At 41.3% G+C, this 57,671-nt stretch carries 45 protein-coding genes, 1 tRNA gene, 1 rRNA gene and 3 pseudogenes (1 of these 50 running past the window's edge); 13 read left to right on the top strand and 37 right to left on the bottom strand.

Translation table 11 applies throughout. From position 1 onward, the window contains the following. The 7 genes and pseudogenes from rmuC to otnI form a co-directional block, all read right to left on the bottom strand. A protein-coding gene (gene rmuC, locus Xind_RS09620) for a DNA recombination protein RmuC (RefSeq protein WP_187649943.1) crosses the window boundary here: on the bottom strand, window positions 1–991 show its 5' portion. 365 nt of this gene lie to the left of the window's left edge; only the first 991 of its 1,356 coding nucleotides appear in the window; its start codon is at window positions 989–991; its stop codon lies beyond the left edge, outside the window. Between the two features lie 129 nt (window positions 992–1,120). Further along, complete coding sequence (locus tag Xind_RS09615) at window positions 1,121–1,651, bottom strand: DedA family protein (RefSeq protein ID WP_047680578.1); 531 nt, start codon at window positions 1,649–1,651, stop codon at window positions 1,121–1,123. A 107-nt stretch (window positions 1,652–1,758) separates the two neighbouring features. Next, a complete protein-coding gene (locus Xind_RS09610) occupies window positions 1,759–2,541 on the bottom strand; it encodes a tyrosine-protein phosphatase (RefSeq protein WP_047680580.1) in 783 nt (260 codons plus the stop codon). A gap of 185 nt (window positions 2,542–2,726) precedes the next feature. After that, window positions 2,727–3,482: a uridine phosphorylase gene (udp, locus tag Xind_RS09605; RefSeq protein WP_047680582.1), complete on the bottom strand. Its 756-nt coding sequence runs from the start codon at window positions 3,480–3,482 to the stop codon at window positions 2,727–2,729. Window positions 3,483–3,724: 242 nt separating this feature from the next. Then, a complete protein-coding gene (locus Xind_RS09600) occupies window positions 3,725–5,104 on the bottom strand; it encodes a GntP family permease (RefSeq protein WP_047680584.1) in 1,380 nt (459 codons plus the stop codon). A gap of 170 nt (window positions 5,105–5,274) precedes the next feature. Further along, window positions 5,275–6,141 (bottom strand): annotated as a pseudogene (locus Xind_RS09595) (GntP family permease); the annotation flags it as partial. Further along, window positions 6,077–6,859 (bottom strand): 2-oxo-tetronate isomerase, encoded by a 783-nt coding sequence (gene otnI / locus Xind_RS09590; RefSeq protein ID WP_047680589.1) that lies wholly within the window; start codon window positions 6,857–6,859, stop codon window positions 6,077–6,079. The pseudogene Xind_RS09595 and the gene otnI, both read right to left, overlap by 65 nt. 701 nt (window positions 6,860–7,560) lie before the next feature. Here otnI and Xind_RS09585 point away from each other — a divergent pair. Next, entirely contained in the window at window positions 7,561–7,725 is a 165-nt protein-coding gene (locus Xind_RS09585) for a YidB family protein (protein WP_231571380.1), read from the top strand. Window positions 7,726–7,778: 53 nt separating this feature from the next. Here the strand turns inward: Xind_RS09585 and metE are convergent, their stop codons facing one another. Further along, window positions 7,779–10,067: a 5-methyltetrahydropteroyltriglutamate--homocysteine S-methyltransferase gene (gene metE / locus Xind_RS09580; protein WP_047680592.1), complete on the bottom strand. Its 2,289-nt coding sequence runs from the start codon at window positions 10,065–10,067 to the stop codon at window positions 7,779–7,781. 107 nt (window positions 10,068–10,174) lie between these two features. On the opposite strand from metE, the gene metR reads away from it, so the two are divergent. Then, window positions 10,175–11,131, top strand: coding sequence for an HTH-type transcriptional regulator MetR (gene metR, locus Xind_RS09575; RefSeq protein WP_187649941.1), 957 nt, complete (start codon window positions 10,175–10,177; stop codon window positions 11,129–11,131). On the opposite strand, the gene Xind_RS09570 is transcribed toward metR, so the two are convergent. The 3 genes from Xind_RS09570 to Xind_RS09560 form a co-directional block, all read right to left on the bottom strand. After that, complete coding sequence (locus Xind_RS09570) at window positions 11,016–11,915, bottom strand: carboxylate/amino acid/amine transporter (RefSeq protein WP_047680595.1); 900 nt, start codon at window positions 11,913–11,915, stop codon at window positions 11,016–11,018. The two genes, metR and Xind_RS09570, sit on opposite strands and share 116 nt — an antisense overlap. Window positions 11,916–11,918: 3 nt before the next feature. Next, on the bottom strand, window positions 11,919–13,568 hold the full coding sequence (locus Xind_RS09565) for a Na+/H+ antiporter (RefSeq protein ID WP_187649940.1): 1,650 nt from the start codon (window positions 13,566–13,568) through the stop codon (window positions 11,919–11,921). A gap of 273 nt (window positions 13,569–13,841) precedes the next feature. Next, a complete protein-coding gene (locus Xind_RS09560) occupies window positions 13,842–15,188 on the bottom strand; it encodes an NCS2 family permease (protein WP_047680600.1) in 1,347 nt (448 codons plus the stop codon). Window positions 15,189–15,622: 434 nt separating this feature from the next. Here Xind_RS09560 and Xind_RS09555 point away from each other — a divergent pair, with 434 nt between their 5' ends. After that, window positions 15,623–16,963, top strand: a complete 1,341-nt coding sequence (locus Xind_RS09555; protein WP_047680603.1) for an MATE family efflux transporter — start codon at window positions 15,623–15,625, stop codon at window positions 16,961–16,963. A 91-nt stretch (window positions 16,964–17,054) separates the two neighbouring features. Here the strand turns inward: Xind_RS09555 and Xind_RS09550 are convergent, their stop codons facing one another. From Xind_RS09550 to Xind_RS09540, 3 genes are read right to left on the bottom strand one after another with little or no spacing between them, the layout of a single operon-like run. After that, a complete protein-coding gene (locus tag Xind_RS09550) occupies window positions 17,055–17,723 on the bottom strand; it encodes a DUF799 domain-containing protein (protein WP_047680625.1) in 669 nt (222 codons plus the stop codon). After that, on the bottom strand, window positions 17,723–18,079 hold the full coding sequence (locus Xind_RS09545) for a DUF4810 domain-containing protein (RefSeq protein ID WP_047680606.1): 357 nt from the start codon (window positions 18,077–18,079) through the stop codon (window positions 17,723–17,725). Before Xind_RS09545 ends, Xind_RS09550 begins: the two co-directional genes overlap by 1 nt. Window positions 18,080–18,102: 23 nt before the next feature. After that, the gene (locus Xind_RS09540) at window positions 18,103–18,774 is read right to left on the bottom strand and encodes a CsgG/HfaB family protein (protein WP_047680608.1); all 672 of its coding nucleotides are present in this window, start codon (window positions 18,772–18,774) and stop codon (window positions 18,103–18,105) included. A 1,198-nt stretch (window positions 18,775–19,972) separates the two neighbouring features. On the opposite strand from Xind_RS09540, the gene Xind_RS09535 reads away from it, so the two are divergent. Next, a complete protein-coding gene (locus Xind_RS09535; RefSeq protein ID WP_047680611.1) occupies window positions 19,973–21,298 on the top strand; it encodes an SLC5/6 family protein in 1,326 nt (441 codons plus the stop codon). Window positions 21,299–22,189: 891 nt separating this feature from the next. After that, window positions 22,190–22,753: a tyrosine-type DNA invertase gene (locus Xind_RS09530; RefSeq protein WP_047680614.1), complete on the top strand. Its 564-nt coding sequence runs from the start codon at window positions 22,190–22,192 to the stop codon at window positions 22,751–22,753. A gap of 457 nt (window positions 22,754–23,210) precedes the next feature. Here Xind_RS09530 and yjiA read toward each other — a convergent pair whose 3' ends face one another. Then, window positions 23,211–24,164, bottom strand: coding sequence for a GTPase (gene yjiA / locus Xind_RS09525; protein ID WP_187649939.1), 954 nt, complete (start codon window positions 24,162–24,164; stop codon window positions 23,211–23,213). 648 nt (window positions 24,165–24,812) lie between these two features. On the opposite strand from yjiA, the gene Xind_RS09520 reads away from it, so the two are divergent. Together Xind_RS09520 and Xind_RS09515 are read left to right on the top strand one after the other, a co-directional pair. Then, entirely contained in the window at window positions 24,813–26,570 is a 1,758-nt protein-coding gene (locus Xind_RS09520; RefSeq protein ID WP_197056345.1) for a flavin monoamine oxidase family protein, read from the top strand. A gap of 205 nt (window positions 26,571–26,775) precedes the next feature. After that, entirely contained in the window at window positions 26,776–28,077 is a 1,302-nt protein-coding gene (locus tag Xind_RS09515; protein WP_187649938.1) for an FAD-dependent oxidoreductase, read from the top strand. Between the two features lie 118 nt (window positions 28,078–28,195). Here the strand turns inward: Xind_RS09515 and Xind_RS09510 are convergent, their stop codons facing one another. From Xind_RS09510 to map, 3 genes are all read right to left on the bottom strand, one after another. Next, window positions 28,196–28,399 (bottom strand): YbdD/YjiX family protein, encoded by a 204-nt coding sequence (locus tag Xind_RS09510; protein ID WP_047678653.1) that lies wholly within the window; start codon window positions 28,397–28,399, stop codon window positions 28,196–28,198. 158 nt (window positions 28,400–28,557) lie between these two features. After that, entirely contained in the window at window positions 28,558–30,711 is a 2,154-nt protein-coding gene (locus tag Xind_RS09505; RefSeq protein ID WP_047678650.1) for a carbon starvation CstA family protein, read from the bottom strand. A 389-nt stretch (window positions 30,712–31,100) separates the two neighbouring features. Then, a complete protein-coding gene (gene map, locus Xind_RS09500) occupies window positions 31,101–31,928 on the bottom strand; it encodes a type I methionyl aminopeptidase (RefSeq protein WP_187649937.1) in 828 nt (275 codons plus the stop codon). 194 nt (window positions 31,929–32,122) lie between these two features. On the opposite strand from map, the gene Xind_RS09495 reads away from it, so the two are divergent. The 4 genes and pseudogenes from Xind_RS09495 (at window position 32,123) to miaE (ending at window position 36,916) form a co-directional block, all read left to right on the top strand. Next, on the top strand, window positions 32,123–32,728 hold the full coding sequence (locus Xind_RS09495) for a plasmid pRiA4b ORF-3 family protein (RefSeq protein WP_047678647.1): 606 nt from the start codon (window positions 32,123–32,125) through the stop codon (window positions 32,726–32,728). Between the two features lie 229 nt (window positions 32,729–32,957). Then, window positions 32,958–33,191 (top strand): annotated as a pseudogene (locus Xind_RS24060) (GFA family protein); the annotation flags it as partial. Between the two features lie 332 nt (window positions 33,192–33,523). After that, a complete protein-coding gene (gene mutS / locus Xind_RS09490) occupies window positions 33,524–36,085 on the top strand; it encodes a DNA mismatch repair protein MutS (protein WP_047678670.1) in 2,562 nt (853 codons plus the stop codon). An 18-nt stretch (window positions 36,086–36,103) separates the two neighbouring features. After that, window positions 36,104–36,916: a tRNA isopentenyl-2-thiomethyl-A-37 hydroxylase MiaE gene (gene miaE, locus Xind_RS09485; protein ID WP_197056344.1), complete on the top strand. Its 813-nt coding sequence runs from the start codon at window positions 36,104–36,106 to the stop codon at window positions 36,914–36,916. 162 nt (window positions 36,917–37,078) lie between these two features. On the opposite strand, the gene rpoS is transcribed toward miaE, so the two are convergent. From rpoS to cysJ, 15 genes are all read right to left on the bottom strand, one after another. Beyond that, entirely contained in the window at window positions 37,079–38,074 is a 996-nt protein-coding gene (gene rpoS / locus Xind_RS09480; RefSeq protein ID WP_047678645.1) for an RNA polymerase sigma factor RpoS, read from the bottom strand. 53 nt (window positions 38,075–38,127) lie between these two features. Beyond that, complete coding sequence (gene nlpD, locus Xind_RS09475; RefSeq protein ID WP_339354596.1) at window positions 38,128–39,162, bottom strand: murein hydrolase activator NlpD; 1,035 nt, start codon at window positions 39,160–39,162, stop codon at window positions 38,128–38,130. A gap of 172 nt (window positions 39,163–39,334) precedes the next feature. After that, complete coding sequence (locus Xind_RS09470) at window positions 39,335–39,961, bottom strand: protein-L-isoaspartate(D-aspartate) O-methyltransferase (RefSeq protein ID WP_047678639.1); 627 nt, start codon at window positions 39,959–39,961, stop codon at window positions 39,335–39,337. Further along, on the bottom strand, window positions 39,955–40,719 hold the full coding sequence (surE, locus tag Xind_RS09465; RefSeq protein ID WP_047678636.1) for a 5'/3'-nucleotidase SurE: 765 nt from the start codon (window positions 40,717–40,719) through the stop codon (window positions 39,955–39,957). Before surE ends, Xind_RS09470 begins: the two co-directional genes overlap by 7 nt. Window positions 40,720–41,068: 349 nt before the next feature. Further along, on the bottom strand, window positions 41,069–42,118 hold the full coding sequence (truD, locus tag Xind_RS09460) for a tRNA pseudouridine(13) synthase TruD (RefSeq protein WP_047678633.1): 1,050 nt from the start codon (window positions 42,116–42,118) through the stop codon (window positions 41,069–41,071). 2 nt (window positions 42,119–42,120) lie between these two features. Continuing rightward, window positions 42,121–42,594, bottom strand: a complete 474-nt coding sequence (gene ispF, locus Xind_RS09455) for a 2-C-methyl-D-erythritol 2,4-cyclodiphosphate synthase (RefSeq protein ID WP_086955344.1) — start codon at window positions 42,592–42,594, stop codon at window positions 42,121–42,123. Next, window positions 42,591–43,391, bottom strand: coding sequence for an IspD/TarI family cytidylyltransferase (locus Xind_RS09450; protein WP_187649935.1), 801 nt, complete (start codon window positions 43,389–43,391; stop codon window positions 42,591–42,593). Before Xind_RS09450 ends, ispF begins: the two co-directional genes overlap by 4 nt. 60 nt (window positions 43,392–43,451) lie before the next feature. Continuing rightward, window positions 43,452–43,832, bottom strand: a complete 381-nt coding sequence (gene ftsB / locus Xind_RS09445) for a cell division protein FtsB (RefSeq protein ID WP_081988932.1) — start codon at window positions 43,830–43,832, stop codon at window positions 43,452–43,454. Window positions 43,833–44,024: 192 nt separating this feature from the next. Beyond that, entirely contained in the window at window positions 44,025–44,660 is a 636-nt protein-coding gene (gene cysC, locus Xind_RS09440) for an adenylyl-sulfate kinase (protein ID WP_047678621.1), read from the bottom strand. Next, the gene (gene cysN / locus Xind_RS09435) at window positions 44,661–46,103 is read right to left on the bottom strand and encodes a sulfate adenylyltransferase subunit CysN (RefSeq protein ID WP_187649934.1); all 1,443 of its coding nucleotides are present in this window, start codon (window positions 46,101–46,103) and stop codon (window positions 44,661–44,663) included. 33 nt (window positions 46,104–46,136) lie between these two features. Further along, a complete protein-coding gene (gene cysD, locus Xind_RS09430) occupies window positions 46,137–47,045 on the bottom strand; it encodes a sulfate adenylyltransferase subunit CysD (RefSeq protein WP_047678615.1) in 909 nt (302 codons plus the stop codon). Window positions 47,046–47,055: 10 nt separating this feature from the next. Then, on the bottom strand, window positions 47,056–48,519 hold the full coding sequence (gene cysG / locus Xind_RS09425; RefSeq protein ID WP_047678612.1) for a siroheme synthase CysG: 1,464 nt from the start codon (window positions 48,517–48,519) through the stop codon (window positions 47,056–47,058). 557 nt (window positions 48,520–49,076) lie between these two features. After that, a complete protein-coding gene (locus tag Xind_RS09420; protein ID WP_187649933.1) occupies window positions 49,077–49,811 on the bottom strand; it encodes a phosphoadenylyl-sulfate reductase in 735 nt (244 codons plus the stop codon). Then, window positions 49,808–51,538, bottom strand: coding sequence for an assimilatory sulfite reductase (NADPH) hemoprotein subunit (gene cysI / locus Xind_RS09415; RefSeq protein ID WP_187649932.1), 1,731 nt, complete (start codon window positions 51,536–51,538; stop codon window positions 49,808–49,810). The genes Xind_RS09420 and cysI overlap by 4 nt, the downstream gene beginning before the upstream one ends. A 51-nt stretch (window positions 51,539–51,589) precedes the next feature. Further along, complete coding sequence (cysJ, locus tag Xind_RS09410) at window positions 51,590–53,398, bottom strand: NADPH-dependent assimilatory sulfite reductase flavoprotein subunit (protein WP_187649931.1); 1,809 nt, start codon at window positions 53,396–53,398, stop codon at window positions 51,590–51,592. A 276-nt stretch (window positions 53,399–53,674) separates the two neighbouring features. Here cysJ and queD point away from each other — a divergent pair, with 276 nt between their 5' ends. Next, window positions 53,675–54,037 carry a 6-carboxytetrahydropterin synthase QueD gene (queD, locus tag Xind_RS09405; RefSeq protein ID WP_047686107.1) on the top strand — a complete coding sequence of 121 codons (363 nt, stop codon included), beginning with the start codon at window positions 53,675–53,677 and terminating at the stop codon, window positions 54,035–54,037. Between the two features lie 54 nt (window positions 54,038–54,091). Here queD and queE read toward each other — a convergent pair whose 3' ends face one another. After that, window positions 54,092–54,763, bottom strand: coding sequence for a 7-carboxy-7-deazaguanine synthase QueE (gene queE, locus Xind_RS09400; RefSeq protein ID WP_047686110.1), 672 nt, complete (start codon window positions 54,761–54,763; stop codon window positions 54,092–54,094). A gap of 185 nt (window positions 54,764–54,948) precedes the next feature. Here queE and Xind_RS09395 point away from each other — a divergent pair, with 185 nt between their 5' ends. Beyond that, a complete protein-coding gene (locus Xind_RS09395) occupies window positions 54,949–56,334 on the top strand; it encodes an amino acid permease (protein WP_187649930.1) in 1,386 nt (461 codons plus the stop codon). Window positions 56,335–56,420: 86 nt separating this feature from the next. On the opposite strand, the pseudogene Xind_RS09390 reads toward Xind_RS09395, so the two are convergent. The 3 genes and pseudogenes from Xind_RS09390 to rrf all read right to left on the bottom strand — a co-directional run. Further along, window positions 56,421–57,188 (bottom strand): annotated as a pseudogene (locus Xind_RS09390) (endonuclease/exonuclease/phosphatase family protein); the annotation flags it as partial. A 200-nt stretch (window positions 57,189–57,388) separates the two neighbouring features. Then, window positions 57,389–57,465: transfer RNA gene (locus tag Xind_RS09385), tRNA-Asp, on the bottom strand. Between the two features lie 54 nt (window positions 57,466–57,519). Then, window positions 57,520–57,635: ribosomal RNA gene (gene rrf, locus Xind_RS09380) — 5S ribosomal RNA — on the bottom strand. Window positions 57,636–57,671 lie beyond the last annotated feature (36 nt).

Raw genomic sequence — 57,671 nt, 5'->3', positions numbered from 1 at the left:
TTTCAGGAGTCTGATTAAGTGCCACCAGATAAGCGGGCTCTACAGGGATAAACATCAAGACATAATCCAGTGAACGCACTCCCGGTAATTGTTGATAATTTTTACGGCTAAGTCCCCGGATATGACCTCTTATGGAGTTTATATGCTCCTGTAATGCCTGTATTTGCTCTGTTTCATCATTGCTATTGAAATAACGTTCATAAGCAATCAATGACATTTTGGCATCAATAATGACATCTTTTCCCTGTGGTAAGTGCACAATCACATCAGGCTGAAAACGATCACTATTTTCTGTTTTAATGTTAACCTGTGTATGAAACTCATGTCCTTCACGTAAACCGGATGCCTCCAAAACCCGTGTCAAGACCATTTCTCCCCAATTACCCTGCATTTTGTTATCCCCTTTCAGAGCTTTTGTCAGATTAGTCGCCTCTTTTGCCATCTGGGCATTAAGCTGCTGAAGGTTACGGATTTCATGGGTCAGTGTATGGCGTTCACGGGCTTCCTGTCCGAAACTGTCTTGCACCTGACGACGGAACCCTTCTAATTGTTCACGGAAAGGCATCAACAGGTCATTGAGACTTTGGCGACTGTACTCATCAGTACGACGTCGATTTTGTTCAAAAATACGATTAGCGAGATTTTCAAACTGGGTATTCAGACGCTGTTCACTATTAATCAAGAGACGTTGTTTCTCTTCCGCAGCCAGTCTGCTTTCTTCAAGCCGAGTACTCAATTCACGCAACTCGGCTTCCTGTACGCTATTGATTTCACGCTGAGTAAGCAATTCCTGATTTAACTGTTCACATTCAGTACGCCAATAATGGGATTGCTCTAATTTTTCATAGCTAACCGCAAGCTGGCTATGTAATTCACGCAATTCATTTTCTTTGTATTGAATACGTTGGTGAACAGAAAACCAGACAACCCCCCCTCCGCCTAATAATCCACTTAAGCCACCAATTAACATGTATAACCAATGGATATCCACCTATACACCCCCGCTAACTTTACCCCAACCACTTTACTTTAATGTAAGTTAAATAGAGGCTGTATAGATGTCCAGATTATTCACCGGATTTCTTTCAGTTTGCAAAGCTGTTTGCAAAGCGGCTCGCAATTAACCCATCCACTCTGCTAACCAATGTATTCCAAAAGCTCCCGGAGCTAAAATACCAAATGCCCAAATCAGCGCAGAAGCGAAATTAGCAAGCTGGAAATGGCGTTTTGGCATCGCACAAATGCCTGCCACCAATGGGATTGCCGCTCTTAAAGGGCCAAAAAAACGGCCAATGAAAACGCCCCACACCCCCCAGCGTTCAAAAAATTGATGACCACGAATTAATGTTTGCGGATGGCGTGAAAGTGGCCACATTTTGCCGACATTTTCCTTGAAATGGTAACCAAACAGATAAGAAACCCAATCACCGAAAAAGGCTCCTGCGGCAGCCGCTACCCATATCGGCCAAAAATTTAATCCACTTTCACCAATCAGAACTCCTAGCCCTAATAAGATGATTGTGGCTGGCAATAACAGAGAAATGAATGCCAGAGATTCCCCAAAAGCGAGCAAGAAAATAATGGGGATCGCCCAGGTTTCATGATTTCTTACAAAATTGGTGATGACTTCGATGACTTCATGCAAACTCACATTAATCTTTCCTGTGTTAATCTTTAGGATTTCAGGTTAGCAGTAAATGGATTAACTGATGCTAACCGACTATTCTTATTCAAAAAATATTTACGCCTAAAAGAAATTTATTCGAGGAAATAACGTTGCAATTTTTCACGCGCTGCAATATTGAGTCCAATGTCTTTTTCCAGCCAGATATCCACACTACCATAGTGTTCATTAATGCTGTTCAGTGCAGTCATCAAAAATTCTTCCCTGACTGAATACACATAAGCCAGTTTTTCAACCACACTATCACTCATCACTTTCGCATGTTCATTCAATAGATGTTCGCGATGCGGTGCCAGAGTAATATTTGTCACCAAATAGTCTTCTATCACTGTATTCAGATCTGCCCCCAGAGCAAACAATACCAGAGCAGAGCCGACACCTGTTCTGTCTTTACCCACAGCACAATGTTGTACAATTCCACCTTTCTCTGGCTGTAACAATAGATTAGCTAATGTCTTATAGGCAGAATTATTAATTGGTAACAATTGATATAGGCGCAGCATAAAATCTTTCGCATCAAACTGTTCCAACGCTTCATGACTCAGCCTCTCCAGATTAGCATCAACTTCTTTGGAAAGCGGGTTAGCCGGAGCATGATGGTAATTCGCTCCACGCCACACCTGATCTGGTCTGTCCTCAATTTCACTGCTATCACGATAATCAATGATCTGGAAAAGATTTTGCTCCATCAAAAAAGCCTGATCGCTATCAGTCAACATGTCCAGAGAGCCTGAACGAAATAACAGACCTGACTTAATCTTAGAACCATTGTTCAGTGTCTTGTTGCCTAAATCACGGAAGTTGATCCCGCCATTCAAAGGAAGTAATGAGGGATGAGATAGTAATGTTGTGGTCATAATCACTCTTTCTTATTAAAGTGCACGTTATTGGAACAGACTGTTATCGCAACAAACTGTCATTGAAATAAGTTGTTATTAACGCAAAATGTTATGACATTATCAGATTTCAGAATGAAATAAAGTGGAGAAAACAGAAAGATTAGGTGATCGGGCCAGAATATTCCGGCCCTTGAATAGAGTGATTACAACAGACGACGAGCCGCATCTACAACAATGCTTAAAACATGACTTTCTGTTTTTTTCAACAATTCAACATCTGGAATTTCCTGCTGAGTACGGTTAACAATCACACCCGCAACCATACCAGCACGCAGCCCCTGACTTGCACACATTGTCAACAAAGTCGCTGATTCCATTTCAAAATTCATCACCCCCATTTCCTGCCACTCTTTCATAGAGCCCTGAAAGCGGCGGACAACACGACCAGAATAGGTATCGTAACGTTCCTGTCCTGGATAAAAAGTATCAGAAGAAGCGGTCACACCGACGTGAGTTGTAGAACCTGATGCTTTTGCTGCTGCATACAGTGCGTTGGTACATTCAAAATCAGCCACAGCCGGGAACTCCATCGGAGCAAAATGCAGGCTGGCCCCATCCAGACGAACGGCGGCAGTGGTCACTAACACATCACCTATATTAATATTCTTTTGGATCGCTCCGGTTGTACCAATACGTAAGAAAGTGTGTACACCTAATTGCGCCAATTCTTCTACAACAATTGACGTTGATGGACCACCAATACCAGTAGAGCAGACAACAACTGGCTTACCATCAATTTCGGCTCGCCATGTTGTAAATTCACGATGAGAAGCCAGATGAACTGGGTTATTCATCAATCTTGCAATTTTCTCAACACGGTTAGGATCGCCTGGAACAATAGCCAGAGTTGCGCCCTGTAAGTCGTTTTTGGTAATACCTAAATGGAATACATCAGACATATTGGCTCCTCAACAGGAATATTCAAAATCAAAATACAGATGCCTAAATTTAGTGAATACTCTGACATTTTTTTGTGATAAAAGTCACCTTTGATTAATATATGAAAGAAACACATACATTAAATCGTGATTTAAATCACATTTATGTGTGATAAATAATACAGTGAGTATAAAGCCGAAATGGAAATAATATTCGAAGAACAATCACAAAACGCGCTCCTCGCAGAGCGCCGTTGGATCATTTACAAGATTAAGTTAAGAAGCAATATGCCACACAGTCCAATTCCCCATGCGATGGTTGTCGGAATCGACCAGAAGATCACTTGATGCTTCACATCCTTAATACCCATCATCCGGTTAACTACCCAGAAAAAACAGTCATTAAAATAGCTGAAGAACAGTGTTCCCATCATTGCAGCCTGAGCAGCCACTAACATATTAATATCCGGTATCTGTTTAATAACAGGCGCTGAAATAGATGCTGCTGTGATCATTGCCACAGTACCAGAACCTTGAATGATGCGTATTAACGTCGCAATGATAAATGGGATCAAGACAGGAGTTATTGGCAGGCTGGCTATATATTGTGCCAGTATTGTGCCGGTTGAACCTTCATTTAATACAGCTCCCAGCGCTCCTCCTGCACCTGACACTAATAAAATAATACCCACAGTTTGTAACCCGGTTTCCAAATGTTCAATCACCTCTTGTTTACTGACATTTGGCATAAGCTTATAAACCGCCAGCAAGACACTGATTGCCAGAGCGATAATCGGTGATCCAAGAAAATTAAAAATCTGAAAATAAAAATGGTTTTCTTTGCCGATAAACAGAGCCGTTTTCAACAATAATCCATTCACAACATTAATGAAAATCAACACGATAGGCACAACAATAGGCAGAAGAGAAATAAATAAGCCTGGTAATGGCATGTTCGATTTCTCTTCCATATAGCTTTGATGAATGTGCCGCAGATTTTCTTCCGTTTCAACAAGCTGATATTCAGGATATTTAATCTCTAGCCATTTGGCATAGCAGGTAATACCGATAACGCATGGGATAGCCAGTATCATGCCCACCAGCATCACTTTACCTACGCTTACTCCGAATATTCCGGCCACACCAAGCGGCCCCGGTGTTGGTGGAACAATATGGTGAGTTACCACCAGCCCTCCGGCTAATGCTATTCCTAACGTCAATACATTTCGTTTGCCTTTCTTCGCCAATGCTTTCACCAGAGGATAGAGGATCACAAAAGCCGAATTAACAAATATAGGAATACTGACGATATAACCCGTGATTGCCAGCGCCCATTCTTCGCGCTTTTTACCTAACCATTTGATCAGGCTATAGGCAATTTGTTCAGTTGCACCAGAGGCTTCCAATATCCTCCCCATCATGCTTCCCAATCCGATCACAATACCAATACTACCCAATGTCGAGCCAAACCCTTTCGCGATAACTTCAACAACATTGCTCATGGTTAAACCGCCGGATATTCCTGCGATAACCGCAGCAATCAACATGGCAAGAAGTACATGAATACGAGTACGTAAGACCAGAAAAATCAGCGTAAATACCGCCACTCCCAATCCAATAATTGGAATGTAAAACTCCACCATAAAACCCCGTTTCAATATCTGTATTATTGGCGATAAATGTGCATGGTATGTCAGTCAAAGTTCTTGTTACAAGCTGTAACAAAACCTGTAGTCTCAATTAAAGTAATGAGGATTTATTTGGAATATACAGAATAAAGAAAAGCGCCCTTTACAGAGCGCATTACGATGACTTACATGACGAGATTAAGTAACAATACACCACACAGCCCAATTCCCCACGCAATTGTTGTCGGAATTGACCAGACAATCATCTGTTGTTTTGCATCTTTAATACCCATCATCCGGTTAACCATCCAGAATAAACTATCGTTGAAGTAGCCGAAGAATAGTGACCCCACCGTTGCAGCCAAAGCTGCTGCCAACATATTAATATCCGGTATCTGATTGATTATAGGTGCTGAAATGGAAGCTGCTGTAACCATAGCTACTGTGCCAGAACCTTGAATCAAACGCACCAATGTCGCAATGATGAATGGAATCAAAATTGGCGTTATCGGTAAGCTTGCAATAAGCCCCGCTAGTATAGTTCCTGTTCCACTTTCATGTAATACTGCTCCCAAAGCGCCACCAGCACCAGTAACCAACAGAATAATACCTGCCATCTTTAAGCCATTTTCCAGATGTTCAATTACCTCATGCTTATTAGCTTTGGGCATTAGCGTATAAATCGCCAATAATACACTAATTGCCAAGGCAATAATTGGCTCACCAAGAAAATCAAGAAAATCAAGAAATTGAAAATAGAAATAATTTTCCCTTCTAAGCAATAAATCAAATTCCAATAACAATCCATTAACTGATTTGATAAAAATCAGGAAGAGTGGTACAGCAATAGGCAATAGGGAAAGAAATAAACTTGGTAATGATTTATTGGATTTTTCTTCCATGTAGTTCTGATGAATTTTTTTTAAATTTTCCAAATTTACTTCTTCATCAACAAATTGGTATTCAGGATATTTAATTGCCAGCCATTTAGCATAAAAAGTGATTCCCATGACACATGGAATAGCCAGTATCATACCCCGCAGGGTGATACTCACACCCAAACCATCCTTGATAACCCATTTCATCCAATCTCTTGAACAACCAAAAGTAATTAATTTCACCAATATCGGGTTCATGACGTCCTGGTACTGAAGCAATCTGTATATGCCTAAATTTTCCCCACAAGCGCTCTATAGTTCGCAACAAATCTCCTTCCATAATCTGGCAATGGTAAAGATCCAACTGAATAAAAACATTTTTACGTCCAATAGCTTTTAACAACGTTTCAGCTTGTTGCTGTGTTGTCAAAAAATAGTCGGGTATATCACGAGTATTTATTGGTTCGATTAAGACATTAATACCATATTTATACATAACGTCCGCTGCATATTGGATATTTGTGATATAACATTCATACTGTTGTTCCAGCTTAGACCGCCCATCTAACTTACCAGCCATCGCATGAACTTGCTTACAATCCAACGCCAAAGCGTATTTCAAAGCTTCATGCGCCTCATCAGCAAACTCTTTTTCACGTCCAGGCAAACAAGCAACCCCTCTGTCACCGGCTTCCCAAATTCCCGCAGGCATATTAAACAAAACCTGTGTAAGTTGATATCTCTTCAATAATGCAGAGAGCTCTTCGGTTGATTCATAGTAAGGGAATAAATATTCCACACCTTTGAAGCCCGCATCCGATGCTTTTTCAAAACGCTCCATGAAAGGGACTTCATTAAACATCATACTCAAATTTGCTGCAAATTTAGCCATTATTGTTCCTACTCTTAGCAACAAGGTTACAACCTACTTCACTGACTATTTATCATCTCATCCATGAAATATCTCCTGAGCATGTTTAAAAAAATCTACCTCTCCAAAATTTCCTGATTTAAGTACCAGCCAACAATCGCTCTAATGGTCATGATTTCTCTCTGATAAAGTTATCTCCTTGGATATGTTCATCATGGCTCTACCTCTATTTTTTTATAGTTAATTATTAATATTCCTTTCGCTAGTACACTTCTGATGTTTCTTTTTATTTCTATTCTCTTGAGTTGAAAACAAATTATTAAATATAAATCAAAAAAATATTCGTATATTTATAATGACTATGCGATCCATCTTGCCATCGCTCTAGTTCTATAATCTCTATTTTTTATTTAGCTATTTATGAAGTTCCCTGGTGTTATGGCTATTTATTGCTCTTTTATATTCACATAGATAATTTCACAAAAAAACGATGGATATCACATTCAAGGTTTATTATTTACAAGAAAAAAAACACACAACAAATTGAATTTAAATATTTTTTAAACAACAAATATAAAAAAACATTTCACACACTCATGTGACTAGCATAAACAAAAATTCTCAATCATCTAATACTCTCCCCCCAAATAAGCTGAGCCGGGGGAAAAACCAACAAATTCAACATATGGTAGACTGGGTTGAAGGTCAGGAAGGGCCAGAGATTGGCAGAAAAAGTGAGTATCGATCCCGATGAAGCTTCGTCATTAATTTCACAACATTTGCCTAACCTGGTTGATGAGGTCACCCCAAATGGTGAAGTTCCAGAAAATTCGGATCTAAAGTCCGTAGGAATGGATTTGTTAAAAAATAAGTTCTTAAGTAAATAAACTCGCCCACCACACTTATTTAGTGTGGTGGGCAACATATTGTTCAAATTAATTTAGTTGCTTACTGAATCACGCAGACGTTTTGCCGCTTCAACCATGTTCGCCAGTGACTGACGGGTTTCTGTCCAACCCCTGGTTTTTAAACCACAATCCGGGTTAACCCATAAGCGTTCAACAGGAATGCGCTCGGCCGCTTTGCGCAATAAAGCTTCAATCCATTCAACACTCGGCACATTAGGTGAGTGAATATCATACACACCAGGCCCAATCTCATTCGGATATGAGAAATCTTCAAATGAATCCAGCAATTCCATATCTGAGCGGGAGGTTTCAATAGTAATGACATCTGCATCCAACGCTGCAATGGAAGGCATAATGTCATTAAACTCGCAATAACACATATGCGTATGGATCTGTGTATCATCTTTCGCCACTGCTGCACTCAGTTTAAAGGCATCCACCGCCCAATCCAGATATTCCTGCCACTCTTCTCTACGCAGCGGTAAGCCTTCACGTAATGCAGGTTCATCAATTTGAATAATGCCGATACCTGCTTTCTGCAAATCATCCACTTCATCACGCAAGGCCAGTGCAATCTGTTTAGCAATAGCTTCCCGGCTGATATCTTCCCTTGGGAATGACCAACAAAGAATAGTCACCGGCCCTGTTAACATGCCTTTTACTGGTTTGTCAGTCAGAGATTGTGCATATGTTGCCCAATCGACCGTAATCGCTTCTGGACGGCTGATATCTCCGATAATTACTGGTGGTTTTACACAACGGGAACCATAGCTTTGTACCCAACCATTTTGAGTAAAGACATAACCATCAAAATGTTCACCGAAATATTCCACCATGTCATTACGTTCAGCTTCACCATGCACCAGTACATCTAATCCCAATCGTTCCTGTTCATTGATCGCCTGCTTAATGTGCTCACTAATGTTGATGCGATAATGATTACCATCAACACGGCCTTTCTTGAAATCTAAACGTAAGCCACGGATCTCTGTTGTTTGTGGGAAAGAACCGATGGTTGTTGTCGGCCACAAAGGTAATTTGTACCGTTGGCGCTGAAGCTTAGCACGCTCCGAATAAACCTGATTGCGCTCGCTGTCTTGTGGCTGGATCTTAGCAAGACGTTCAGCCACAGCCGGGTTGTTCACTCTTGTGGAACTGCGACGGGCACGAATTGGAGCACTGTAACTATCCAATTTATTCAATTCAGTCTGTTTACTGGCTTCAGGTGCATTCAGTGCCTGAGACAATAGAGATAACTCGGTACATTTCTGTAGTGCAAAAGCAAACCAGCTTTTAACTTCTTCATCCAATCCGGTTTCATCATTCAAATCAATCGGACTGTGCAACAATGAACAAGAAGTACCAACCCAGATATCTCGTTTACCCACCAACGGTGCAATAAGTTCATATTTCGCACTCAAATCTGCCCGCCAGACATTGCGTCCATTAATGACCCCTAACGAAAGCAGCCATGATCCCGGTAAAGATCTTTCCAATTCATTGAGAGAGTCCCGCCCTGCCACCAAATCAACGTGCAAACCTTGTACCGGCAGTGCCTTAATGGTTTCCAGATTATGGCTGATGCTATCGAAATACGTTGTCAGCAATAACTTAACCTGTCCCTGAAGTGCTTGATAAGCTGTCGGGAAGGCTGCCAGCCAATCTTCGGGTAGTTCCAGCACCAACGCTGGTTCATCGATCTGTACCCATTCGATACCACGTTTTGCGAGTTCAGCCAGAATTTGCTGATATACCGGCAGAATATCCTCCAGCAGAGAGAGGCGATCAAAAGCTTTTCCTTTCACCTTTCCAAGCCATAAGTAAGTCACCGGACCCAACAAAACAGGTTTCACTTTATGCCCCAACGCTAATGCTTCATCAACTTCATCCAGTAATTGAGGCCATCCGAGCCTGAACTCCTGTCCCTGCTGAAATTCGGGCACAATATAATGATAATTAGTATTAAACCATTTGGTCATTTCTGATGCAGCAGCCGGAGTACCTGTTGGAGCCCGACCACGAGCAATACGGAATAGTGTATCTAAATCAATGTTTCCATCTTTATTTTGATGGCGAGGAGGTACATTCCCTAACAGCAAACTGGTCGTCAACACTTGGTCATACCAAGCAAAATCACCAACAGGAACGAAATCCACCCCTGCCTCTTTTTGCTGTTGCCAGTGACGTGCACGTAATTCACTTCCTGTTTCCAGCAATTCTTGTTGAGAAATTTTACCTGCCCAATAGTTTTCTTGTGCTTTTTTTAGCTCTCTTTTCAAGCCGATACGTGGAAAACCTAATGTATGATTCAAAACTGTCATGTCGTCACCCGCAAATTTTAGCCGTCTAGATGTTTACACTTCTATAATCAACAGGTAATGTATAAACCACAAGCGCAAATTATTCATAATCAACTTGAAGGTTTTTCATGATCGAGATAAAACACTTAAAAACACTGCAAGCATTAAATCACTGTGGTTCGTTGGCAGCAGCAGCAAATCATCTGCATCAAACACAATCGGCTCTTTCACACCAATTCAGTGAACTAGAGCATCGGCTAGGATATAAGCTTTTCATTCGTAAAAGTCAGCCCCTGAAACTGACTCATCAAGGTGAAGTACTGTTAAGATTGGCAGAACAAATTTTGCCTATGATCACGGCCTCCCTGCACGAGTGCAATGAGCCGCAAGAAACTAACTTGCGCATTGCCATTGAATGTCATAGCTGTATTCAGTGGCTCACTCCTGCACTTAAGCGTTTTAGGGAAAGCTGGCCGCAGGTCAATGTGGATTTTAAATCCGGGGTAACCTTTGATCCACAGCCGGCGCTGCAACAAAGAGAGCTGGATATTGTACTGACATCCGACATTATTTCAGACAGTAAACTGCACTATACGCCGTTGTTTGACTATGAAGTGAAACTGGTGGTTGCACCAGATCATCCATTGGCTAATCAGCGTGATATCCAGCCACAGGATCTCTCCCCCGAAACCTTGCTGATTTATCCGGTTCAACGGCAACGTTTTGATATCTGGAGACGTTTTCTTGAACCCGCAAATGTCACCCCAACCTTGAAAACCGTCGATAACACGCTATTACTCATTCAAATGGTGGCCGCCCGTTTAGGTATTGCAGCATTGCCTCACTGGGCGGTAGAAACATTCGAAAGGCAAGGATTAGTTGTCACTCAGACGTTGGGAGAAGGGCTATGGAGCCGATTGTACGCAGCCTGCCGTAAAGGGGAGCAACGCCAACCGGCTATTGATACATTTATTCGTTCTGCGCGTCAGCACGCCGTGGATAATTTGCCGTTTGTGAAGCGGGTCTCAATATCCAACGGTGATGCACCCAAAGCGACGCAACAATCAAGCTGCCTCCAATGGTAAAGCCCAACCAATTTGGATGCTGCTGCCAAATAACAAAATTGACCAATAACCCCGCCGGAACCAGCATATTATTCATAATCGCCAGTGTTCCGGCATCCACTTGGGTTGCACCATAATTCCACATAAAGTAGCCAATACCGGAAGCCCCTGCTCCTAACCAGATCAGAACCCCCCATTGTAATTGGGTTGTCGGTAGTTTCTGTGGATCACCAAACATTAACCAACCGATAATGGCAATGACACAAGCACCTAAATAGAACCACGAAAATGCGATTCTCTGTGGTATCGGATGCACTTCCATCAAACGCTTATAACCAACCTGACCAATGGCAAAGAAAATATTTGCCAATTGCACCAGCATTAAACCAATCCAGAAGGATTCACTTAACTGGTCATAACGAATAATCGCAGCTCCCGCTACAGCCAATAACGAGCTGAGCGCATAGCCCCAACGCAGCCGTTGACGCCCCATCAAATCATATATCAATGTGACATACAGCGGAGTCATGACCGTAAACAGCAAAAATTCCGCTACTGTCAAATAGTGGTAAGCATGAAATACAAACAAATACATCACACCTAACTGACAAGCTCCTACTGCCATATACAGCGCAATGACTTTCAGTGATAACCCACGCCAACGCAGAAAGGGTAAAAATACCAGAGCAGCTAACACGACCCTGACAAGAACAGAAAACCAGCTATCAACCTGACCGGCGAGATAAGCACCAATCAGGCTGAATGACGCAGCCCACAAAAGTGTTGTAATTGTTAATAGCCACATATTTTATTGAGATTTACCTACCAACAGCGCTTCAAGCAAATCAAGGTCATGCAGGAGCGACTGTAGCGTTTCATTACTAATCTTACGAGTTGCACGCAAGTGATATAGCTCCCCTCTCTCAGCCCGCAACGCTGTCAAGCGGAAACGCCGTTCCAAATCTTCAACCAACAAGCTGTGTTCACCTTCATCAGTCCCAGTAGTACGGCGTCGCAAATAACCAGTGACTCTGGAAGCGACTTCACTAATCACTTCAGCATCCAGTTTTTCTTCAGTGCTGGCAGACAGACGTTCTTCCATTTTATTCATACTGACAATCGCAACTTCAGCCATCGCTGCTTTCGCCATTCTGATTTCATTGAGATCAGACTGCTTGTCTCCCACTTTCATGCCTCTTAGCAATAATGGAAGAGCAATAACGCCAACAAACAGAGAGAACAGAATCACACCTGCGGCAATAAAGATCAACTGATAACGAGCAGGGAATGGATCGCCATCCGGCAGGAAAAGAGGTACGGATAAAGCACCAGCCAGAGTAATTGCCCCACGGACACCAGCAAACGAAGCCAGCCACAATTCACGGGTAGTGTAAGTCGAAAATTCCAGCGGTTTTTTCTTCATCAATACCTTGCTGGTATTTTTCATCAACCATAGCCAGCAGAATCGTAGCAGTAACAACGCCGCATAAATGATGCCTACCGCAGCGAACAACATCCAGGTTTCAACATGCGGATCAAGTTCCGCCTGGGCAACAGATGTCTCCCAAATCCCCGGCAACTGTAAGCCCAACATGATGAATACCAGACCGTTGAACACAAATGCCAACATTCCCCATACGTTATCAGCACGTAAACGCATATCCAAAGGCGCATTGCGGATCACTCCCGCCGTACTGATAGTCATACCCGCAGCAACTGCGGCCAGAATACCGGAGAAACCAATATGTTCAGCAATCATGTAAGAGGCAAATGGTAACAACATCATAAACATGATTTGAGTGGCAGGATCATCACCACTCCAGCGACTCATCAAACGCAGTGATTTACTGTACAACCAGGTGACAGCAATACCTGATGCCAAGCCGCCAATAGCCACTTTAAAAAATTCGAATGTTGCGCCCGTGACGGTAAATGCCATTGTCCCCATAGCAATTGCCACAGCAAATTTCAGAGCAACCAGACCGGAAGCATCATTCATCAATGCTTCACCTTCCAGTACACTCATCATATTTTTAGGAATTCCCCCTTTCCCAACAATCGAAGATAATGCAACTGCATCAGTTGGTGACAACACTGCGGCCAGAGCAAAAGCCGCAATAAGTGGAATACTCGGCAGTAACCAGTAAATCAAATAACCAATACCGACAACTGTCACCAGAACCAATACTAAAACCAGAATAACTATTTCACGCCCATGTTGAAAAAATTCTCTGGTCGGTGTTTTCCAACCATCAACAAATAATAGAGGAGGGATAAGTAAAACGAGGAATAATTCAGGATCGAAAGTAACGTGTAAACCAAAATGAGGCCAGGCCAGCAATGCCCCTATTGCTATTTGCACTATCGGCAAAGGGACACGAAATGGGATCACTTTAGTAAGAACACCAGAAACTGACACCACCAAAATCAAGATCAAGATAGTAAAGAATATTTCCATGTTACCCTTACAAATTGCCAAAAATCCGTCGGTGAAGAGATTGTGACTGTTTTTTTCTTGTAATAACAGCGCTAATAACCCCAAAAATTAAAGTTATTCTGGAAATTTAAAAAACAATCACATTGTGAATCAATGAACAGCAAGTCATTTGTCTATTTTATACTTATCTACGGAATTTTGTCGAAAATTTGACAGGTTTTAAAAATTATCCAATCTGGAAATATACGCGCAAACTTTAATCGTTTGCGCATAATTTTTTGAGCGCCCTTTTAATTAAAGGGCCCAATTGCCAGCATAGAATGCCACCAATGCAATAGCAATAATTACCGTACCGATATTCAGCTTACGCCATTCACCGGAGAAAACACGTCCAATAACCAAAGCACCAAATCCTAGCATAATACCTGTAACAATATTACAAGTCAGAACGATAAATACCGCGCACAGTAATCCTGACATTGCATCGACAAAATCATCAAAATTCAATTTGCGTACGTTACTCAACATCAGCAACCCGACATACATTAAAGCAGGCGCTGTCGCATATGAAGGAACCAGATATGATAATGGAGAAAGGAATAATATCAGCAGAAATAGGATACCAACAACCGCTGCGGTTAACCCTGTTTTTCCTCCTGCTGCGGTTCCTGCGGCAGATTCAATATAAACGGCAGCAGGAGAAGAGCCAATTGCTCCGGCGAAAATACTACTGACCGAATCGGCTGTCAGCGCCTTACCACCATTAATAATCTGCCCCCTTTTATCCAGCAGATTGGCCTGCCCTGCTACAGCCCTGATAGTACCTGTAGCATCGAATATTGCTGTCATCACCAGCGCAAGAACACTGGGTAATACAACAGGCTGTAAAGCTCCCATAATATCCATGCTAAACATCAAAGAAAGCCCGTCTTCCCCCAACGTTGGTAATTTAAAAAATCCTTGATATTTCACTGCGGGATCAAAAATCAATCCAATAATTGAAATAGCGATAATAACCAGCAAAATACCACCGGGGACTTTTTTCCTTTCCAGTCCAATAATCCCCGCTAACCCTAACAAAGTCATTATGACAGGGAAGGCTGTCAACGATCCAAAAGCAACCGGCAACCCCGGCTGGTGATTTTTAATCACCAGTCCAACGCCATTTGCTGCAATAAGCAGCAAAAATAATCCGATGCCGATACCTGTTCCATGCGCTATCCCCATTGGCATATTGCGTAATATCCAGGCGCGAATGCCGGTAACGGAAATGACGGTGAACAGACATCCCATCAGGAAAACAGCACCCAATGCGACAGGAATACTGACCTGCTGTCCTAATACCAGACTGAAAGCAGTAAAGGTCGTCAGTGAGATTGCGCAGCCAATTGCCATCGGTAAATTAACCCATAATCCCATCAATAATGAGCCAATCCCTGTAACCAGACATACAGCAATAAATACTGCGGTATGAGGAAATCCGGCCTGCCCAAGCATACCTGGCACAACAATAACGGAATAAACCATCGCCAAAAATGTTGTTAACCCCGCGAGAATTTCCTGACGTACCGAGCTTCCGCGTTCAGTTATCTTAAAATACTTATCAAGTTTGCATTGAGTTGGTGCCTGCGTGCCAGACATTGTTTATCCCCTGCCAGTATGTTGAACAGCTATCCGATTTTCCTCACCATTTCTTCCCCCTTCTTACCTGACGAAAACGATTACGTTATTTGATAACCTGAAAAACGCTGCAATTATTAATTCAGCCATTCCCACACGCAATCGTTTGGCTTTTGAGTTAAAAAAATGGTGAGATAATTTGAGGCAGAGGATTATCCGGTGAATCGGGGATGAGAATCAAGTCATAATCATGAATTTTGTTGCCAATCTCTATATGGCAGCCTTAAGGAAAAACAAGAAATCAGTGAATATTGATAATAAAAGTTTTTGCTTCACTCTATCGGTGAATAACGCATTTTGTCTACCAATCAACCAGTAAACCAAGTAAAATTATAGATACTTTCTGGATATGTCACACCACAAAAGACCATTCAATTCAATTAATAGGTTTTATAATGCATCAATCTGATGTTGCAGATCGTTCGCTTTTTTCACTGAGCTGGCCGATTTTCATCGATATTTTTCTTCATATGGCGACATTGCTAATCAATACATATATGGTCAGCCATATTTCTTCGGCTTATTTAGCTGCTATGGGGGTTGGTAATCATGTTTTTGATCTATTCATTACGATCTTTAATTTTATTAGTGTTGGTTGCAGCGTTGTAATTGCACAATATCTCGGCTCAGGAAAAAGAGATAAAGCCAGTCAGGCGATCCATATTTCCATCGCTTTTAATTTTGTGTTGGGTTTTAGTTGTGCTTTGGTGACGATTTTCTTCGGCTATAAAATCCTACACATCATGAATCTGCCAGAAAACCTGATGGAGGATGGATTTGCTTATCTGCACATTTTAGGTATCTGCCTGATACCAGAAGCAATTTCAATTATTCTGGCTGCCTGTCTGCGAGTTTATGGTAAATCAAAATCTGCCATGTATGTCACCCTGGTTGCCAATCTGTTGACAATTATCGGTAATATGATTGTCCTGTACGGATTCTTTGGCCTACCTAAATATGGGCTGGAAGGTGTAGCATGGTCTACAGTATTTGGTCGTACGGTTGCGGTTATTCTTCTCTGCGGATTATTATTTTATGGCTTAAGAATCAAACTGATCCCAAAGTTGCTGATATGCTGGTCAAAGAATATACTTGGCAAAATCCTGCATATCGGTTTACCAGCTGCCGGTGAAAACCTGGTGTGGATATTACAATATATGACCGCACAAGCTTTTATCGGTTTGATGGGTGAAACTTCTCTGGCTGCACAGACGCTGTATTTTCAATTATCACTGTTTATCATGTTGTTTGGTATCGCCACCAGTATCGGTAATGAAATTATGGTCGGCCATCTTGTCGGAGCAAAACGTTTTGAAGATGCTTATATCCGTGGGATAAAGAGTCTGAAAATCGGCGTTGTTGTCACAATTGGCGTCGTATTGTTTTTCTGGATTTTCCGGGAACCGCTCCTTGTCCTGATGACAGAAGATCAAAATATCATTGAGCTTCTGCTGCCTTTATTCCTGCTATCTGTCTTCCTGGAGCCGGGGCGTACTTTTAATATCGTCATGGTCAATGCCCTGCGTGCTTCCGGTGATGCCAGATTCCCGCTTTGTACTGCTCTGCTCTTCATGTGGGGTATTTCTATCCCTGTTGGCTATTTTCTGGGAATTACCATGGGGATGGGGATCCTGGGGATTTGGATTGGCTTTTTCTGCGATGAATGGATACGAGGTCTGGTAAACGCCTGGCGCTGGAAATCTAAGAAATGGCAAACCAAACGATTAGATGTTTAATCGTGTTTAACTGCAAAACATGGTTATAAAAATTAGTTATAAAAATGACAGTAAAAAAATGCCGCAGACAATAACTGCGGCATTTTTAAAATTATTCTAGTTTTTCTTTCCGATAATGTTTTGAACGCGGCCCATACAGCAGGTGGCCATAATGATATCCTCCCGCACTCAACAGACGATTGCTGGTGATGCCTGCAATATCGTGGCCTCTATCCATCACCGTATTTGCAATTTGCTCAATAGCCGCAGACACTAACATACCAATAATTCCACCACCGCCATTGTTACGATTTTCTGCGGTGGAAGCTGTTGCTACACCGCTCCACACTTGTTTACCAGTCCTTAGATCAACCAATCGAGCTTTTGCTGTCACGCGGGTATCACTGCTAATGATATGATATTGTGTACCATATTCTGTGACATCCAGATAAAGTGCTGCATCCGCGCCAAAAATATCATGTAATTTTTTATAGCTGATATTATGAATATCCTGCGCATCTGCTGCACCATTCTGCCGGAATGTCTCTTCGACAACCGCGACAGGAAAAACATAATATCCTGATTCCGCCAACGGATAAGTGACCTGAGAAACCACGCTGCCAGCCGCCTTGACATCCACGGACTTATTCACAGCAGGCAGAACCAGTATCGATTTAGGATCACTTTCCTTCAACGCACTATAATCGTAAGGTGTCTGCTTGGCACATCCTGTCAATACCAGCAATAATAAAGCGCTGACTGCACCCCAAAGATGGTTCATCATTTCACTCCCTTATTTTTATTCAGCAGAAAATCCATATACTGTGCGGATTCAGGAAATAATTTCTTTTCTATTTCAAACTGCTGAAAGGCTTCCTCAATATTGCCTGTTTTGCTATAGAGCAACCCCATTTGAGCGTGCAGCCCAGGAGGAACGGGTTTGTCTTTAGCTCTGGCTTGTTCAATGACTTTTTGCAATGCCTGGATCTGTTCTTGTGGTCCGGTCTTATCTTGTTGGTAATATTGGTAAACCGTTGGCTGGTAATCACCCCATTCATAAATGGTTTTAGGTGCATGCACACACCCGACCAATAATAGTATGCCCGGCAGCATCCCCATCTTTTTTATCAAAAACATTAAAAAATCTTCCCTATGTATTATTAGTTCACTGGCTTCCATGCGCCACTTTCAATACCAGACACAAGGTCATTGACAGCTTCACGGATAGCCAAATCCAACACCTTGCCATTCAGAGTAGAGTCATAACCGGATGCACCACCGAAACCAATAATTTCGCGGCTGGATAATTTATATTCCCCGGCTCCTGCTGAAGAAAAAACAACTTCAGACGTTTCAACATTCACAACATTCAACATCACTTTTGCATAAGCAATCTGTGATTTGCCACGCCCCAAAATACCCCATAACTGATGGTCACCGACTTCCTTGCGACCGAATTCAGTGACTGCACCAGTGATCACATAATTAGCTCCCTTCAGCTTCTGCGCTTTGCCTTGTAACCCGGCCTCTGTTTTCAATTCAGCCATGTTAGTACGCTCCAGCACATTAAAACGACCAGTTTGCTGTAAGTGTGTCACCAGAATAGTTTTTGATTGGTTACCCAAACGATCGATACCATCAGAGAAAATGCCATTTTGGTAGCTTGAACGATTTTCAAATTTACCTACCGCAATAGGGCTACGAATTCCTTTGTAAGTGGTGTTATATGAAGAAACTTTTTGCACCTGAAGAGTCGATGACGACTCCGTCGCACATCCGCTCAACATGAATGAAGCGAAACAAAGTGAAGCTAAAGTGAGTTTATTTTTCATTATTAGGTCTTCCTGAGAGTTTTTTTGGTTATCCCATCGTCTTATAAGTTTTATTATAGGGAAAGTCTATGTAAATACAACACCACCATATCATCCGTGTGTTCTGTTACTATAGTTAAACACCCATTACCTATACTTCCGATAATCCATTTAATTACAACCATATTCCGTCTGTTAAGATATGAAAGGTAATCCACTTCCCTTATTTAGGGTTAGAATAATAGATATTCTAATATTATTTTAGAATGCAAATTTCGATATTAAAACCCAACCAACAAAAAAGATAACAATAATACCATATAACTTTAAATATTATATATAAGCAGGCAATCTGTAAATTAAAATAATAAAAGAGATTATAATTTAAATGACAATACAGAAACACCATATCACCATTTCCGGCTCATCCCATATAAAGTTTATCCTGTTCTGCCAAACCTTTCTCAAGAGCATCTGTATACCAAAAGGAATTAAAGCAGTAATAATATGCCCTGCTTTCCTGCCACTCTGATGTAATTTATCGGCATCATTAACTGTTTATCTAAAAACCATCCTACATATTAGGTGAATCTAAGCGTAATGAATTAGCCTGTATTTATTAAAATATAAAATAAAAAAGATATAATTAAATCATTATTTATAATCATGTATTAAACTATTTTTATCCAATAGACTATTTACAAATTTATAGTTATAAATTAATTAAACTCAAGAAAAATATACAAATGAATAAATACACTATATGACCATACAGATGGCCATTAAAACGGATTGCTTTTTATCCATTCCTGACAATAACCACAAGAAAAAACTAGATTAATATTCTAAATTACATCATAATGTAAACAATAAAAAGGATTTAATACTGACAGGGTGTTTTGAGCAAGTATGAGTGTAGTGAATCACATCGCTTTTCTCTCCAATTGTTTCAATATTACGAACAACCACAACGCCCTGGCATAAAGAGAGAATAACAAATCTCAATTTTTTCTTTATGTAAAATAATTCTCTAAAAAGTCATATTAAACGGAGTCTTTAGGAAAATTTTCCTCATAAAATTCTTTAATATCAATACCCGACAATTCATTTTTTGAACAAATTTTATAAAAAAAATCGTTCTTTGGTGTTTATGTGATACGTTTTTCTCTGTGCTTATTCAACACCTATTACAGCACCAAAGATGTAAGCGAGAGCTATTATGAAAACAGCAACAAAAAGTAATGATGTCATGTCCCACGTTTCTTTGGCTGCTAAACGAGCTAATATGACGGAAGCAGAATGGAAACAAGCCATAAAATTTGATGGCATAGACATGGGATGGGTCATCATGAGTATCGGCATGGCAATCGGTGCTGGTATTGTTTTCCTTCCGGTACAAGTCGGTTTAATGGGATTATGGGTCTTCCTGCTCTCTTCGGTTATTGGCTATCCTGCCATGTATCTTTTTCAACGCCTATTCATCAATACACTTGCTGAATCACCTGAATGTAAGGATTACCCTAGCGTAATCAGCGGCTATCTCGGTAAAAATTGGGGCGTTTTTTTAGGTGTGCTCTACTTTATTATGCTGGTGATCTGGATGTTTGTTTACTCCACTGCGATTACCAACGATAGTGCCTCATATCTGCAAACCTTTGGTATTACTGACGAATTATTATCCGAAAACCCTTTTTATGGTTTAGCCTTGATCTGTATTCTGGTGATGATCTCATCCCGCAGTGAACGATTATTATTTAAACTGTCCAGTCTGATGGTGCTGATAAAACTATTTGTTGTTGCTGCATTGGGGTTTTCCATGATCGGCATGTGGCATCTGTGCAATATCGGCGCATTACCTCCTTTCTCCATGCTGATAAAAAAAGCTATTATCACTCTCCCTTTTACACTCACATCCATCTTGTTTATCCAGACACTAAGCCCGATGGTTATTTCTTATCGCAATCATGAAAAAAATCGTGAAGTTGCCCGTTATAAGGCACTGCGGGCTATGAATGTCGCCTTTGGTATTCTGTTCTGTACAGTATTTTTCTATGCTGTTTCTTTTACGCTGGCAATGGGACATGACGAGGCGGTCAAAGCTTATGAACAGAATATTTCGGCGCTAGCGATTGCTGCACAATTTTTCCCCGGAGGTTGGGTCATTTTAGTCAGTGTTATGCTCAATGTCTTCGCTGTCATGACTGCTTTCTTTGGTGTCTACCTCGGTTTTCGAGAAGCCAGTCAGGGAATAGCCATGAATATTCTCAGCCGCTTAATACCAACAGCAAAAATCAATGAAAAATGGGTGCAAAAAGGCATCATTGCATTCGCTATTTTATTAGCATGGGGAGCGATTATTCTGAATGTACCGGTTTTAAGTTTCACATCTATCTGTAGTCCGATATTTGGTATTGTCGGCTGCCTTATTCCTGCTTATCTGGTTTACAAAGTTCCCAACCTCTATCATCACAAAGGAGTATCACTAATCTTGATTATCTTCACAGGGATCTTGCTATGTATCTCTCCTTTTCTGGCCTTTTCCTGATGAGATAAAAACCAGCCGCGAGATGGCTTATCATTAAGATTTACTTACGCTACAGACTTTTCTATTGCGGAAGGTCTGTAAGTGCTCAAAGCACCTCCCAAAAGCACATAGTGCAATCAATAATTATAGAAATGATGAAATATTTATTAATTAATCATAATTAATATTTATTTAATAAATCATTACAGCTCAAATAAAAATAGGAAGCGTTACATTTAATTATAATTAGTAAGAGAATAGTATCATTTTAAATGATAACATAAATTTACAATTTACTTATTCATGTTAATTATTCATGTTAATTCGGTTATTTTAAATACTGTCACATCTCCATTAATTTACACTAAAGAAGTCTACTAATTTTAAATCACTTCAATATTCAAAATAAAATCCTGCATATACAAAAAATTCAAAATTTATATCTGAATGATAATGAACACAACTCTTTAAGTCGATATTTTGCATACAAAAAAGTACATATTTCACTCTAATTAGATAAATCATTTACTTTTTCCAGTAAATGCAGTAAAAAGACGAAATCATTACACCATAAAAGGACAATATAAGAATAAAAAACTAAAAATAAAATTCAGCCAGATGTTTAGTAGCAAAATTTAATCAATCAGTATTCCTTGTGGAATTCTTTCTATGATTAGCCCATTCTATTCACGAGGGTTACATAACAAATATTTACACTATTTAAATAAATATTTTCATTAAAACAATGATGAGCAGAAGCAGCAAATTTTTTCATTTCCTGTTTTCTAATTATATTAACCTGGTATTTATCCAATTATGTTCAAAAGCTCTGGTAGCTTGTTGTATTCGATTAGTTTAAATAGCTCCGTTATTTACAGCTAATCTATCTGATGTAATAGGAATGATAATTTCATGAAGCAACGCAAATTTTTAACCCGATATGAAATAGATGCAATTTTGGCAGAAACAAGACAAGGACGTCATGCTGAACGAGATTATTGCATGCTATTGATGTGTTTTATTCATGGGTTTAGAGTCAGTGAGCTGTGTAATTTATGTTTATCTGATCTCGATTTAAATTCAGCAATTATTCATATAAGACGTTTAAAAGGTGGTCTATCAACAACACATCCTTTGATCCCAGAAGAAATTGAAGCGCTCAAAAGATGGCTGGATGTACGTCAAAAATGGCGGGAAGCTGATTCACCATGGGTATTTCTTTCCCAAAAATCGGGGGCTGTTTCACGACAACAAGTTTATGGGCTACTGAAACGTTATGGAAAAAAGGCCGCAGTCAGCGTTTCTCCGCATCCCCATATGTTGAGGCACGCCTGTGGCTATGCACTTGCAGATCTCGGGCGCGATACTCGTTTAATTCAAGATTATCTTGGACATCGCAACATTTCACATACCGTGATTTATACAGCCAGTAATGTAAAACGCTTTTCCAAAATTTGGGAGACACACTCTAAATAAATTTTTATTTATTTTTCTTGTTTTCACTAACATAACCTGTTATCGCAACAATCTCCACTGCTCCTCTTGTGGAGATTGCAAGTAAACAGAATAGACAACTTCGTTGTAACGTAAATATGATTTTTGACGTATGATAAGTTCTATTTATATTTATTGTTTTATGTTTGTTAAATTACTACTTTATTTCTTTTATAAAAACTTAAGTTCCAGGATTCACATATATAATATATATTTGTATTTAAATATGATCAGCAAATTTATGCCAATATCCAATAGAGTTCAAATCAAATTGAGATGGCACTTTCAGGCACATCGCTGAGCGTATCACTAAGGTGAATGAGTTAAGCCAACAAAGAGGTAACTTAAAAAATGAAGGGAATTTCCCTTCATTTTTTAAGTTAAATAAAAAGCCCGTATCTCAATTTGGCTATCCAGTTAAACATAAGACAGGTATCAACTATAATTGTGCAAATTTTTCCCTGATTTTCTGCTCTGGTAGATCCATTCCAATAAAAACCAATACACTATGCCGCTGTTCATCGTCGCACCATTCGCGATCCCAATCTGCACTATATAGACGTTGGACTCCCTGAAACAACAACCTACGTGGCTCTCCTTGAATGGCAAGGATACCTTTATAACGCAGTAAACTGTCCGCAAAACTCAATAACAACTCTTCCATCAGATTTGAAATTTCATTAAATTCAATAGGATGATTCAGGTTAACAACGACAGATTGGATACTGTTTTGCTGCCCAGGCACAAAGCGAAAAATCGGCACTGAAACAGTCAATTTATCATTCAGCATGAAACCTTCCAGCTCAAATAATAAACTTAAGTCAGCCTCGCCATGTACTACTTTATGAATTGGCGCTCTGGCATTAATTCTCTGTAACCGTTCAGTCAGTACATCATTTTCTGAAGCAACATCCGTTTTCGTTAATAAAATTTTATCGGCATATCCAACCTGTGCCTGAGCAAGGGAAAAACGATCCAGTTGTTGTTCAGCATGCACTGCATCCACTAATGTAATAATGCCATCCAGTAAAAAACGCTGGCACAAAATTTCGTGGGAAAAAAACGTTTGAATAATTGGGCCAGGATCAGCCATCCCTGTACATTCGATAATCAGCCGATCAAAAATGAACTCACCTTTATCAAGACCATCCAATAAATCCAGTAAAGCATCTTCCAGCTCATTTGAGCGGCTGCAACAAATACAACCATTGCTTAATGTCTTAATCTGAGTTGCTCTACCTCCAATCAATTCATGATCAATAGGTACTTCACCAAACTCATTTTCAATCACAGCAATTTTATAGCCATGTTCAGTATTAAGAATATGCTGCAATAATGTTGTCTTACCTGATCCCAAAAAGCCCGTTAGGATCGTGACGGATATAGGCTTCATTTTCGTTTCCTGCTTCATTATAATAATTTTTCTCCTATTTATTTGAAATCATTAAAAAAAATAATTTTCTGAATTATTTTCAAAGTTTTTCAGAGAAAAAAACATTGGATCATCTTAGATGAGTATACTTTAAGAAGAATTTGGCAACAATATTGATAGCTTTCATCGATAATATCTCTTTCATGATTATTTATTGGCTGATGTGCTACATAGTAAAATATTCCATGATATACCTATTATCTTTAAAACTACAGCTTTGTTGTCTGTATCTTAAAATTTATAGTATGTAATTTTATTATTCTAATTTATTTTTTATAAAAAAAACAAAATATTATTATCTAAGCGAAAAATTCCAACCATAATTAAATAAAGAAATAATCACATACAATTTAAACAATAAGATTAATCCAGTTACCTTAGCATTTATAAAAATGCATATTATGTTAACGAGTATAGAATAATCATATCCATCACATTTTAAGTTACAATTTTTATACTCTCGTTCATAACAGGAGGTAATCTAAGATACATTATACAAATTATTCTCCATTAATAAAAAAATCTAAAAAAGCTATTAAACCTCACAATTTGGTATTAAAAAATGATTCCGGGGAAATACTATTTATCTTAATTAAGAGAGAATATCCTATGAAAAAAGAAAAAAGAATTGAGATGGGTCAGATTCCTCATAGTGTTGATATTCAAGAAGGATTATCAATTGATATAGCAATTATCGGTGCTGGTGTATCTGGCTTATATGCTGGATATCGCCTGTTAACCGGCCAATATTCAGACAATTCTCATTCCCCGTCCACCGCTCATGTATTTGATTTAAATAACCTTGTTGGAGGAAGATTACTCTCAGTTAACTTACCCGGTACAGATATCATCGGTGAATTAGGTGGCATGCGCTACCTCTCTTCACAAAAAATTACAGCATCCCTAATTGAAGATGTTTTTAAATTAAATTATGAACTATTTCCAGGGAGTGATGCACCAAATAATTTTTTCTATTTACGAGGGCAACGTTTCAGAGCTGATGCATGGTCTAAAATGCAAAATAAGGATAAGTTTTTAAAAACTCGTTACTTCCTGGACGATAATAGTAAAGGTTATAGTGCTTCTCAATTATTTAATAAAATTATATATGGTGTTTTAGTTGCAGATCCTTGGTTCAGGGAAAATTATAGTGATCTTATTGAAAAAACAAATAAACATGACTACAAATTTAAAATAAGCCTGCGCCAATGGGATATTATTAAAAAGAATATAACTTATCTCAAAAAAGGAAGTCCGTATCACGAAATGAAAGTCAAAGACATTGGATTTTGGAATTTAATTAAAGATCAGGTCGGACAAGAAGGCTACAATTTTTTATCTGATGCCGGAGGATATTATTCAAATACGATTAATTGGAATGCTGCTGAATCCATGTCTTACATGGTAGGAGATTTCACTCAAGCTAATACAGAATATCGAACCATTAAAAATGGATATGATCAATTAGCTTATGCTTTAGCAAAAACTTATACAAACCAAAATGGTGCTAAACTTTGGCTAAAGAATACCTTAGTCACTTTTAAACATAATAATAAAGGGAGCCGCCGTTATTCATTAAAATTTAGGAATGAAAATAGTCAAACTTATTGGACAGTAAACGCTGATACTATTATCCTGGCAATGCCAAAGCGCTCTCTTAATCTCTTAGATCAACAAAACTTCTTCTTTGATAAAAAATTATCCAAAGAATTACATAAAAATATTGACGCCGTTATTTCCGAACCGTCACTAAAATTATTAATGGGATTCGAATATCCTTGGTGGACTAAACAGTTTAAAACTAAATCAGGAGCATCAATCACTGATTTACCTATTCGACAATGTTACTATTTTGGTACGGATAAAAAAAATTCTCATTCATTATTTTTATCCAGCTATAACGATATGAGAACAGTCACGTTCTGGAAAGCGCTAATGCGAATAAAAGATAAAAAGTTTATCTATGAACCTCGTGAGACCACTATAGTTTCAGAAGAGAAATTTAAAGCGTTTCCCCTGCCCGGTGATCCCGTTCCTAAACACTTAGTTGGAGAAGCAATGCTTCAAGTTAAGGAATTACATGGTATAGATATTCCATCACCTTATATCGCGAGGATCAAAGATTGGTCTCAAGATCCATACGGAGGCGGATATCATGCCTGGCAAGTTGGTGTATCAGTGGAAGAAGTTATGCCTTTTATGAGGCACCCAATAAAAAATGAATCTGTACATATTATAGGAGAAGCATACTCAGGAGATCAGGGTTGGACTGAAGGCGCATTTTGTGTAGCGGAGCGGTTACTACAAGAAACTTTTTATCTGGATTGGCCAGAATGGTTAGATAAAGAATATTATTTAGGAAGATAATTACTCTATATACTCAATATATTTTCAAATGGAAGAGATACTCCTATCAATAAAAGTAGTCCGTCATCATTCATAATTAATGATGTACTTATTCATAGAAAATCGCATTATGGATGATAGTGTTTGTTTTTAGCGTGCAGTCTATGTCTGGTTTTATGATTGGTAAGAGTAAAAATTTAACAATGATTAAAATTGGAGAATATGGATGAATCGATATGATTTTACGAAATCAGCAGCACTATTAACAGCAGCAATGAATGTTTCTGCTTTAGATAAAGATGAACAAGAAGCCACAGTAAATAAAAGCAGATACATTAATAATAAAAAATATGACATTTGTGTTGTAGGAGGAGGAATTATTGGGCTATGTACAGCTTATTATGCAGCTAAAGCCAAGAAAAATGTTTTACTTATAGAGAGAAATACGTTAGGTACACAAGATTCAAGCTCTGCCGGGCATGTCAGAATGTGGAGAACAGTTTATGATGATCTTGAACATGCCACATTATCCTTTAGTGCAGGGAAACTTTATCATGAGTTAGAAGAAGAACTAAATTCTAAGTTCATATATATGAACGGATTACTCAACTTTGGTGTAGCAACAGGTGATACTCCACAGGGCACTCTGTTCGGGCCAATAAAGGTCTTAAAGAAACTCAATAAGAAGTATGAAATTTTAACAAAAAAAGAATTAGAGACAAAATATCCATTCAAAAATCTACCGGAAAATTACATGGGGTTGTATAGCCCGGATAATGCTACTATAGATGTCAAACATATTATAAGGAAACTGGGGCAGTATTTAAAAGAATCAGATAATGTTACCGTCCTTGAATATACTGAAGTGAATGAGATCTCTAGCCGTCATGATGGTGTCACTATTATGACAGCTAATGGTAACTATAAAGCCGATAAAATAGCTATTACTTCTAATGCTTTTACTAATAAACTATTACCTCAATCACTGGGAATAAAAATAAATTATATCATTTGGGATATGTGTTTCTCATACTATAAATTAACAGGAGAAATCCCGGAAAGAAACTATCCAATGTTCTTCCAATTTGAGAATCCTAAAAATGGTTACAGTAATCTTTTCTATGGTTTTCCCAGTTATGAATTTGCACGAAAAGGTTTTATCCGGCTTGCCGTAGATTGGGCTTCACATAAATTTTATGATGTGGATGACAGAATTTTTGCACCGAAGGAGTTAGATATTGATATAACTAGAGATTTTGTCATCAATTATATGAGAGGAGTTGATACCACGCCTATTGATATGGCAAGAGCATTACATGCAGATCTCCCTGATAATACAGCAGTATTAGATTTTATGCCTAAGCAATATGATCAATACCAAAATATCATCTTATCATTAGGTGGTTGGACATTTAAATTTGCGCCATTATTTGGAAAAGCATGTGCTGATCTTGCATTGAGTGGAAAAGCGGAGTTCGATAACCATACATTTAGAATAAACAGGAAAAATATTATCCAACCGATTTAAAAACCAGATTTATTTAACTTAAAATCGTAGGTCACAGTATTCGAAGAATAAGATTAAGCCAGCAAAACAATTTTGCTGGCTTTTTGCATTGTGTCAAATTGCACTTCCATTTAGTAGGCTAGCAACAACGCATACCACCCTTACCATCACCGCCATAACGTGCATTCTGGCGTTCACGGAAAAATTCTTCATAAGTCATATAAGGCTGATCAGGATGATTATCCTTCATATGCTGTACATAAGTGTCATAGTCAGGAACTCCCACCAGCATACGAGCAGCTTGCCCTAAATATTTTCCGGCTCGCCCAAGATTACCAAACATAATGTTCTCCAATCGCTGTTCCCAAAAGCTATTTCTTTCCAAAGTTATTCCTTAACCTCATACCTTAAAGAAAGGCCCCACATAATACAAAGGCGATTATGTGGGGATAGCTATTACCAATGCAGTTTTATGTATCTGCTATCGGTTTGAGTATTACATCAGTGCGTAGAAGAAACTTTTACCCCACCTTCTGGAACAGGAACATAAGGTGTTTCTTTATCTGTACGTTCCGGATTTTTGTTCGCTTTTATTGCGGTCTTAATACCATAAATAATGATGCTATAGACCACGATAAGGAACAAAATACTTAAACCCGCGTTGGTATAGTTGTTCACAACAATGTGATTCATGTTACTGATCTGCTGCGCAGTCAATTCTGCCCCACTTTCTGCAATACGCTGTTTATACTCTTTTGCCAGGAAGAAAAAACCTTCCAGTTTGGGGTTATCACTGAATAATTTCAGTCCCAACGCCCAGGTAGTACAAATCAGCAACCAGATCGCAGGCACAACAGTGACCCAAATGTACTTAGTACGTTTCATTTTGATCAGTACAACAGTACCCAAAACCAGTGCAACGGCTGCCAGCATCTGGTTCGAGATCCCAAACAGTGGCCACAGGCTTTTAACACCACCTAATGGATCAACAACGCCTTGATACAACAGATAGCCCCACATACCCACACAGCCCGCTGTACCGATCATCCCCGCAATCAGAGAATCTGTTTTTTTCAGGAACGGTACAAAATTTCCTAATAAATCTTGCAACATAAAGCGGCCAGAACGTGTACCTGCATCCAAAGCGGTCAGAATGAATAGCGCTTCAAACAGAATACCAAAGTGATACCAGAAGCCCATATCTGCAACCGGAACGATCTGATGGAATACATGGGCAATACCCACTGCCAGAGTTGGCGCTCCTCCGGCACGATTCAGGACAGAAGGTTCACCAATCTCTTTTGCTGTTTGCAGAATTTGATCTGGTGAAATAACAAAGCCCCAGGAACTGACTGCTGCTGCGGCTTGTGTGGTCACATCTTTCAACGCAGTCATCATCACTGGAGCTTCCGCAGTTCCCAGATTGTGCAAATCAGGCATAGTAATGCCCAACGCTGCCGGAGGCGTATTCATGGCAAAATAAAGACCTGGTTCGATAATAGATGCCGCAACCAGTGCCATAATAGCAACAAATGATTCCATCAACATCGCACCATAGCCAATAAAACGCGCATCTTTTTCGTTTGCCAGCAATTTAGGTGTTGTACCAGAAGAGATCAGAGCATGGAAACCAGAGACTGCACCACAAGCAATAGTGATAAACAAGAATGGGAATAATGTCCCTTTCCAGACAGGCCCTGTGCCATCGACAAATTGTGTAACGGCTGGCATTTTCAGATCAGGATTGAGGATCACAATACCAATCGCCAAACCAACAATCACACCAATTTTCAGGAAAGTCGCCAGATAATCTCGTGGCGCCAGGATCAGCCAAACGGGTAATAATGCAGAAACAAACGCATACCCAATCAACGCATAAGTAATGGTAGTATCTTTAAAAGTTAAAGCAGGCCCCCAGTAAGGATCAGCCGCGACAACACCACCGAACCAGATTGCCGCGATCAGCATCAAGATCCCAATAACTGAAACTTCTCCCACGCGACCCGGACGGATATATCGCATGTAGATCCCCATGAAAAGCGCAATCGGTACGGTGGAACAAACGGTAAATACTCCCCATGGACTTTCTGCCAATGCTTTCACCACAATGAGTGCCAGGACTGCCAGAATAATGATCATAATCAAGAAGCAACCGAATAGAGCGATTGTGCCCGGAACCCGCCCCATCTCTTCTTTAACAATCTCTCCTAATGACGCTCCGTTACGACGAGAAGAGATAAACAACACCACAAAATCCTGTACTGCACCAGCAAGCACAACGCCGGCCAGCAACCACAATGTTCCCGGCAGATAGCCAACTTGCGCAGCCAACACAGGCCCGACTAATGGCCCCGCCCCTGCAATAGCTGCAAAGTGGTGACCAAACAGAACATTTTTGTTGGTAGGAACATAATTCAGGCCATCATTATTAACAACAGCGGGTGTTGCCCGCGTTTCATCCAGCTTCATCACCTTGGTGGCGATGTAAAGGCTGTAATACCGATAGGCAACCAGATAAACTGCTACGGAAGCAACAATTATCCATAAAGCACTAACATGTTCTCCCCGACGCAGTGCAACAACTCCGAGACAACATGCCCCAATCATCCCCAATATTACCCAGGGAATATGTTTTAAAAATTTATTATTGTTCATAAAACACCCTTTTTAAGGTAAGACGAACAGCAAGTTACTCTTTTTAATTCCACTTCAAGAAACCAGTTAGCTGATCACAGAGGAAAGAAACACTACTCGCCACACTGCACTATGATATGAAACTTCCTCCCGCGATATTAGAAGGATCTGAGTCAACGGTGGAATAACACATTAAGCGGTCAGAATCCTTCTATCAGTGGTTCCAGAGCAATTAAAACCTGCCTAATTTTGTGAGTAAGCTCACTGTTCATAAACCTTAATCAATGGCATCATCTTTCAATATATACGTTTATTGATAGCAGCAAGAAATAAAACAAAAAGTATTTTTATTCTTATAAAATGAAGGCATAAAATCCCCATAATTTTACATAATTATAATAAATTGATATTTATTGGTTAATTATGTTGAGATCCATAGAGTATATACAACGCTCAAAAACTTCACGCTCTTCATCCCGTAGAGTCAAGACCTTGAAACCATTATGAGTAACCAAGACAGTATGTTCAAACTGAGCTGATAATCGACGATCTTTTGTGGTCACTGTCCAGCCATCCTTATGTAATTTGATCTCTTTTTTCCCCTGATTAATCATCGGCTCAATTGTAAAAGTCATACCTTCTTCCAATACAACCCCTTCACCAGCTCTGCCATAGTGCAAAACCTGAGGCTCCTCATGCATATTGCTGCCTATCCCATGACCACAATATTCGCGTACGACGCTATAATTATTCGACTCGGCGTGCTGCTGTATCGTCTGCCCGACGTCTCCCAGTGTGATCCCCGGCTTGACGATCTTGATTGCTTTATACAGACACTCCTGCGTCACATCTACCAAGCGCTTGGCATGAGAAGCGACTTCACCGACACAAAATGTGACACTACTATCGCCATAGTATCCATCTTTTTTGACCGTCACATCCACATTGACAATATCACCATTTTTCAGTCTCTTATCAGATGGCCAGCCGTGACAGACAACATGATTAACCGATATATTAGCAGTATGCGGAAAACCATATTGCCCCAAGCTACCGGGAGTTGCTCCGAGAGTATTAACAATATAGTCATGACAAAATGCATCTATTTCCAAAGTTGTTATTCCCGGAGTGATAATTGGCCGGACAGCTTCAAGCACTTGCCCGGTCAAACGCCCGGCGATTTCCATTCGTTTTATTTCTTCTGCATTTTTTATCAATATATTATTGCTATTTTTCATTTATTTTCTCTTATTTTTCAGTACGTAGGATTACGCCCTTAATAATGCTCTTGCATCAGTGAATAACTCAAGCTATTTATTAAAATCTGTTCGCATTCTCATTATGTACACTTCATACTGTAATGTAGTTTTCCAATATTCAATATATATACTTCCCTATCAGTATCAATTATCCAAGCAATTAAGGGCGAAAAATGGAAAAGTTTTATCAGTTAAAGATTACACTTACGGAAACAAAACCTGCTATATGGCGTCGTTTCATTGTTCCATCCAATATTTCACTGGATAGATTACATGATGTAATTCAAATCGTTATGGGATGGGAAGATAGCCATTTACATGAGTTTATTTTTGATTCTAAACGCTTCACTGAAATGCCGGAAGAGCCAGGAGAAGGTCTGGAAGAAGGGAAATTCAAACTTGATTCACTTATCAAGCGTAAAGGAAGCAAATTCATTTATCTTTATGACTTTGGTGATGCCTGGGAACATGAAATTTTATTAGAAAACAGTAACTATTCTCCCGAAGAATTACCTATGCCGATCTTCTGTCTTGAAGGTGAACAAGCCTGTCCTCCCGAAGATTGTGGCGGAGTCTACGGCTATGTAGATCTGATTAATATTCTTAAAGATCCTACTCACGATGAGTATCAGGAAATGTTTGAATGGGTTAATGGTAATACTGAAATTTCCCCGGATAATGTTTTTTCTCCTGAAAAATGTGTTCCCGAAGAAATAAACAATATGCTGGCTTTATATTACCGCTGGTCGCGTGATCGTTATGTGCCACTGTTTAAATAAATAAGTTAGTCATATAACTTAATTACTGGCTTTTGCTATTTTATCTCAGAAATAAAATAGCAAAAGTATTTTCTGCGAAGTCGCATTCAATTAATTTTCCCGATAAATTCCAGCATCACAGCAACGCAATTTTCCCGGTCTGTCAACTGATCCCCCATTAATAAAGAGTGGTCTGCTAAGCTATAAATGAGGGTAGTCCATATACCGCAACGTTATATAAGGGATAACTATGAGCACATCAGAATATCGTGGTGGATGTTTATGCAGCAATATCAGATTTATTGCTACAGGGGTTCCAGTCAATCCTCATACCTGTTCATGTACTATGTGCCAAAAACACTCTGGGGCATTGACGCTCTGTTGGGTAGAGTTTCCCAAAAATTCTATTCAATGGATTGGTAAAGGTGGTTTTCCATCCCTGTATCGATCTTCAGATTATTCCAGCCGTGCATTTTGCAGTCAAATTTGCAAAAACAGTAGGAGTATAGCGGTATACATAGCAAAATGATTTAAATCGAGCGGCTTCGCAATCCTGTTTAATAGTCAGAAAATTTGATACATTCCCGATTACAATCTTGATACCCTACCCTACAACTCTTGCTCTTTCTGTAAGCAATCGAATCCACAGATGAATCACACAGATTATCAGTGATAAGATAGTGTTTTCGCCCAGCATGAGGTTCATTAACGTTCTATCCTTAGCTGATTATATTTAGGTTTTGTCATTTCGATGGGTTGACTGAGTGTCGATAGCCCAACCGAGTCAACAGGAATAAAAAATTGAATCAAATCAATATGAAAGAATCTCCAGCAAAGGATATAGATAGCCATACCCCGATGATGCAGCAGTACCTGCGACTGAAAGCGCAACACCCGGACATTCTGCTACTTTACCGCATGGGGGACTTTTATGAGTTGTTCTATGACGATGCCAAAAAGGCAGCAAAGTTACTGGATATTTCGCTGACTAAACGTGGGCAATCCGCAGGCCAGCCAATTCCAATGGCAGGCGTTCCTTATCATGCAATCGAAAACTATCTAGCAAAACTGGTCCAACTCGGTGAATCTGCGGCAATATGTGAGCAGGTTGGTGATCCTGCTAACAGTAAAGGCCCTGTAGAACGTAAAGTTGTACGTATCGTAACGCCGGGTACTGTCACTGACGAAGCATTGCTGCAAGAACGTCAGGATAATCTTCTGGCGGCTATCTGGCATGACAGCCAGGGGTTCGGTTATGCTACTTTGGATATCACTTCTGGCCGCTTCCGTGTTTCTGAAATAGCTGATGAGGATACCATCTCAGCAGAGCTTCAACGTACTCGCCCGGCAGAATTACTCTACCCTGAAACTTTCAGTCATATGGCGCTGATTGAACGCTGCCACGGTCTGCGTCGCCGCCCAATGTGGGAATTTGAACTGGATACGGCAAGGCAGCAATTGAACTTACAATTTGGTACTCGTGACCTGATAGGTTTTGGTGTGGAAAAAGCCACGCTGGCGCTGCAGGCTGCGGGTTGTCTGCTGCAATATGTCAAAGATACTCAGCGTACTGCTCTACCCCATATCCGCAATATTACGATGGAATGTCAGCAAAAAACCGTCATTATGGATGCTGCAACCCGCCGTAATCTCGAATTGACCCAAAATCTGTCGGGAAGCACTGAAAATACGCTGGCTTCTGTACTGGACCAGTGTGTAACGCCAATGGGCAGCCGCATGTTGAAACGTTGGCTACATACTCCGATCCGTGACAAAAATATACTGGAAAACCGCCAGCAGGCGATTTCTGCACTCCAGGAAATCGGCTTTGAGCTACAACCGTTTTTACGTCAGATTGGTGACTTAGAACGTGTACTTGCCCGCCTCGCTCTTCGTTCCGCTCGTCCCCGTGATCTGGCAAGAATGCGTCATGCATTCCAGCAATTACCTGATATTCACCAGATTATGTCCTCCTCTGATTCGCCTTATATCCAAGTATTACAACAGCGTATCGGTCATTTCGATAAGTTACAGACACTGTTGGAAAAAGCGATTGTCGAAACACCTCCGGTTCTGGTACGCGATGGTGGCGTGATTGCAACCGGCTATAATGCTGAGTTAGACGAATGGCGGGCATTGGCTGATGGGGCCAGTGATTATCTTGACAGACTGGAAATCCGCGAACGCGAAAAGCTTGGTATTGATACCTTGAAAGTCGGCTTCAATGCCGTACATGGTTACTATATTCAGGTCAGCCGTGGACAAAGCCATCTCGTACCGATTCATTATGTACGCCGCCAAACCCTAAAAAATGCAGAACGTTACATTATTCCTGAACTAAAAGAATATGAAGATAAGGTTCTGACTTCCAAAGGTAAAGCGCTCGCTATCGAAAAAGCATTGTATGAAGAACTGTTCGATTTATTGCTCCCTCATCTGGCTGCATTGCAAACCAGTGCGGAAGCCCTTTCAGAATTAGATGTTCTGGCAAACCTGTCTGAACGTGCTGAAACATTGAACTATACCTGCCCGACCCTGACTGATAAAGCGGGGATACAAATCACAGGCGGTCGTCATCCGGTTGTCGAGCAGGTGCTCAGTGAACCTTTTATTGCAAACCCATTAACGCTTTCATCGCAACGTCGCCTGTTAATCATCACAGGGCCGAATATGGGGGGTAAAAGTACTTATATGCGTCAGACAGCCTTAATTACGTTATTGGCGTATATCGGCAGTTTTGTTCCTGCTGAAAAAGCCGTAATTGGGCCTGTAGACCGTATTTTCACCCGGGTAGGGGCTTCCGATGATCTGGCTTCAGGGCGTTCAACCTTCATGGTGGAAATGACCGAAACCGCCAATATTCTGCATAACGCAACAGAGCATAGTCTGGTTCTGATGGATGAGATCGGGCGTGGTACATCAACTTACGATGGTCTATCCCTCGCCTGGGCCTGCGCTGAAAATCTGGCTAACCGCATCAAAGCAATGACGCTGTTTGCTACCCACTATTTTGAATTAACAAAACTGCCTGAAAAGCTCGAAGGTGTGGTTAATATCCATCTGGATGCTGTTGAACATGGCGATACCATTGCTTTTATGCACAATGTTCAAGAGGGTGCTGCCAGCAAAAGTTACGGGTTGGCTGTTGCTTCACTGGCAGGAGTCCCCCGCGATGTTATCAAACGAGCACGCCAAAAATTAAAAGAACTGGAGTCGCTTTCCAATAACGCAACAATGGGTTATGTCGATACCCCCCAATTGACGCTACTGACAGAAGAAACGTCTCCAGCGGTTGAAGCATTGGAAAATCTGAATCCAGATTCCTTGACACCACGTCAAGCATTGGATTGGATTTATCGTTTGAAAGACATGGTGTAACAAGGATATTGCATAAAAATGACATGGTGTAAAATGACGGGTTTACAAATGAAACATGATATCAACCTGTTAGAGCCAATTTATCAATTTTTACAGTGTGAGACACCGGATCAATGGGTAGAAAAAGCACGACAACCGGAAAATCTTCCGGTTTTACTGCGTGATCACCTTCTATGTGAATTAAAAGCAGCCCAAAGCGCAATGTTCCTGATCCGCAAATACGCTGTAGATCCTGCAAGTGCTGACACTTTGCTGGCATGGTTTAAACCCTATGAGGATTTCGCCTATAAAAAAATGGGCGATATTCATTCATTGAAAGGCAAAAGTCAGGTTACCAAGCAAATTACAGCACGAGAAAAATCCCCCTATGGGCAAACGCTGATTGATAAAATGGTGTTATTGATTAAAGAAGAGCTACACCACTTTTATCAAGTGCTGGAAATTATGGATGCCAGAGGAATCAACTATGACAGCATCAGCGCCAGTCGTTATGCCAAGTCATTATTTCAGCATATCACGAACCATGAACCTTACACGTTGGTAGATAAGTTGATTATTGGAGCATATATCGAAGCTCGCTCTTGCGAGCGTTTCGCAAAACTGGCTCCTCATTTGGATGAAGAGTTGGGTAAATTTTATATTTCCCTGCTGCGTTCAGAAGCACGCCATTATCAGGATTATTTAATGCTGGCTCAATCTATTTCTAAAGAAGATATTACCGAAAGAGTGAAATATTTCGGTCAAATTGAAGCTGAACTTATTCAGTCACCAGATCCTGATTTCAAATTCCATAGTGGAATACCTATAAATAGTTATATTAATAGTAAGTAGTGACTAAGTAGTGATTTCGCCAGAAATTATGATGTTCCAATAAATTAACCAAATAATAAATAAAAAGGTGAGCTAATCAGTCCACCTTTTTATTCAATTATCTCTTTATCTTTCAAGTTACAGCTTTTTCAACCATATCTTGAATGCTATTAGGCATAAAAATTAAGTACGAAATAATGATTCAATGTTCAAGCCCTGGGTGTGCAGAATATCTCTGAGACGACGCAACCCTTCCACCTGAATCTGACGGACTCTTTCCCTGGTTAACCCAATTTCTCGCCCGACATCTTCCAATGTTTCCGCTTCGTATCCAAGTAAACCAAAACGGCGAGCCAGAACTTCACGTTGTTTTGCATTCAATTCAAACAACCATTTGACAATACTTTGTTTCATATCATCATCCTGAATAGTTGTTTCTGGCCCTGAATCATTCTCATCAGATAAAATATCCAATAACGCTTTATCTGAATCCCCACTCATTGGCGTATCAACGGAAGTAATACGTTCATTAAGCCGCATCATACGACTTACATCATCAACTGGTTTATCCAGTTTTTCCGCTATTTCTTCAATACTTGGCTCATGATCCAATTTATGAGCCAACTCTCTGGCAGTACGTAAATAAACATTTAGCTCTTTAACGATATGAATAGGCAAACGAATCGTACGAGTTTGATTCATAATAGCCCGTTCAATTGTCTGACGGATCCACCAAGTTGCATAAGTGGAAAAACGAAAACCTCTTTCAGGATCGAATTTTTCTACTGCTCGAATAAGACCAAGATTACCTTCTTCAATCAAATCCAAAAGTGCCAACCCCCGGTTGCTATATCTGCGGGAGATCTTAACTACCAACCGCAAATTACTTTCAATCATGCGCTGGCGTGCAGCAATATCTCCCCGCAATGCGCGTCTGGCGAAAAGAACTTCTTCCTCTGCTGTCAACAAAGGAGAAAAACCAATCTCTCCGAGATAAAGCTGTGTTGCATCAAGAACTCGCTGGTTTACTCCTTGCAACAAATCCAAATCTTCATCAAGACTAGTTAAATCATCCTCGTCTTTCAGCAACGCTTCATCAAAGTCACCGGCTTCCATGCCACTTTCGTCTAAATCCGCCTCTTCATACAACTCATTAACTTTAAGCGTACCTTGGCTCATCAGTTGCTCCTACCCATGATAATGCGGACAGGAGTTCAGGTTCCTGCCCCGGTTTATCGCTGCGGAAGATAACGCAGCGGGTTTACGGATTTTTCCCTGTATCTAATCTCAAAATGCAATCTTACTGAACTGGTTCCGGTGCTACCCATAGTGGCGATTTTCTGCCCTGCCTGTACTTCCTGCTGATCCCGCACCAACATAGCATCGTTGTGAGCATAGGCACTCAGGTAGTCATCATCATGTTTTATTATTATTAGATTTCCATATCCGCGTAATGCGTTTCCGGTGTAAACAACTTTCCCATTAGCGGCCGCAAAAACGGGTTGACCACGACTCCCCGCAATGTCAATGCCTTTATTCCCACCTCGAGAATCTGAGAAACCTTCAAGAATCTTTCCTTCCGCAGGCCATTTCCAATTATTGATCGCCTTACTCGCATTTAAACCTGTCTCTGGTGATGCTTTAGAGGCGGCATCGTCGCTATCAGAAACTGTCACTCTTGGCAACATCTTTCTAGGATTCTGCCTATCAATATTTGCAGGATACGCATTACCTTTTTGAAAATCAACCTGCTCAATTTTAGATTGAGTACTATTTGATGCTATTAATACACCATTCTTGGAGTTTGCATTGCCAATTCTCAGGACTTGACCAACATTTAAGCTATAAGGTTCTGAAATACCATTTATGTGAGATATATCACGAAAATCCTTACCAGTAATCCACGCAATGTAAAATAAAGTGTCTCCATGTTTAACTGTGTAAGTATTGCCGTTATAGCTGCCTTTAGGAATGTTCCCATAATTGCGGTCATAGACGATCCCCTCTTGCTGAGCAGGCTTATTACCAGCATGATTCACTGGATATCGATTATCTGAAGCACGATGTTCTATTGGCCGATTTGTAGAAATGACAGGGGGAAAAGATGACATAGGTATCGAAACCGATGGGCTCCGGGAGGATATTATTCCGTTTTTTTCCTGATTATCCACACTCACTATTGGTGCAGGACGGCTCATTGTATTACTACAACCTGTCAGAATTATTCCCATAATAACGCAGGTTATTATCCACTGTATTTTTTTCATTAAGTTTCCTACTTTCATACCTTATTCCCCCATAAAGGCAAATATAAGTGATAAGCATGATGATTTATAAAGAAATTTAGATGTACAAAAATATTTAAAGCAAAATACTTTTTTTATCTCAAAAAATGACGGCTAATTTAAAAATAGCGGCAAAAAAATATAAATCAGCAGATTATGCCAGTTCGCCTTGGATCAGGGGTACGAAACGAACAGATTCGATGACTTCACTATGAAAATCGTTCCCATAACGACGTACCACCTTTAGCGACTGAGAACGCTCACCAACTGGCAATACCATCACGCCGCCATCTGCTAGCTGATGTAATAGTGCCTGTGGTATTTCTGGAGGTGCTGCTGTGACGATAATGGCATGAAATGGCCCTTTTGACGGCCAACCATTCCAGCCATCCCCATGGCGGGTTGAGATATTATGCAAATCGAGCTGTTTTAGCCTGCGCTTAGCCTGCCACTGTAACCCCTTAATACGTTCTACGGAGAAAACATGTCTGGCTAAATGGGCAAGTATAGCTGTCTGATAGCCAGATCCCGTTCCAATCTCCAACACATTAGATTCAGGGGTCAAATTCAGTAGCTCAGTCATACGAGCAACAATATACGGCTGAGATATAGTCTGCCCAGATCCAATGGGCAATGCTGTGTTTTCATATGCCTTATGCGCCAAGGCTTCATCAACAAAGCATTCCCTGGGAACTCTCGATATCACATCCAGCAGATGTTCGTTCTGTATTCCCTGCTGGCGCAATTGTGTCAGCAAATTTTTCATTAACCGACTTAACATTCTCCCATTTCCCCGACTTTCAACAACCAATCAGCGACCAATTCTTGTGCTTTATAGGCTGTCAAATCTACCTGCAAAGGAGTAATGGAGACAAACCCTTCTTCTACCGCAGCAAAATCTGTTTCCGGACCAGCATCACGCTTTTCTCCCGGAGGCCCTATCCAATAAAGCATATCGCCCTTGGGATCTTCCAGAGAATAAACTTCTTCAGCCGCACTTCGACAACCACATCGTGTTACCTTAAACCCTTTGATTTGCTCAATAGGTCTATCAGGCACATTGATGTTCAGAATATTTCCGGCTCTCAATGGGAATTTTTGTAACAGATTCAATAAATGTACAGTAACTTCTGCTGCTGTTTCATAATGTTTGTCACCATCAAGTGATACGGCAAGGGCGGGTAACCCTAAATGACGCCCTTCCATTGCAGCAGCAACTGTACCGGAATAAATTACATCATCACCTAAATTGGGACCACAGTTAATCCCTGAAACCACAATATCCGGGCGAGGGCGAACTAACTTATTGACCCCCAAGTAAACACAGTCTGTCGGTGTTCCTTCCCTAACCGCAACATCACCATTATTCAATACGCTGATACGCAAAGGACGATCCAACGTTAAAGCATTCGACGCACCGCTACGGTTACGATCAGGTGCAATAACCTGCACATGATATTGTTCCCGTAATTTAGCCGCTAAAGTTTGAATACCCGGCGCAGTGACACCATCATCATTACTTAGCAATATCCGCAGCATTAAAATATCTCATTGATTTTACTTATTAAAACATAGAATGATACTGTAATTTTCCCTATCCATTGTCCTATTTTTATGGTGTAACTTACGCCCGGACAAGATCAGGATTATCAGAAAATCGTTTGATCTTAGCATGAGGCAACCCGTTTTGTAGAGCGCTTTGCATTCAGCCTTTAAATAAGAAAATACTTACCACGAAACTTATCCATCAATATAGTGAACAAAGAGTCCGTAGCAAAAATAAAAGAAAGTGTATTTACATTCACTACTTGGGAAGAAAATAAAATTCCAGTCATACCGCTAACCCTATGACTGGAAATAAGTGAAAGGAATCAGAAATAAAAAATCACTACTCAGCAATATCAGTAGTGTTATTTTTATCCTGATTAATCAATTCCCTGACAACACTGGTTGCAAAGCTACCTGATGGCAAAGAAAAATGAAGAGTGACAGTTTGGTCATCCTGCCATTCCCAACGCAAATTAAGTGGTTTCACCAACATCGACCGGCGAGCGCTTTCTACACGTTCACGTTTAACCAATGCCCACAATGATCCGTAATCTTGTAAGCATTGCTGTTCAAAATCCAGAACCTGATGCTGTGTCCCCAATGCCTTGTCTCCCGGCAACGGAGCGGTAATCTGTAACTCACCATCGATAACCCGCTGCTGTAGCACAGCCAGTTCAGATTCGTCAGCCACAAACCAACTACCACGCCCTGTTAACTGTAATGCGTCACCATTTTGTACCTGCTGATGCTCACCCTGTGCAATACGTATACTGGTAATGGTATTAAACATAGCACTGCGACAAGCAGAAAGGTAAAAGCTACGACGATTGCGTTCTTTAACCTGTATTTCATTTTCTGCCCAACGCTGTGCCTGAACCAGATTCTGCCCATCACGCCCGAAACGCTGTTCGCCAAAATAATTAGGAACACCTGTCTGAGCAACCAGTTGCAAGCGTTTTTCCACTGATTGCCGATCAGAAACTTCCCTTAAAATCAGTGTAAAATCGTTACCTTTCAATGCACCAATGCGTAGTTTGCGTTTCTGGCGAGCGGTGTCCAGTATTTCACACCCTTCAAGCTGGAATGTGGTTAAATCGGGATCTTGTTTTCCCGGCAGATGCAAACAGAACCACTGTTCAGTCACTGCATTACGATCTTTTAAGCCCGCATAGCTGACAGAGCGTGCTGATATTTTGGCAAAACGAGCAAGATGATCAGCAACAAACTGAGTGTTACATCCTGTCTTACGGATATGTACCATTAAATGTTCGCCTTCTCCATCAGGAGAAAAACCTAAATCTTCACGAACAATAAAATCTTCTGGTGCTGCTTTAACAACTCCGGTTGCCTCCGGGCGATCATAAAGCCAATGTAATTCACGCAATACCATGCTTATTCCTTCACCAGCAAAGCCACTGCTTCACAGGCAATACCTTCTTTACGCCCAACAAATCCCAGTTTTTCAGTGGTTGTCGCTTTAACGTTAATGTCATCCATATGACACTCAAGATCTTCGGCCAGATTAACCCGCATTTGGGGAATATGAGGCAACATCTTAGGTGCTTGGGCGATAATTGTGATATCAAGATTACCAATCCGATAACCTTTTTCACGGATACGCCGATAGGCTTCTTTCAACAATTCACGACTATCTGCACCTTTAAAGGCCGGATCAGTATCTGGAAACAATTTCCCGATATCTCCTAAAGCCGCAGCCCCCAACAGAGCATCTGTTGCAGCATGTAAGGCAACATCACCATCTGAATGTGCAATCAATCCCTGCTCATAAGGAATACGGACGCCGCCAATGATCAATGGCCCTTCTCCACCAAATTTATGTACATCAAAACCGTGACCAATTCTCATACGCTATGTTCCTTTGATTCTCGGGATAGATAAAACTCAGCCAATGCCAGATCTTCAGGTTCGGTCACTTTAATATTGTCCGCTCTTCCTTTGATCAGGACTGGACGATGGCCGCAATATTCCAATGCTGAAGACTCATCCGTAATGCAGGCTTGCTCTGAAAGCGCTTTAATCAAGCAATCACGCAATAGCTGTAAAGGAAATAATTGCGGAGTTAACGCGTGCCAAAGGCCATTACGATCAACGGTATGATCAACAAGCAATGGATTTACCGCAGATATTTTTTCCACCGGCGAAACCAGCATACGTTTCATTGTGTCCCTGACGGGAGCTGCCAGTAATCCACCACAAAGTGAGCCACCATAAAACGATCCACCATAAAACAAGCCGTCACACACGGCAGGAAAGCTCTCGTTTTTATCGACCAATTGCAGTAAGTTATCAAGGTCATCCCGATGTAAACAAGGACGAGCTGCATCATGGACTAAAACCCAAGTTGAGCGTTCCGGTGAAAATTCTGACAAATAATTCAGTCCCGCCAGCACAGAATCAGCTCGCTCATCACCACCAATAATGGTTGTGATACGCGGATCAGAGGCAATAACCAATTGGTTAAATTGCGTGTCAGCAGGATTCAGCACAATAACAATTTGCTGTATACGGGAATGTTCAAGCAATACAGACAACGTGTGCTCAATAATGGTTTTTCCCGCAACATTAAGATATTGCTTCGGGCATTCTGATTTCATCCGGCTGCCAATACCAGCAGCCGGGATCAAGGCAACTATTTCAGTCATAAAGTTAAATCAATCATAACAGTATCTGCGAGATAATGAAGAATGGGTACTTTATTTGAGTTATTGTTCACTATTCTGTTCCAAGACATTTTGCCCCAATGTATTTTGTCCTAAAGCATTTTGTCCTAAGGTATTGCGATTCACAGATTGTTGTGAATTTTGTTTCGCTGTATCGGGCACCATGCGATAAAAAGATTCGCCCGGCTTAATCATGCCTAATTCATTGCGGGCACGTTCTTCAATTGCTTGTTGACCGCTTTTCAGATCTTTAATTTCAGCAAATAACTGGTCATTACGTGACTTAAGGAAAAGGTTGTCTTTCTCTTGTTTTTCAACCTCATCTTTAATTCGCACATAATCGTGGATACCATTCTTGCCGAACCACAGCGAATACTGTAACCAGCCAAGTAAAACCAGTAATAGTAGCGTTAGTTTACCCATTTCCGCCCCCAGAAAAACCCGCTAATCATCCCATAACTCAAAGAATGACGCCACTATCACAAACTGGCTTCTGAAATGTGATCACAAGACATAATGGAAAAGTATTAATTGAAATGAGTGTAGAAACACATCACCTCGCCTGCAATAATGTGTGTCTACTCTGTTTGGAGAATGGGAAATTTAAATGAGAGATCAAATTGTCACAATATAGCGATCATTGAGTGCAAGAAGCAGTTTTTCCATTAATAATTCAATACCTTGCGAACCATCCAAATAGATATCAGGCTGTTCTGGTGCTTCATAAGTCGCATTAATTCCGGTGAAATTCGGAATTTCCCCGGCTCGTGCTTTTTTATATAAACCTTTCGGATCACGGGATTCACAAATCGCCAGAGGTGTATCTACAAATACTTCAATAAATTGACCAGACTCCATTGATTGGCGTATTTTTTGTCGCTCAGCCCGGCCAGGAGAAATAAATGCCGTCAATACCACCAGCCCGGCATCAACCATTAATTTCGCAACTTCTCCCACACGCCGGATATTCTCCTGTCTATCAGCCTCAGAAAACCCCAGATCACGGCACAAACCGTGACGCACATTATCGCCATCCAACAAATAGGTTTTTATTCCCTGTGAGAATAGAACCTGCTCCAACATTCCCGCCAGCGTGGATTTCCCTGAACCTGATAACCCGGTAAACCAAATAACCAAAGCAGGATGTCCATTAGCGGCTTCCCGCTGTTTTCTGTTTACATCATGTGAGTGCCAGACAATATTATTAGGAACAATATCGGAAAAGGTATCTGTATTTTCGACTTGAGCCACTTATTTCCCTCCCAATAAATCACGAGCTCCCCAGTGTGGGAAATGGCGGCGTACTAAGCGATTGAATTCCAGTTCAAACTCACTGTACTCTTTCGGCTCTTGATAGACATCGGTCTGAACTTCACGTACCAATCCAGCGCCAACAGTCACATTAGTCAAACGGTCAATCAGAATGATACCGCCGGTATCCGCATTTTGCTGGTAACTGTCGAGAAGCAATGGCTCATCAAATGAAAACTCCACCAGCCCAATGGCATTCAGCGGCAACTCAACCGCAACTTTTTGTGTCAGATTATTGATATCTACCTGATATTGCACATTATCAATTTTGGCACGACTCTTTTTACCAGTCACCTTGATATCCAGACTTTGTCCCTGAATCAGCGGCTTTTCTGACATCCAGACAACATCCACCAGCGCATGATGAGCGACAATTATTTGATCTTCAACCGCAACCAAAAGGTCACCCCGGCTGATATCTATTTCATCTTTCAGCACGATGGTGATAGCCTCACCCGGCACAGCAAAAGGTAAATCACCGTCGAAAGTGACGATCCGCTCAACCGTTGAAATTCTGCCTGATGGCATTACTTTGATTTTCTGCCCCTGACGTAAAATTCCCGATGACAACGTACCGCTGTAACCGCGAAAATCCAGATCAGGGCGATTGACATATTGCACCGGAAAACGCAGTGGCTGCTTCGCAACATCTTTATGTATATCAACCGATTCAAGGATATTCAGCAACGTTTCTCCGGTATACCACGGCATATTTTCACTGCTGCTGACAATATTGTCCCCTTCCAGCGCAGATATGGGGACAAAATAAATATGCAAATCGGCAGGTAATTGCTCAGTGAAATGTAAATAATCCTGTTTGATCTGAGCGAAAATCTCTTGTCTATACTCCACCAGATCCATTTTATTCACGCCCACCACCAGATGGCGAATACCCAATAGCGTACTGATAAAACTATGGCGGCGAGTCTGTTCCTGTACTCCTTTTCGCGCATCTATCAGTAAAATCGAAAGATCACAGGTTGACGCTCCTGTTGCCATATTACGGGTATATTGCTCATGCCCCGGTGTATCCGCGATGATAAATTTACGTTTTTCAGTGGAAAAATAACGATATGCGACATCTATGGTAATCCCTTGTTCCCGTTCAGCCGCAAGGCCATCCACTAAAAGCGCCAGATCTAACTTCTCCCCCTGTGTCCCCAACCGTTTACTGTCACTTTGCAAAGTCGCAAGCTGATCTTCATAGATCTGGCGAGTATCGTGCAGCAGACGACCAATCAGGGTACTTTTACCATCATCTACACTGCCACAGGTTAAAAAACGCAATAATCCCTTTTCCTGCTGTGATTTCAAATAGGACTCAACACCACCCTGCTGTTTGATTTGATTGACGATGGATTCATTATGTGCAAGTGTCGGCATATTCTTCTCTCCTCAAAAAATAACGCTATGCCTTTAAAAATAACCCTGGCGTTTTTTTAGCTCCATTGAACCAGATTGATCACCGTCAATAAGTCGGCCTTGCCGCTCACTGGTTGTTGATATCAACATTTCTTCGATAATTTCCGGCAATGTTTCCGCTTCCGATTCCACAGCACCAGTCAAAGGCCAACATCCCAACGTCCTGAAGCGAACTTTGTGCTGACTAATAACTTCACCTGATTTCAAATCGATACGATCATCATCAACCATAATCAATGTGCCATCGCGCTGAACAATCGGACGAGGTTTAGCAAAATAGAGAGGAACAATATCTATCTGTTCTAAATAGATGTATTGCCAGATATCCAACTCCGTCCAGTTAGATAACGGGAATACACGGATACTTTCACCTTTATTAATCTGGCCGTTATAGTTACGCCAAAGTTCCGGGCGCTGATTTTTGGGATCCCAACGATGGGAACGATCACGGAAAGAATAGATACGCTCTTTGGCACGGGATTTCTCTTCGTCACGCCTTGCACCGCCAAAAGCGGCGTCAAATCCATATTTGTCCAGAGCCTGCTTCAATCCTTCCGTTTTCATAATGTCTGTATGTTTTGCACTACCATGAATAAAAGGATTAATTCCCAGTTCTTCACCTTGCGGGTTACGATAGACCAGCAATTCAAAGCCATATTTTTCTGCTGTCTGATCGCGAAATTCATACATTTCCCGGAACTTCCAGCCTGTATCGACATGCAGCAACGGAAAAGGCAGTTTTCCCGGATAAAATGCTTTACGTGCGAGATGCAGCATCACCGAAGAATCTTTACCAATGGAATAAAGCATTACCGGATTAGCAAATTCAGCAGCGACTTCGCGGATAATATGGATACTTTCGGCTTCAAGTTGCTGCAAATGAGTCAGTCTTTTTTCTTCCATTGATAGTTCCTTATTCTAAGTCAACAACAGCGGGACGATTTACCGGAACAATAGATTGTTCTGGATCTAATAACTTTTTCTGATCTACGGCCTGTTGAGTGAACCATGCTAACTGATGGTGAAGTTGAGCCACCTCTCCTACTACCAGCAATGCTGGTGATGGAGCATCCTGAGCCAATCGTTCCAATTCGGAAAGCGTTCCGGTTAACACTTGTTGTTCGGAACGCGTTCCGCAACCAATCACGGCAACGGGTGTATTGGCATCCCGCCCGTGTGAAATCAGTTTTTGGCTGATCAGAGCTGACTTTATAACTCCCATATAAATCGCCAGTGTTTGATTGCCTCGTGCCAATGCGAACCAGTCCAGTTCATTACCATTTTCACGGCAATGCCCGGTAATAAAAGTGACGCTTTGGGAATGTTCCCTGTGTGTCAGGGGAATACCCGCATAAGCAGAAGCACCGACGGCAGCAGTAATACCAGGCACTACCTGAAAAGGAATACCTGCGGATATGGCAACCTGTAATTCCTCTCCACCACGGCCAAAAATAAAGGGATCGCCCCCTTTCAGGCGAACCACTTTTTTCCCCTGCTGTGCCAGTTTGACGATCAACGCATTGGTCTCTTCCTGTGCAACTGAATGGCATCCTGCTCTTTTGCCTACACAGATTTTATCGGCATCACGGCGAACTAATTCGAGTATTTCAGCGCTGACCAGATGATCATAAAGTACCACGTCTGCTTGCTGGATCACTTGCAGCCCTTTTAAAGTCAACAAACCCGGATCACCGGGGCCTGCTCCGACTAACACCAGTTCTCCCCGCTTACTGGTTTGTTTCAGTTGTTCATCGCGCAGTTGTTGATCTAACTGCTCTTCTGCCTGTTGTAACTGCCCATTAGCAACTAATGTGGCAAAACGTCCGTTAAATGCTTTTTCCCAGAAATAACGACGCTGGCGCAAGGAAGTCAGGCTCTGTTTCACCTGATTACGCCAACGCCCTGCAATTTCTGCCATCGTGCCGAGATGAAAAGGCAACAAGGATTCCAATTTTTCCCGCAGTAATCGTGTTAATACAGGTGATTTTCCAGCGGATGAAACAGCTACCATAACCGGAGAGCGATCAATAATTGAAGGAAAAATAGCAGAGCAAAGTGACTGATCATCTACCACATTAACCAAAATAGCGCGGCGATTAGCTTCTGCAAAAACATATTGGTTTGAACTGTGGTCATCAGTTGCTGCAATCACTAAAAATACGCCATTAAGATAGTCCGTGTGAAAAGCTCCCTGTAACCACTCAAGCTCCCCTTTTTGATGACGTTGTTGCAATTCAGGATGTAATTCAGGAGCAACAATGGTTAACACAGCCCCCGCACGCAATAGCAAGCCAGCCTTACGAGAAGCGACTTCTCCGCCGCCTATCAGCAAAACAGCACGCGATTTCAGTTCAACAAATAAGGGTAAATAATCCACAATGACATGCCATCCAATGTTCAGTGTTTAATTTCGTAATAATTATCTAAGAAATGAATATATGAAGCTGTGAGGAGGTTATGAAATGACAAAAAGTAATTATTAGTTCCTGAATCGTATAAGGTAAGTTTTTTAATGGGTTATAAAATTGCAACATGCAAAATATTCAGGGAAAATCACTGTTCTTTTATTGTTCATCCCTCGTTTCTGAATGGGTTTACTTTGTGATAAGAATCACATTTTAGGTTATTTTTAACTTCTAAGATCTTTGGAAAAAGTTTTTATTTTTAAAAGCGGAATGATAAAAATGGAGTTTATCATCATATCTTACATCTGTTTCTCCAATTTATTTAGATGATCCTGCCAGGCGACAGATAAAACACAGCCTTAGTTTAATCATTTTTATTTATTATTTTTTATTTTGCCCCAAGCAAGATCGTTTAGCATTCCTTCTTCGTGTATTCACATAACACACGTAAATAACACATATAATGAGCTACGCCCTGTTGAATTAAGAAGCGCAGCCAAGATAAATCAGAAATACTCGTAATATCACCTCACCCTTCGTGCAATCCACATTCACGCTTCAAGCCAAAAAAGCGGGTTTGTTCTTCGCTCATACCCGGTTCCCATTTTTGTGTTGTATGGATATCCCCCACAGAGAGATAGCCTTCTTCCCACAGTGGATGGTATCCAAGACCATGTTGGGTCAGGTATTGATGTATACGGCGGTTATCCCAATCAATAATCGGCAGTATTTTGAATATATCACGTTGAACCGCCAGTACCGGCAAATTAGCACGACTTTCCGATTGCTGGCGACGTAAACCTGCAAACCAGGTTTGTGCACGTAATGTTTTCAATGCGCGGTTCATCGGTTCGACTTTATTGATTTGGTTATAGTGCTCAACGCCTTCTATTCCTTGTTCCCACAGTTTCCCATAGCGTGCTTCCTGCCAGGCTGGGCTCTGTTCTGCACGAAATATTTTTAAGTTCAGTTTCAATTTGTCAGTCAGCTTATCAATAAACCGATAGGTTTCCGGGAACAGATAACCGGTATCGGTCAGGATAACGGGGATATCAGGGTATTCCTGTGTGATCAGATGCAGGCAGACTGCCGCCTGAATACCAAAACTGGAAGAAAGAACAAATTCGCCGGGCAGGTGTTCCAATGCCCAGATTACACGCTGACGGGCATCCAGCAATTCCAGTTGTTGGTTTATTTCGGCAAGCGCTTCCGTGCGCTGCTCAGTATTCAAAACCAATAGCTCAGATAAGCAGAGCGGGTTCATACCGCCTCCTGCCAATCGTAAAAGTCAGCGGCTGAATTCAGGACTGGTTTAATAATACCGACGCGGATCAAGAAATCACCAAAAGCTTCATCCTCATTACGTTCTATTGCCCAGTGACTAATCAACTCGTCCAGTATCGTCAAAATCTCGGCTGAGGTGATGTTTTCCCGATACATACGGGGAATGCGGCTGCCATTGCGATTTCCACCAAGGTGCAGGTTATAACGATCAAGCGCTTTACCCACCAGCCCTATTTCTGCCAACATCGCTCTACCACACCCATTCGGGCAACCTGTAACACGCAGAACGATATGTTCGTGACTGACGCCATGTTTTGCCATTAAAGCATCGACATGATCGACAAAGGTCGGTAAGAAACGCTCAGCTTCTGCCATCGCCAGCGGGCATGTCGGAAACGAAACACACGCCATAGAATGGTGGCGCAGAGAAGTCACATTGTTATCAATCAGGCCATGTGAACGGGCAATTTCTTCAATGCGTGCTTTTTCACTTTCGGGTACGCCTGCCACAATTAAGTTTTGATTCGCAGTTAGACGAAAATCACCTTTGTGTATTTTGGCAATTTCTGCAATCCCGGTTTTTAACGGTTTGTTCGGGTAATCCAGTAAGCGGCCATTTTCAATAAACAGGGTTAAGTGCCATTGGTCATCAATACCTTTTAACCAGCCAATTTGATCTCCCCGACCAGTCAATTCATAAGGACGGATCGGTTCAAATCTTACACCCGCACGCTTCTCAACTTCTTGTTTGAAAGTTTCAACACCGACACGCTCAAGGGTATATTTAGTTTTGGCATTTTTGCGATCGGTTCGGTTGCCCCAATCACGCTGTGTTGTCACAATGGCTTCAGCAATCGCTAAGGTATACTCTAGCGGAATATAACCAAATTCACTCGCCAAACGTGGGAATGTTTTCTTATCGCCGTGAGTCATAGCTAATCCCCCCCCCACCAGCACATTAAAACCGATCAGCCGATTATTCTCTGCGATAGCGACAAAGTTCATATCATTGGCATGCAGATCAACATCATTTTGCGGCGGGATCACAACTGATGTTTTGAATTTGCGAGGCAAATAAGTTTTACCCAGGATCGGCTCTTCATCGGTTGTCGCGATTTTTTCTTTGTCCAGCCAGATTTCTGCGTAAGCGTTAGTACGCGGCAGAAGATGCTCCGATATTTTCTTCGCCCATTCATAAGCCTGCTGATGCAACGCAGACTGTACCGGGTTTGAGGTACACAATACGTTACGGTTAACATCATTGGCCGTTGCCAGTGAATCCAGCCCCATTTGAGCCAGTAATTGATGCACTGGTTTGAGGTTGTTTTTTAAAATGCCATGAAATTGGAATGTTTGCCGATTAGTCAACCGGATACTGCCATACAGGGTGTTCTCTGTCGCAAACTGATCGATACCCAACCATTGGCGGGGAGTGATAATGCCTCCCGGTAAGCGACAACGCAGCATGATAGCATGGCGAGGTTCCAGTTTTTGTTCCGCACGTTCTGCCCTGATGTCACGATCATCTTGCTGATACATACCGTGGAAACGGATAAGGAGAAAGTTATCGCCTTCAAATCCGCCTGTCAGCCCATTTTTTAGATCTTCGCTGATCGTCCCGCGTAAATAGTTACTTTCTAACTTCATGCGTTCACTGTCAGCCTGTTTACCTTCAACAATTAAAGGACCTTGTTTTTCATTGCTCATTGTTTTCATTGCCCGTCGGTTTTTATTGCTTACGGTTTTTCACTGCCTACGCTAGTAAACATCCCTCTGATAACGGCGCTCAAGGCGAAGTTCACTCAAAAACTCATCGGCCTGTTCGGCAGTCATACCACCTTGTTGTGAAATGATATCCAGCAATGCCTGTTCCACATCTTTTGCCATACGATTGGCATCTCCACAGACGTATAAATGTGCTCCCTCTTGGATCCAACGCCAGATTTCTTCACTCTGCTCACGCAATTTGTCCTGTACGTAAACCTTATGCTGTTGATCCCGTGACCAAGCCAAATCAATGCGAGTCAATAACCCCTCTTTGACATAACGCTGAAATTCAACCTGATACAAGAAATCTTCTATAAAATGGGGATTACCAAAGAACAACCAGTTTTTACCTTCAGCGCCCTGATGATCTCGCTGTTGTAAAAACGCTCTGAATGGTGCAATCCCTGTGCCGGGGCCAATCATAATGATTGGTGTTTGAGGATCAGCAGGTAAACGGAAATTATCGTTATGCTCGATAAAAACACGGATACTGTCATCTTCTTGTAATCTATCTGCCAGATAGCCCGATGCCCCGCCAGTACGGGATCGTCCTTCTATGTCATATCGAACAACACCAACCGTAATATGCACCTCATTTTCGACTTCATCTTGTGAGGAGGAGATGGAGTAAAGCCGCGGGGTTAGTGGGCGCAATATATCGATAAATTGTTGGGCTTCAGGACGCAAGACTACTTGCCTGACCATATCCACAATGGGTGTTTTTTGTGCGTATAGCTGTAGTGCCGGTTTATCAGTGACTAAAGCAAGTAACTTTTCATCTTTCGTTAATGCAGCATATTTTTCGACAATGACTACCGTGTTTTGAGTCAATTCAATATGACTGCTCAGAGCCTCACGCAGAGTCAATGATTTTCCATGCATATTGACAGGTTCAGTTCCTTCCAGAAAGAGCAAGTTAATCAGTTCATCGACTAACGCAGGATCGTTTTCAAACCAAACACCCAGTGCGTCACCAGGCTGATAATGCAAGCCTGCATCTCCCAGATCAATTTCAATATGGCGGACATCTTTATCAGAGCCACGGCCTGTGATTTTTTGGTTAACTAACAGAGAGGCAGTTAGCGGAGTTTCTTTAGTATAAGGACTGGTGATAACTTCACTAGTAGTCCTCATTTGAGTTGTAGCTATAGCTGTATCAGTCGAGGCCGGTACACGCTGTTTCAAGATATCCGTTATTTGTTGACGCCATTGGGCTGCTACGTCCTGATATTCCACATCAGCATCAACACGATCCAATAACCGCTGTGCGCCTAATTCACTCAGGCGGCGATCAAAGTCTTTACCCGCCTGACAGAAGTGTTCATAAGAGGTATCTCCCAAACCAAACACAGCGTAAACCGTCTCGTTCATCGGAGCTGCTTTTTTGGAGTGCAGATATTTATAGAGTGCTACAGCTTCTTCGGCTGGCTCACCTTCACCCTGTGTCGAAGCAATAATAATCAATACCCGTTCTTTTGCGAGCTGTTTGAATTTATAATCACCAGCATTAACTAAATTCACATTCAGCTTTTGTGTCAGTAAAACATCTCTGAGTTGTTCCGCCAAACGACGGGCATTACCCGTCTGAGAAGCAGAAATCAGTGTTACCGTTTCCTGTTCGGGAACAGTTGGCGCAGGTGCCACAGCGTTGGCTTGTGGTTGGGAGTTTAACATTCCCCAAAGATAGCCTGATAACCAAGCCAATTGATGTGGAGAAAAATCACTGACCGCAGATTGCAGGCGTGACAATTGTTCCGGAGAAACAGGTAATAATGCAGTTGGAGGTGGTTTTGCGGTCATTATCCAGAGCCCTTTGCGATAGCCAATATCCACGATTAACAATCATCATGATAAACAATCATCATAAACATGGATTAATCATAAGGTTATCCCACAACTGACACTGGAATTAAAGAAAGGTTTGCAATATCTAATAACTAAATTACCTAACTTTATTTACAGATTTAATATATCGATAAAGTTGTTAAACACTGGATTTTATTTCTACAGAAAAATCACGTTAAGCCCGAAAGTTCAGGTAGAATAGCCGGCCTTTTGAAATCAGGAAAAAGTATTATGAGCACTACCATCTTTAAAGATTTTCAATTTGAAGCGGCGCATCGCCTGCCACATGTTCCTGAAGGGCATAAATGTGGCCGCCTACATGGGCACTCATTTATGGTACGTCTGGAAATTACCGGTGATGTTGATCCCCATAGCGGATGGCTCATGGACTTTGCCGATGTAAAAGCTACTTTCAAACCAATTTGGGAACGGCTTGATCACCACTACCTCAATGAGATCCCTGGTCTGGAAAATCCAACCAGCGAAGTTCTGGCCAAATGGATCTGGAGAGAGCTAAAACCCACTTTGCCACAACTCAGTGCCGTCATGGTAAAAGAAACCTGTAGCGCAGGTTGTATCTATCGTGGAGAGTAAAACATTCAGCACCAGGTGTTGGTGCTGAATGCATATATGAAAATTCAATTCACATCAGGCGATATTTAAGTATTTGTGTGTCTGCATGGAAAAACGCCAGTTACGGGCAATGCAGGTTTCAATACATAAACGAGTAGCTTCCTCTTTCTGGCTGATAGGCTGTAAAGCAATAACCGGCGCATTATCTTCATTAAGCATGGTTAGAAGTTCGTCTAATGCTTCAATATCGCGCTCCCGACCGACAGGATGTTTAACTTCGTTTGCCCGTTGCATAACTTCTGGCAAGACCTTGTATCCACCACGCATTTTCACTTTTGGTGAAACTGTTACCCAAGTTTTATCAGAACAACAGATTGCATGTGTGCCACTGGTCTCTATCTGACACTGGTAACCCTCTCTTTCCAGCGTTTCAGTTAAGGGACGTAAATCGTACAAGCACGGCTCTCCACCAGTAATAACAACATGACGTGCAGTGTATCCCTGGCGAGTGAATAAATTAATCATTTGCCGTGGCGTTGCTACCCCCCATATATCGCTATCCTGCGATTTCACCAAGATGTTTTCCATCGGCTGCTGCTTATCAACCTTTTTTTCCCAAGTATGCTTGGTATCACACCAACTGCACCCTACTGGACATCCTTGTAATCGAATGAAAACAGAAGGAACACCGGTAAATACCCCTTCCCCCTGCAAAGTCTGGAACATTTCATTTATTGGGTAGATCATAAAAAAACTCTGGTTTTAATAAACTGCCCGTTATTATTACAGATATCTATCCCGCGAACATCCATCTTTATGGTATGGTACGAGGTTGCTTTTACTGGCATCTGACGCCAGACACGGCATTGTATGCCTGAAATAGCGTATGCCTGAAAATACTCTCTGGCATGAAAGATAGATGGGATTAACGAATGCAAGACAATGAAAATCAGCTTAAACAGGGCCTGAGTGTGAGGCATATCCGCTTCATGGCTTTAGGCTCTGCAATAGGCACAGGGCTGTTTTATGGCTCAGCAGCTGCAATTCAGCAAGCAGGCCCTGCTGTATTGCTGGCCTATTTAATCGGCGGTGCTGCCGTATTTATGGTGATGAGAGCACTTGGAGAAATGGCCGTTCACCATCCTGTTTCCGGTTCCTTTTCACAGTATGCCAGCCATTATCTGGGGCCATTAGCCGGTTTCCTGACTGGCTGGATCTATGTTCTTGAAATGCTGTTTGTTTGCCTCGCTGATATTACTGCATTCGGCATGTATATGAAACTTTGGTTCCCGCATGTCGATCAATGGATTTGGGTTCTGGGTATCGTATGTTTTATCGGGGCGCTAAACCTATGCCATGTGAAGATTTTCGGTGAAATGGAGTTTTGGCTTTCTATCGTTAAAGTTACTGCCATTATTGCCATGATCATTGGTGGCCTGGTAATTATGATCTATGGTTTTGGTCAAGCGACTGAATATACTACAGGTATCGCCAATTTATGGGAACATGGGGGCTTTATGCCAAATGGCATTAGTGGTGTGATTGCCTCATTTGCCATTGTGATGTTTGCTTTTGGGGGGATAGAAGTTATTGGTATTACTGCCAGTGAAGCTAAAGATCCGGTAAAAACAATACCTAAAGCCATTAATGCTGTTCCATTCCGTATTTTGATCTTTTATGTCCTGACCTTATGTATTCTGATGTGCATCTATCCGTGGAATCAAATCGGTCAGAACGGAAGCCCATTTGTACAAATTTTTTCTAATTTGGGAATTAGCTCAGCCGCAAATATTCTGAATGTTGTTGTGATTACTGCGGCTATTTCAGCTATTAACAGCGATATTTTTGGTGCCGGAAGAATGATGTATGGTATGGCTCAAGAAGGACAGGCACCGGAGTCATTCAAAAAACTGACCAGTAATGGTGTTCCGTGGATGACCGTTCTGGTCATGATTACTGTTCTGCTACTCGGTGTATTGCTCAATTATCTGCTCCCTGATGATATTTTTATCCTTATTGCGTCAGTTGCAACATTCGCAACAGTTTGGGTATGGCTGATGATTTTACTTTCTCATGTAGCTATGCGTCGTAAGATGAGTGTAGAAGAAATCAAGACCTTAAAATTTCCAGTACCCATGTGGCCAATAGCGCCTGCAATTACGATTGTTTTCATGAGTGCAGTCATCTTGTTACTCGGCTTTTTCGATCAGACGAGGGACGCCTTATATGTAGGAGTAGGTTGGGTGCTTGTTCTAACCCTCGCATATTTTTTCGGTGTAAAGAAAAAAATAGCCGTGCCCCATCTTTCTAACCAATAGAACTTACCTTCAAAAGCGCCGGTATTCTTCCGGCGTTTTTTCTCTTCCCCTGTTTAATTCTCTACGTCAATTATCATCTATGTATTCTATAACGAAAACCTGACCATAAGCGGATTGTGATCAGAAGCGACGGTCGTTAAAACGGTTGCACTCAGAACGTTTAACTCACGGTAAAAAACAAAATCTAAGGGTTTACCAAATACAATCGTTCGGTGATCATCATTAAAGTAGACTTCTTTAAGCCCCATACGTTGAGCAAAACGCTCCAGCACTTTAAACCGCCGACGACTCCAGGCATTAAAATCACCAGCAAATATCACCGGGCCATCATGCATACTGATATAGATACCAATGTTATTCAACTGCCGGCTATAAACATCAATACCAAAGCTGAAATTGATGGCATGTACGTTAACTACCATTAATTGTCGACCATCAGATAAAGGATAAATTGTGATAAGTGATGATTTTGAAAGCCTGATTATCGGTTCTTTTTCCCGTAATGGGCAACAGTAGATGGGGGAAGCTGAAGCTAATGTCATCACACCTGATGGATGTTGGGGAATAGCAAATGCAGGGACTTGATCTGCAATCAAACCACTGGCTGCAACAAATTTCAGCAAATCAGGAGTCGTTTGTGCTTCTTGCAGTAAGATAAGGTCACTCTCCTCAATTAAAGAGGCTAAGACATTTTGCCATAATGGACGTTGCTGCTTATGAATATTCCAAATGGCAACAGAAAATCCGCTATTATCGGCAAGGAGGGGTTCATGTGGTAGTGAGGTTTTTTCAACTAACTGTTTAAAAACAGGAAAAACCCGTTCTACAGGTTGGCCGGCAACATATCTCACAGCATAATTTTTTTGCATGTGATTTTTTTTCGCACGGATTTTTCTTACGTAACTATTTCGTATCAAGTGGCCCCCAACCTACCTCAATGTGATTTCCTCCATTAATATGACATCTCAATAACTGATTGCAACTTCTGCCACAAGAAATTCAACAAATAGCAAAAAACCCCTGAGATTTCTCTCAGGGGCTCATCTAAATACGGTGGCGGTGCGGACGGGACTCGAACCCGCGACCCCCGGCGTGACAGGCCGGTATTCTAACCAACTGAACTACCGCACCACCGAATTGCTTTTTCCATGCTGCCTTTCGTACCGGCAACATCTTTAAATAAATGTCTGGCAGTGCCCTACTCTCGCATGGGGAGACCCCACACTACCATCGGCGCGACGGCGTTTCACTGCTGAGTTCGGCATGGGGTCAGGTGGGACCACCGCGCTATTGCCGCCAGACAAATCCTGTTTTCAATCCCGAACAAGCTGCCGGAC

The organism is Xenorhabdus indica, assembly GCF_014467235.1.
Taxonomy (GTDB): domain Bacteria; phylum Pseudomonadota; class Gammaproteobacteria; order Enterobacterales; family Enterobacteriaceae; genus Xenorhabdus; species Xenorhabdus indica.
The sequence above is the reverse complement of the archived record's forward strand: the minus strand, read 5'-3'. Positions and strand labels throughout refer to the sequence as shown.

Coding starts and splice junctions, on each gene's coding strand:
- surE (WP_047678636.1), bottom strand. CDS start 40,719: ATGCTGCGGATATTGCTAAGTAATGATGATGGTGTCACTGCGCCGGGT.
- miaE (WP_197056344.1), top strand. CDS start 36,104: ATGACATGGTGTAAAATGACGGGTTTACAAATGAAACATGATATCAAC.
- Xind_RS09555 (WP_047680603.1), top strand. CDS start 15,623: ATGCATCAATCTGATGTTGCAGATCGTTCGCTTTTTTCACTGAGCTGG.
- queD (WP_047686107.1), top strand. CDS start 53,675: ATGAGCACTACCATCTTTAAAGATTTTCAATTTGAAGCGGCGCATCGC.
- yjiA (WP_187649939.1), bottom strand. CDS start 24,164: ATGAAGCCTATATCCGTCACGATCCTAACGGGCTTTTTGGGATCAGGT.
- map (WP_187649937.1), bottom strand. CDS start 31,928: ATGAAAAATAGCAATAATATATTGATAAAAAATGCAGAAGAAATAAAA.
- truD (WP_047678633.1), bottom strand. CDS start 42,118: ATGGTATTGCGTGAATTACATTGGCTTTATGATCGCCCGGAGGCAACC.
- nlpD (WP_339354596.1), bottom strand. CDS start 39,162: ATGAAAAAAATACAGTGGATAATAACCTGCGTTATTATGGGAATAATT.
- ftsB (WP_081988932.1), bottom strand. CDS start 43,832: ATGGGTAAACTAACGCTACTATTACTGGTTTTACTTGGCTGGTTACAG.
- queE (WP_047686110.1), bottom strand. CDS start 54,763: ATGATCTACCCAATAAATGAAATGTTCCAGACTTTGCAGGGGGAAGGG.
- Xind_RS09550 (WP_047680625.1), bottom strand. CDS start 17,723: ATGAACCATCTTTGGGGTGCAGTCAGCGCTTTATTATTGCTGGTATTG.
- Xind_RS09450 (WP_187649935.1), bottom strand. CDS start 43,391: ATGACTGAAATAGTTGCCTTGATCCCGGCTGCTGGTATTGGCAGCCGG.
- Xind_RS09505 (WP_047678650.1), bottom strand. CDS start 30,711: ATGAACAATAATAAATTTTTAAAACATATTCCCTGGGTAATATTGGGG.
- cysD (WP_047678615.1), bottom strand. CDS start 47,045: ATGGAAGAAAAAAGACTGACTCATTTGCAGCAACTTGAAGCCGAAAGT.
- udp (WP_047680582.1), bottom strand. CDS start 3,482: ATGTCTGATGTATTCCATTTAGGTATTACCAAAAACGACTTACAGGGC.
- ispF (WP_086955344.1), bottom strand. CDS start 42,594: ATGAGAATTGGTCACGGTTTTGATGTACATAAATTTGGTGGAGAAGGG.
- Xind_RS09530 (WP_047680614.1), top strand. CDS start 22,190: ATGAAGCAACGCAAATTTTTAACCCGATATGAAATAGATGCAATTTTG.
- Xind_RS09610 (WP_047680580.1), bottom strand. CDS start 2,541: ATGACCACAACATTACTATCTCATCCCTCATTACTTCCTTTGAATGGC.
- metE (WP_047680592.1), bottom strand. CDS start 10,067: ATGACAGTTTTGAATCATACATTAGGTTTTCCACGTATCGGCTTGAAA.
- cysI (WP_187649932.1), bottom strand. CDS start 51,538: ATGAGCAATGAAAAACAAGGTCCTTTAATTGTTGAAGGTAAACAGGCT.
- Xind_RS09540 (WP_047680608.1), bottom strand. CDS start 18,774: ATGAAAAATAAACTCACTTTAGCTTCACTTTGTTTCGCTTCATTCATG.
- Xind_RS09420 (WP_187649933.1), bottom strand. CDS start 49,811: ATGAACCCGCTCTGCTTATCTGAGCTATTGGTTTTGAATACTGAGCAG.
- rpoS (WP_047678645.1), bottom strand. CDS start 38,074: ATGAGCCAAGGTACGCTTAAAGTTAATGAGTTGTATGAAGAGGCGGAT.
- otnI (WP_047680589.1), bottom strand. CDS start 6,859: ATGGCTAAATTTGCAGCAAATTTGAGTATGATGTTTAATGAAGTCCCT.
- Xind_RS09570 (WP_047680595.1), bottom strand. CDS start 11,915: ATGTGGCTATTAACAATTACAACACTTTTGTGGGCTGCGTCATTCAGC.
- cysN (WP_187649934.1), bottom strand. CDS start 46,103: ATGCCGACACTTGCACATAATGAATCCATCGTCAATCAAATCAAACAG.
- Xind_RS09535 (WP_047680611.1), top strand. CDS start 19,973: ATGAAAACAGCAACAAAAAGTAATGATGTCATGTCCCACGTTTCTTTG.
- cysJ (WP_187649931.1), bottom strand. CDS start 53,398: ATGACCGCAAAACCACCTCCAACTGCATTATTACCTGTTTCTCCGGAA.
- Xind_RS09515 (WP_187649938.1), top strand. CDS start 26,776: ATGAATCGATATGATTTTACGAAATCAGCAGCACTATTAACAGCAGCA.
- Xind_RS09600 (WP_047680584.1), bottom strand. CDS start 5,104: ATGGTGGAGTTTTACATTCCAATTATTGGATTGGGAGTGGCGGTATTT.
- Xind_RS09565 (WP_187649940.1), bottom strand. CDS start 13,568: ATGGAAATATTCTTTACTATCTTGATCTTGATTTTGGTGGTGTCAGTT.
- Xind_RS09510 (WP_047678653.1), bottom strand. CDS start 28,399: ATGTTTGGTAATCTTGGGCGAGCCGGAAAATATTTAGGGCAAGCTGCT.
- Xind_RS09470 (WP_047678639.1), bottom strand. CDS start 39,961: ATGTTAAGTCGGTTAATGAAAAATTTGCTGACACAATTGCGCCAGCAG.
- Xind_RS09395 (WP_187649930.1), top strand. CDS start 54,949: ATGCAAGACAATGAAAATCAGCTTAAACAGGGCCTGAGTGTGAGGCAT.
- Xind_RS09560 (WP_047680600.1), bottom strand. CDS start 15,188: ATGTCTGGCACGCAGGCACCAACTCAATGCAAACTTGATAAGTATTTT.
- Xind_RS09495 (WP_047678647.1), top strand. CDS start 32,123: ATGGAAAAGTTTTATCAGTTAAAGATTACACTTACGGAAACAAAACCT.
- Xind_RS09545 (WP_047680606.1), bottom strand. CDS start 18,079: ATGTTTTTGATAAAAAAGATGGGGATGCTGCCGGGCATACTATTATTG.
- metR (WP_187649941.1), top strand. CDS start 10,175: ATGATCGAGATAAAACACTTAAAAACACTGCAAGCATTAAATCACTGT.
- mutS (WP_047678670.1), top strand. CDS start 33,524: ATGAAAGAATCTCCAGCAAAGGATATAGATAGCCATACCCCGATGATG.
- Xind_RS09520 (WP_197056345.1), top strand. CDS start 24,813: ATGAAAAAAGAAAAAAGAATTGAGATGGGTCAGATTCCTCATAGTGTT.